Annotated in this window: 44 protein-coding genes and 1 pseudogene (1 of these 45 running past the window's edge); 27 read left to right on the forward strand and 18 right to left on the reverse strand. The window is 34.7% G+C overall.

The annotated features are described in order from the left end of the window. Nucleotides 1–63: 63 nt before the first annotated feature. Nucleotides 64–4,338, reverse strand: coding sequence for a gliding motility-associated C-terminal domain-containing protein (locus AB8B65_RS06950; RefSeq protein ID WP_405300147.1), 4,275 nt, complete (start codon nt 4,336–4,338; stop codon nt 64–66). A 91-nt stretch (nt 4,339–4,429) separates the two neighbouring features. Further along, nucleotides 4,430–5,392 carry an endonuclease gene (locus AB8B65_RS06955; protein WP_405300148.1) on the reverse strand — a complete coding sequence of 321 codons (963 nt, stop codon included), beginning with the start codon at nt 5,390–5,392 and terminating at the stop codon, nt 4,430–4,432. A gap of 83 nt (nt 5,393–5,475) precedes the next feature. On the opposite strand from AB8B65_RS06955, the gene hflX reads away from it, so the two are divergent. Further along, nucleotides 5,476–6,687, forward strand: coding sequence for a GTPase HflX (hflX, locus tag AB8B65_RS06960; RefSeq protein ID WP_405300149.1), 1,212 nt, complete (start codon nt 5,476–5,478; stop codon nt 6,685–6,687). 65 nt (nt 6,688–6,752) lie between these two features. On the opposite strand, the gene AB8B65_RS06965 is transcribed toward hflX, so the two are convergent. From AB8B65_RS06965 to AB8B65_RS07020, 12 genes and pseudogenes are all read right to left on the reverse strand, one after another. Then, nucleotides 6,753–8,042 carry a cell envelope integrity protein TolA gene (locus AB8B65_RS06965; protein WP_405300150.1) on the reverse strand — a complete coding sequence of 430 codons (1,290 nt, stop codon included), beginning with the start codon at nt 8,040–8,042 and terminating at the stop codon, nt 6,753–6,755. Between the two features lie 32 nt (nt 8,043–8,074). Further along, a pseudogene (locus AB8B65_RS06970) lies at nt 8,075–8,791 on the reverse strand (response regulator transcription factor). Further along, nucleotides 8,791–10,185 carry a sensor histidine kinase gene (locus AB8B65_RS06975; RefSeq protein ID WP_405300151.1) on the reverse strand — a complete coding sequence of 465 codons (1,395 nt, stop codon included), beginning with the start codon at nt 10,183–10,185 and terminating at the stop codon, nt 8,791–8,793. The pseudogene AB8B65_RS06970 and the gene AB8B65_RS06975 overlap by 1 nt, the downstream one beginning before the upstream one ends. Before the next feature lie 417 nt (nt 10,186–10,602). Beyond that, nucleotides 10,603–11,835: a tetratricopeptide repeat protein gene (locus tag AB8B65_RS06980; RefSeq protein WP_405300152.1), complete on the reverse strand. Its 1,233-nt coding sequence runs from the start codon at nt 11,833–11,835 to the stop codon at nt 10,603–10,605. 97 nt (nt 11,836–11,932) lie between these two features. Further along, nucleotides 11,933–12,871, reverse strand: a complete 939-nt coding sequence (locus AB8B65_RS06985) for a DUF3078 domain-containing protein (RefSeq protein ID WP_405300153.1) — start codon at nt 12,869–12,871, stop codon at nt 11,933–11,935. Nucleotides 12,872–12,988: 117 nt separating this feature from the next. Further along, nucleotides 12,989–13,912, reverse strand: coding sequence for a DUF3078 domain-containing protein (locus AB8B65_RS06990; RefSeq protein WP_405300155.1), 924 nt, complete (start codon nt 13,910–13,912; stop codon nt 12,989–12,991). Nucleotides 13,913–14,107: 195 nt separating this feature from the next. Then, a complete protein-coding gene (locus AB8B65_RS06995) occupies nt 14,108–14,623 on the reverse strand; it encodes a DUF2480 family protein (RefSeq protein ID WP_405300156.1) in 516 nt (171 codons plus the stop codon). A 4-nt stretch (nt 14,624–14,627) separates the two neighbouring features. Further along, on the reverse strand, nt 14,628–14,954 hold the full coding sequence (locus AB8B65_RS07000; protein ID WP_405300158.1) for an iron-sulfur cluster assembly protein: 327 nt from the start codon (nt 14,952–14,954) through the stop codon (nt 14,628–14,630). Between the two features lies 1 nt (nt 14,955). Further along, nucleotides 14,956–15,378, reverse strand: coding sequence for a SufE family protein (locus AB8B65_RS07005; RefSeq protein ID WP_405300159.1), 423 nt, complete (start codon nt 15,376–15,378; stop codon nt 14,956–14,958). Nucleotides 15,379–15,429: 51 nt separating this feature from the next. Continuing rightward, nucleotides 15,430–15,888: a hypothetical protein gene (locus AB8B65_RS07010; protein ID WP_405300160.1), complete on the reverse strand. Its 459-nt coding sequence runs from the start codon at nt 15,886–15,888 to the stop codon at nt 15,430–15,432. A gap of 92 nt (nt 15,889–15,980) precedes the next feature. Beyond that, nucleotides 15,981–17,027 carry a zinc metalloprotease gene (locus AB8B65_RS07015; protein WP_405300161.1) on the reverse strand — a complete coding sequence of 349 codons (1,047 nt, stop codon included), beginning with the start codon at nt 17,025–17,027 and terminating at the stop codon, nt 15,981–15,983. A gap of 265 nt (nt 17,028–17,292) precedes the next feature. After that, the gene (locus AB8B65_RS07020) at nt 17,293–18,504 is read right to left on the reverse strand and encodes an aminotransferase class V-fold PLP-dependent enzyme (protein ID WP_405300162.1); all 1,212 of its coding nucleotides are present in this window, start codon (nt 18,502–18,504) and stop codon (nt 17,293–17,295) included. A 264-nt stretch (nt 18,505–18,768) separates the two neighbouring features. On the opposite strand from AB8B65_RS07020, the gene AB8B65_RS07025 reads away from it, so the two are divergent. The 23 genes from AB8B65_RS07025 to AB8B65_RS07135 all read left to right on the forward strand — a co-directional run bounded on the left by AB8B65_RS07025 (nt 18,769) and on the right by AB8B65_RS07135 (nt 50,682). Next, a complete protein-coding gene (locus AB8B65_RS07025; protein ID WP_405300163.1) occupies nt 18,769–21,252 on the forward strand; it encodes an O-antigen ligase family protein in 2,484 nt (827 codons plus the stop codon). A 559-nt stretch (nt 21,253–21,811) separates the two neighbouring features. Next, entirely contained in the window at nt 21,812–22,390 is a 579-nt protein-coding gene (locus AB8B65_RS07030) for a DUF4255 domain-containing protein (RefSeq protein ID WP_405300164.1), read from the forward strand. Continuing rightward, nucleotides 22,387–23,205 (forward strand): hypothetical protein, encoded by an 819-nt coding sequence (locus AB8B65_RS07035; RefSeq protein WP_405300165.1) that lies wholly within the window; start codon nt 22,387–22,389, stop codon nt 23,203–23,205. The genes AB8B65_RS07030 and AB8B65_RS07035 overlap by 4 nt, the downstream gene beginning before the upstream one ends. Nucleotides 23,206–23,262: 57 nt before the next feature. Beyond that, on the forward strand, nt 23,263–24,843 hold the full coding sequence (locus tag AB8B65_RS07040; RefSeq protein ID WP_405300166.1) for a phage tail sheath C-terminal domain-containing protein: 1,581 nt from the start codon (nt 23,263–23,265) through the stop codon (nt 24,841–24,843). A gap of 229 nt (nt 24,844–25,072) precedes the next feature. Then, nucleotides 25,073–25,537 carry a phage tail protein gene (locus tag AB8B65_RS07045; RefSeq protein WP_405300167.1) on the forward strand — a complete coding sequence of 155 codons (465 nt, stop codon included), beginning with the start codon at nt 25,073–25,075 and terminating at the stop codon, nt 25,535–25,537. Further along, nucleotides 25,527–25,964: a phage tail protein gene (locus AB8B65_RS07050; protein ID WP_405300168.1), complete on the forward strand. Its 438-nt coding sequence runs from the start codon at nt 25,527–25,529 to the stop codon at nt 25,962–25,964. The genes AB8B65_RS07045 and AB8B65_RS07050 overlap by 11 nt, the downstream gene beginning before the upstream one ends. Nucleotides 25,965–25,981: 17 nt before the next feature. After that, nucleotides 25,982–26,152, forward strand: coding sequence for a DUF5908 family protein (locus AB8B65_RS07055; RefSeq protein WP_405300170.1), 171 nt, complete (start codon nt 25,982–25,984; stop codon nt 26,150–26,152). A gap of 9 nt (nt 26,153–26,161) precedes the next feature. Next, entirely contained in the window at nt 26,162–26,833 is a 672-nt protein-coding gene (locus AB8B65_RS07060) for a hypothetical protein (RefSeq protein ID WP_405300171.1), read from the forward strand. Between the two features lie 5 nt (nt 26,834–26,838). Continuing rightward, nucleotides 26,839–28,635: a type VI secretion system tip protein VgrG gene (vgrG, locus tag AB8B65_RS07065; RefSeq protein WP_405300172.1), complete on the forward strand. Its 1,797-nt coding sequence runs from the start codon at nt 26,839–26,841 to the stop codon at nt 28,633–28,635. A gap of 259 nt (nt 28,636–28,894) precedes the next feature. Continuing rightward, the gene (locus tag AB8B65_RS07070; protein WP_405300173.1) at nt 28,895–29,194 is read left to right on the forward strand and encodes a PAAR domain-containing protein; all 300 of its coding nucleotides are present in this window, start codon (nt 28,895–28,897) and stop codon (nt 29,192–29,194) included. After that, complete coding sequence (locus AB8B65_RS07075) at nt 29,187–29,615, forward strand: GPW/gp25 family protein (protein WP_405300174.1); 429 nt, start codon at nt 29,187–29,189, stop codon at nt 29,613–29,615. Before AB8B65_RS07070 ends, AB8B65_RS07075 begins: the two co-directional genes overlap by 8 nt. 9 nt (nt 29,616–29,624) lie before the next feature. Then, complete coding sequence (locus AB8B65_RS07080) at nt 29,625–34,355, forward strand: hypothetical protein (protein WP_405300175.1); 4,731 nt, start codon at nt 29,625–29,627, stop codon at nt 34,353–34,355. Further along, on the forward strand, nt 34,355–37,225 hold the full coding sequence (locus AB8B65_RS07085; protein WP_405300176.1) for a hypothetical protein: 2,871 nt from the start codon (nt 34,355–34,357) through the stop codon (nt 37,223–37,225). Before AB8B65_RS07080 ends, AB8B65_RS07085 begins: the two co-directional genes overlap by 1 nt. Then, nucleotides 37,218–41,432 carry a contractile injection system tape measure protein gene (locus tag AB8B65_RS07090; RefSeq protein WP_405300177.1) on the forward strand — a complete coding sequence of 1,405 codons (4,215 nt, stop codon included), beginning with the start codon at nt 37,218–37,220 and terminating at the stop codon, nt 41,430–41,432. The genes AB8B65_RS07085 and AB8B65_RS07090 overlap by 8 nt, the downstream gene beginning before the upstream one ends. Before the next feature lie 137 nt (nt 41,433–41,569). Then, entirely contained in the window at nt 41,570–43,942 is a 2,373-nt protein-coding gene (locus AB8B65_RS07095; RefSeq protein WP_405300178.1) for a hypothetical protein, read from the forward strand. Nucleotides 43,943–43,960: 18 nt separating this feature from the next. Beyond that, a complete protein-coding gene (locus AB8B65_RS07100) occupies nt 43,961–44,833 on the forward strand; it encodes a hypothetical protein (RefSeq protein ID WP_405300179.1) in 873 nt (290 codons plus the stop codon). A gap of 46 nt (nt 44,834–44,879) precedes the next feature. After that, nucleotides 44,880–45,803: a hypothetical protein gene (locus AB8B65_RS07105; RefSeq protein ID WP_405300180.1), complete on the forward strand. Its 924-nt coding sequence runs from the start codon at nt 44,880–44,882 to the stop codon at nt 45,801–45,803. Beyond that, the gene (locus tag AB8B65_RS07110; protein ID WP_405300181.1) at nt 45,793–47,148 is read left to right on the forward strand and encodes an ATP-binding protein; all 1,356 of its coding nucleotides are present in this window, start codon (nt 45,793–45,795) and stop codon (nt 47,146–47,148) included. Before AB8B65_RS07105 ends, AB8B65_RS07110 begins: the two co-directional genes overlap by 11 nt. Before the next feature lie 13 nt (nt 47,149–47,161). Beyond that, complete coding sequence (locus AB8B65_RS07115; protein WP_405300182.1) at nt 47,162–47,674, forward strand: hypothetical protein; 513 nt, start codon at nt 47,162–47,164, stop codon at nt 47,672–47,674. 31 nt (nt 47,675–47,705) lie between these two features. Continuing rightward, nucleotides 47,706–48,191: a DUF4157 domain-containing protein gene (locus AB8B65_RS07120; RefSeq protein WP_405300183.1), complete on the forward strand. Its 486-nt coding sequence runs from the start codon at nt 47,706–47,708 to the stop codon at nt 48,189–48,191. Nucleotides 48,192–48,264: 73 nt separating this feature from the next. Beyond that, nucleotides 48,265–49,152 (forward strand): hypothetical protein, encoded by an 888-nt coding sequence (locus tag AB8B65_RS07125; protein WP_405300184.1) that lies wholly within the window; start codon nt 48,265–48,267, stop codon nt 49,150–49,152. 134 nt (nt 49,153–49,286) lie between these two features. Continuing rightward, nucleotides 49,287–49,778, forward strand: coding sequence for a hypothetical protein (locus tag AB8B65_RS07130; RefSeq protein WP_405300185.1), 492 nt, complete (start codon nt 49,287–49,289; stop codon nt 49,776–49,778). A gap of 67 nt (nt 49,779–49,845) precedes the next feature. Beyond that, nucleotides 49,846–50,682 (forward strand): DMT family transporter, encoded by an 837-nt coding sequence (locus AB8B65_RS07135; protein ID WP_405300186.1) that lies wholly within the window; start codon nt 49,846–49,848, stop codon nt 50,680–50,682. Between the two features lie 59 nt (nt 50,683–50,741). Here AB8B65_RS07135 and AB8B65_RS07140 read toward each other — a convergent pair whose 3' ends face one another. From AB8B65_RS07140 to AB8B65_RS07155, 4 genes are all read right to left on the reverse strand, one after another. After that, nucleotides 50,742–51,317 (reverse strand): DUF2911 domain-containing protein, encoded by a 576-nt coding sequence (locus AB8B65_RS07140; protein WP_405300187.1) that lies wholly within the window; start codon nt 51,315–51,317, stop codon nt 50,742–50,744. A 1-nt stretch (nt 51,318) separates the two neighbouring features. Continuing rightward, nucleotides 51,319–52,125, reverse strand: a complete 807-nt coding sequence (locus AB8B65_RS07145) for a DUF6503 family protein (protein WP_405300188.1) — start codon at nt 52,123–52,125, stop codon at nt 51,319–51,321. 98 nt (nt 52,126–52,223) lie between these two features. Further along, complete coding sequence (locus AB8B65_RS07150) at nt 52,224–52,823, reverse strand: methyltransferase domain-containing protein (RefSeq protein ID WP_405300189.1); 600 nt, start codon at nt 52,821–52,823, stop codon at nt 52,224–52,226. A 211-nt stretch (nt 52,824–53,034) separates the two neighbouring features. Beyond that, entirely contained in the window at nt 53,035–53,919 is an 885-nt protein-coding gene (locus tag AB8B65_RS07155) for a hypothetical protein (protein ID WP_405300190.1), read from the reverse strand. Nucleotides 53,920–54,107: 188 nt separating this feature from the next. On the opposite strand from AB8B65_RS07155, the gene AB8B65_RS07160 reads away from it, so the two are divergent. The 3 genes in view from AB8B65_RS07160 to AB8B65_RS07170 are tightly spaced (at most 50 nt apart) and all read left to right on the forward strand, a layout consistent with a single transcriptional unit that may run on beyond the window. Beyond that, nucleotides 54,108–54,617, forward strand: coding sequence for an RNA polymerase sigma factor (locus AB8B65_RS07160; protein ID WP_405300191.1), 510 nt, complete (start codon nt 54,108–54,110; stop codon nt 54,615–54,617). A 50-nt stretch (nt 54,618–54,667) separates the two neighbouring features. Continuing rightward, on the forward strand, nt 54,668–55,576 hold the full coding sequence (locus AB8B65_RS07165; protein ID WP_405300192.1) for a FecR family protein: 909 nt from the start codon (nt 54,668–54,670) through the stop codon (nt 55,574–55,576). Next, nucleotides 55,577–57,671: the 5' portion of a TonB-dependent receptor plug domain-containing protein gene (locus tag AB8B65_RS07170; protein WP_405300193.1), read on the forward strand. It continues 260 nt past the right edge of the window; the window shows 2,095 of its 2,355 coding nt (coding positions 1–2,095); its start codon is at nt 55,577–55,579; the stop codon falls past the right edge of the window.

Consider the following 57,671-nt stretch of genomic DNA (forward strand, 5'->3'; position numbering starts at 1 on the left):
TAAGTTCTTCATGATATGATGTAATATTATTTTTAAGAATTTAGATGTTTAATTTCGGGGAAACTATTTGTTTAGATAAATCCATCCGTTTTTAGCTTCTCCATTTTCAAGTCTCAATACATAAAAATAAGTTCCAACTGGTAAATCATCATTATCATTTGTTTGACCTCTCCATTCATCCGTATAGTTATTCTTTTTGTAAACAGAAAGACCATGCGTATTGAATATCTCTAATTCTTGTACTCTAAATGCTGCTAAATTCCATGTATCATTTCTATTATCTCCATTTGGTGAAATTCCTTGCGGGAATGAACACATTGAGTTAACAACTGTAAATGTTTGAGAACTTGAACAACCATCAGCCGTTGTAATTGTTACTGTGTATTCTCCATCGTCTGTTGCAATGAATTGCTCACCACTATTGTTTGATGAGGTTCCACCAGACCAATCGTACGTTACCGTTGCAGGATCGTACCCATTGTTTATTGGAGTTACTGTAATTGTATATTCATCATTAATACATTCACCTTCTAGAGCAATGTTTGCTGGATCAATTTGCATTAATACAACAACATCAAAACTACCTGTTCCATAACAATTTGTATTATCATTTTCAAGACGTACATATATGGTTGCTCCTGAACTTACGTATGTTGTTGGATCTGCAAGCATGTTTGTTCCTGCTTCTGCATCAGCCATTGTTTCGTAATAAGAAGCCGTTATAGGATCTGCCGTACCGTTTAATGCATTTAATTCAGCTTCACGAACAGTTAAATCAAATTCAGCTACACCATCAAGATCATCGTCACATACTTCTGACGCAGATATAACTGCAACTTCTGGACTTGTCTGAACTGTAACTAAAACATCATCTGTTAATGTTACTAAAGATCCATCTGATAATGCATACGTTATAGATGCTGTATAAACAGTATCTTCCGTTGGAGAAACAGTAATATCAGTATCGTTACTGATTACGTTTCCGTCTGGATCTAACCATTCAAATGTATAGTTTGGTGCACCTGCTGGTACAAATCGCCATAATTCTTGTGTTAAAACTTCCCATGCACCTGTATTTCTTCCAGGAGGCGCATACCCTACAGTTCCAGTAATGTTTTGGATACCTGTGGTAGCAAGACCTTGGTTCCAAGTTGGACAAAGTGGCTTTTCTATTAAAAGAACATCAACAACGTTAGAAGATTCATATAAAATAATCTGTTGTGTGGTTAATAGGTCATTACATCCAAATTGTGGAATTTCGAAGAACGTTACTTTGAATTGACGAGAAGGTGCTGTACCTACAGTTGTATATTCAATATAGTGATCTCCTGTTACACCAGGATCAATATCGTGATATGCTCCATGAATCGCATTTAAAGGAAGTGTTGGCGATGGTATTATATCTACACTACCATCTATATTCCAAGGACAAAAAGTTCCTTCATCTTGAGTTTGGAATGAAACTAGTCCATTTGCTCCAATTATTACGTCCGTATAGGTATTTCCAAAATAGTCGAAACTAAAGCCTAAACTAATTACAGAAGACCATCTGTCATCTAATGTAATAGACGTTGGCAAACCTGTTAAGTTATCTGGTGGACATTGTAAGTCACTGATTGTATATGTACTTGTATCAGACGTTATAGAACTTGCCATAAAGGTAGCAGATAAGTCTGTCGAAGTTACATCACATGTTTGCAATTGGTCATACCCTGCATTGATAATACCACAGGCTTGATCTGGACAGAATGCTTGTGTTTGTGGATCACTTGTTAACACACAGTTTGTATCATCAGTATCAGCTATTGTAAATACTACTGGTGTTGTATTTGGATAAGGTCCAAAGGTATAAGTACCTGCAGCAGTTACTACTTGTGGAGCACTACCAAAGTCATCTGTAATTGTAATTGTAACAGCATCACCTGCGTCCAAAATTGCTACGTCAACTAAGAATTGATCTCCTACAGCACAGTCTTCAACAACTGTATATGTTGCAGTTGGTTTGAAACATGTTAAACATTCAGCTGTCCATTCCCATGTAGTTCCATTTCCAGCTGCACAACTTGTAAAGCCGTCACTGTCAATTTCCATGAATAGGTTTCCGCCTGTTGATTCTATGACCAATCCTGTTAAATCTCCTGCGTTATTTCCAGAAAATAATATAGGGAATGTATTATCAGAACCATCATAGAAAGTTATGACATCATCGTCATCAACAATTGTTCCTGTATTAAATGTAAGTCGTACTGGAAATCCTGAATCAGAGGTAAATGTAAATGTATTGTCATCATTATTTGTATAACAGTGATTTACATTAATAGCTCCATTAGCACAAACTAGATTGAATATTTGGTTTGGATCAGGTCTTGTTGTGAAGCTTTCTTCAGTACATCCTGTTGCCAGTCCATTTCCATTATAAGCTAAAATCGTTACGTAGTATGTTGTAGAATATTCAGTATCTACTGGTAACGTATTTACGTTTCCAACATCTACACCGTTTACAATATCAGTTCCTCCAGGAGTAGTTCCTACAGAAACAATATATCCTGCTGGTGAACCAATTGCTGATCCCCAAGTAATATTTTCATCAATTTCAAAAGCAGTTGCTCCGTTTAAAGGAGATGTCAGTGACACACATGATGGCGGCACAGTTGGATCAATACATCCTACGATGAAATCCCAAGGTTGAATATTTGTACTTGTTTGGCAACTTATAAAACCATCAGGAGTTACCTCAATGATGATCCTATCACCTGTTGATTCTGCAGTAATTCCTGCTAGATCTCCAGTATTTCCATAACCTGTATATAATAAAGTTGTTCCATCAGAATCATAAATATTTAATTCATCCCAGTTGTTTTCAACATTTCCTGAGTTAAAACTTACTGCAAGGTTGTTACCGTTAGAACTTCTGTAGCTAAAACGCGTTGTAACACCATTTGTATAGCAAAAACCTACATTGTTTAATGGTGGCGCACTACAATCAACTATTTCATATGGATCGTCTCTAATTGTAAAGCTTTCTTCCGTACAAGCTGTAGCGTTTCCGTTAGCGTTGTAAGGTGTAATTGTTACATATATAACTGTAGAGAATGGCATTGTTCCTGGATCATACGTATTTACTAATCCAACATCAACTGCATTTGCAATATCTGTTCCTCCTGGAGTTGTTCCTATAGAGACTAAATATCCTGTTGGAGCGCCTGTTGCGCTTCCCCAAGTAATATCATCTTCTTCGTTAATGTCAACAGCTCCGTCCGAAGGCGAAGTTAAAGACACACATGTTGGTGGAACTGAATCGTCCACACATGATACTGAAAAATCCCAAGGTGTATATCCATCTGACTGACAACCAAAGATTCCATCAGACTGAATCATGATTGTAATAGAAGAACCTGAAGTTTCAAAAGAAAGTCCGGCTAAATCACCCGCATTTCCATATCCGTTGTAAAGTTCAGTAACTCCATCAGAATCTAAGATGATTAATTCATCCCAGTTATTTTCTACTTGTCCTGCATTGAATATAACTGCAAGGTTTGAACCATCAGAACTTGAGTAGTTAAACATTGTGTTGTCATTGTTTCCATAACAGAAACCTGTGTTGTTTACTGGAACTCCAGAAGCACAATCAACAGATACATTTGGATCGGCACGTGTTGTAAACACAGATTCCGTACATCCTGTTCTGTTTCCATTTGCATTGTAAGGAATTACAGTAACATAAATATCACTCCCAAAAGGAAGTGTTCCTGGATCGTAAGTATTTACTAATCCTACATCTACCATATTCGCGATATCTGTTCCTCCTGGCGTTGTTCCAATAGAAATTAAATATCCCGTTGGTCCTCCTGTAGAAGATCCCCAAGTAATATCACTATCTTCATTTACATCAACCTCACCACTAGCTGGTGCTGTTACTGCAACACAAGAAGGTGGTTGCGTCGTGTCTACACAAGCAATTGTAAAGTCCCAAGGAGTAAAGTTGTCCCCTGCACAGTTTACCGTACCATCGGACATAATCCCGATTGTAATGGTATCTCCTGTAGATTCAAAAGAAAGACCTGTTAAATCTCCTCCTGCTCCATAACCGCTATAAATTTGTGTTGTTCCGTCAGAGTCGGTGATGATTAGTTCATCCCAGTTATTCTCTACTTGTCCGGCGTTGAAGATGACTGCCAGTGGCGATCCATCACTACTTGTGTAAGTGAAAGTCGTTGTATCATTATTTCCATAACAGAAACCTGTATTATTTACAGGTCCAACAGTACAATCTACTGTTTGTGAATATGATAACGCACTGAAAAATGTCACCATGATCAACAAGGTAATTTTTTTCATAAAAAAGTTGGTTAATAGTTAGTGGCCCTAAAAATAGTAAAAAAATATAAACTTAACTTTACTTTAACACTTTAGTTGGAAAAAATAAAGTTTAATCGTTAAATTTTAATCGTATATATACTGGAAAGTGATCGCTATATCCGCCCAAATATTTCCTGCCTGCATAGGTTCTGAAAGGGTTGCCTTTGTATTTTCCTTTCCACTGTGTTAAGAAGTGCTCGTCAAAAATAGCTGCGGAAGCGAAACTATGCGTATTTTTTTTATAATTGAAGAAATTGGTCGTAAAAATAACTTGATCAAACAGATTCCATTCTCCTTTATAGCTTAAACTACCTTTATATATAGTAAGTAGTTTTTCCATAGGATTGTACAAACTAGTGTCCATTAAATATTTTTGAACACTATCACTTGTAGGATCGTCATTAAAATCGCCCATGATAATTATGTGCGGATCTATTTCTTCAGCTTGAATGTAATCTATTTTTTCGCGAACTGTTTCAGCTGCTTTGATTCGTTTGTGCGATGTTTCATTAGCGCCATCTCGTCTGGATGACCAATGATTTACAAATACGTGAATTGGTTCATTATTCAATAATCCTTTTACATATAATGTATCGCGCGTAAAATCGCGTTTTCCTTCTTCATTATATAATAGAATCGGAATTGATTCTGATTCAAGCACTTCAAAATATTCTTTTTGATATAATAAACCGACATCTATGCCGCGCTCATCGGGCGAATTGTAATGTACAAAGTCATAGTTAAATTCAGAAAGTTGTTTTGAAGCAATTAAATCATTGAGTACTTTTTTGTTTTCTACCTCAGCAACACCTAATAACACAGGCGCATTTTTTGCATCTTCCGGACCTAATCCAGCAATAGCAGATCCGAGCTTATATAGTTTCTTTTCGTACCGTTTAGGCGTCCAATTACGATCCGATTCAGGCAAAAAATCATTGTCAAGTGCGTACTTATCGTCTTCTGTATCAAACAAATTTTCAAGATTGTAAAATGCTATCGTATGATATTTCCGTATCGTATTTTTTTTATCCATAAAATGTACTAAAGTCCGTTTCTAATTATAAAAGTACTAAAATCAACAAAGGAAATGTGTAACTTTGTGTTTTAATTTTATTTATGATAGAAAAGAAAACAATTGCATACGAGCGTGCTGTATTGATAGGAGTGATTACAAAAGAACAAGACGAAGCCAAATCGAAAGAGTATTTGGACGAGCTTGAGTTTTTGACATTTACTGCCGGCGGTGAAGCTGTAAAGCGATTTACACAGAAGATGGAAGTTCCGAATCCAAAAACATTTATTGGAACAGGAAAAATGGAAGAAGTAGCGCAGTTTGTAATGACTAATGATATTGGTTCTGTGATTTTTGATGATGAATTATCACCAGGACAACAACGAAATATTGAGCGCTTGCTAAAGTGTAAAATTATTGATAGAACTGGATTGATTCTTGACATTTTTGCGCAACGCGCCCAAACAAGCTATGCGCGTACACAAGTAGAATTGGCACAATATCAATACTTATTACCGCGATTAACTGGTTTATGGACACACTTGGAACGTCAACGAGGTGGAATTGGAATGCGTGGACCTGGAGAAACAGAGATTGAAACCGATAGACGTATTGTACGTGATAAAATTTCGTTGCTTCGAAAAAAGATGAAAACGATTGACAAGCAAATGGCAGTGCAACGTGGCAATAGAGGTGCTTTAATTCGAGTAGCATTAGTTGGATATACCAATGTTGGAAAATCTACCTTAATGAACGTAATTAGTAAAAGTGAAGTGTTTGCCGAAAATAAACTGTTTGCAACGCTTGATACTACCGTACGTAAAGTGGTGATTGGAAATCTTCCGTTTTTATTAAGTGATACTGTAGGATTTATTCGCAAGTTACCAACTCAATTGGTTGATTCGTTCAAAAGTACACTTGACGAAGTTCGTGAAGCAGATTTATTATTGCATGTCGTAGACATTTCGCATCCGAATTTTGAAGATCATATTGCTTCTGTAAATCAGATTTTAAGCGAGATTAAAAGTGCTGAAAAACCAACAGTCATGGTTTTTAATAAAATTGATGCATATACGTACGAAACTATTGATAGTGACGATTTAGTTACCGAAAAAACCAAAGCTCATTACACCTTAGATGACTGGAAAAAAACATGGATGAATTCTTCTGCGGAAGAGGTTTTATTCATTTCAGCCATCAACAAAGAAAACTTAGACGAGTTTAAACGAAAAGTATATAATGTAGTACGTGAAATTCATGTAACGCGCTTTCCGTATAATAATTTTTTGTATCCTGATTATGAAGAATTATCATGATAACAAACACTAAAAATTCAAAAAGAGGCTATGAAAATAGGCTCTTTTTTTATGGGCATTAAGCATCAATCTTCCTCAATCCAAGTACCTACAATTCCATTTTTCCCTAAACTATATCCCAAACGATAGCTTCCCGCTTTTTTCATTTCAATATATTTCCCTGGTGCCGGAATAATACCGTTGTCACGGAGAATTGCATTGTAAGCCGCTACTTTATCATTTGCCAAACGCGTTCCGTTTTGTGTAATGTTATTTCCATCAATTAATAGTTTTACAGCTTCATCCGTAGAAGTGATGAATCCTTTTTTGTGTAAATCATTGAATACTTTTTCAATTCTAGCATTTAAACCAATTATAACAATGTGATTTCCTTTTTTATAAAAAGAAAAGTCTGCATTTGTTTGTATGCCTGCTTTACGAAACATAGCGCTGTACTTTTCATACTGCGCACCTTCAAGCACTGTTCCGTTGACATACATACGGTCTTTTTCACTGGTAAACGTTACTTCTGATGTCGTAGTAATCAATTGATCTTTCAATAAAGAAGCGAGTAAATTTTCTTGCACTTCTGGCCAAATCCAATTAAAATTTGAGCCAGAAGTTGCTGTATATACTGTTTTTGAATCATTTAACAAGCGTTTAATATGCGATCCTACGCCACCTTTGTGACGTGCTTTTTTTTCAATTTCTTTTGCTTGTCGCTCAATACGTTTTGCCTCTTTTTCTATACGTTTTGCATCAAGTTCAATACGTCTTTGCTTGCGTTCTACTTGTCTTTTTTCACGTTCTTTTTCAGCTTCAAAACGTCTTGTTTTAGCTACTGCTTGTCGCTCTAAACGTTTAGCTTCAAGCTGCAAACGATCAGCTTTTCTTCGCATACGATCTGCTTCGCGTTGCACACGTTCCTGTTCTACTTTTACAGAACTTCCCGAAACAATGATTTTAATATCTTCTCCTAAGTTTTCAAATTTTTCAGTCAATGCTGGAGATGCTACATTCAAATCTAAGGTAATTCGCAGGTTTTTTTCCGTCAATTTTATAGAATACACCTTTTCGTCGCTACTCCATTTCGAATATCCTTTTCCGATATCCATGTTTTTTCCACCGAGTGTTTTTTCAATTAAATCTTTCAATTTTTCATATCTATTTTTCGGGAAACGTGCACGAAGTTTATAATCATCATCTGTATGACTGATAGAAATAGAAGTACTTTCATTATTCGTACGACTCTTTGTGCTGCTATTATAATTAGATGATGAGTTTGTTGATGGCGGCGTTGGCGACTCCGGTGTTGTTTGTGCATTTCCAACGAGAAACGCAAGTGTTAAAACGATTGTTATAATTATTTTTTGCATGTTTTCTTTTTTTTTGATGAATGTTTAAAATTTTAATTTTTGATGATTTTAAAAGTAAGTCCAATGCCACGCGTACTTTCTATGGCAATGGTATTATCTTTCTTAAAATATTTCCGGAGTCAGCTAATGAATACATCCATGCTTCTTCCCGAAAAGAAATCATCATTTCCCCAAACATTTTCAAGAACGTCTTCTCGTTTTATCATTTGGTTTTTGTGATCGTAGAAAAACTGAATAAGTTGCGCTTCTTTCTCAGTAATTCGTTGCGTTTCTCCATTGAATTTCAATTGATAGTTTACCGTATCAAAAACATACTTTCCAATCGCGTATTCCTGTTCGTTTTTTGATGAATTGCTTGTTTTTTGCGATCGTTTCAATATGTTTTGTAGGCGTAATACTAAAATATCTGCTTCAAATGGTTTGACGATATAATCGTCGGCTCCGAGTTTTAATCCTCGTATTTTATCTTCTTTCATCTTCTTGGCTGTCAAAAAGATAAATGGAATTTCTGGGTTGTATTGAATCACTTTTTCGGCTAATGAAAAACCATCTAACTTTGGCATCATCACATCAAACACACAAATATCAAAAGCGTTTTCGGCTTGGTATTCGTCCGCATTAAAAAGCGTAAAAGCTTCTTCTCCGTCGGTTGCCCAAGTGACTTCAAAATTGTGAATCATTAAGTATTGTTTTAAAATACTTCCAAAATCATAATCGTCTTCTGCGAGTAAAACCTTGATTTTTTGCATTAGTTAATTGGTATTAATATGGTAAAAGTGGTTCCTTTTTCTAATTCGCTTTGCACAAATATTTTCCCTTCATGGGCATTTACAATCTGACTTGTATAATACAATCCGAGTCCAAGTCCTTTTACATTGTGTACATTTCCTTGCGTGACTCTGTAAAATTTTTCAAAAATTTGTGCTTGGTCTGCTACAGTAATTCCCATTCCGTTATCGGTAATTTCTATACTGTATTTGTTTCCTTTTAGCGATGTTTCTATACTAATTTCTGTTTGATTATTCCCGTATTTTACTGCGTTTTCCAAAACATTTAAAATGGCCGTAGTAAAGTGAAATGTATCAATTCGCAACAATACTTCTTCCGCACATACATTGTTTATAATACTGAGTTGACGTTGTTGTGTTGATAATTGAAAATCGGCAATGAGATCGGCAAAATATTCATTATCTACCACCGTATCTTTTGACAATACAATGTCGTTAGCGCTTAAACTATTGGTCAATACTTGATCAATAAGTTTTTGCAAACGTGTATTTTGTCGATCTACAATGTTTAATGTATGATTGAACGCTTCCGCAGAATCGCGAATTCCCTTGTTTTTTAATGTTTTTGATGCCACACCCAAAGTTGCCAAAGGTGTTTTGAGTTCGTGTGTAATATTGTTGATGAAATCAGTTTTGATTTCGGTGATTTTCTTTTGATTGATGAGGTTTTTGATGGAATAATACAGCAATCCAACCACAAATAAAAAGAGCAATACGGAGCAAATTAGTAAAATTGCCATTCGGCGGAATACAATGCTTTTCCAATCGGTAATTAAGATGATATCTTTTGTTTTGACTTCTACATCAAATGTGTTAGTAAATACGCTATCGTTTTCTTGTGTCACAAAATCGAATTCTGTGAAAGTTCGTGCCGATTTGACTACGTGCGAATTTTTATTTTCAAAATGTTCACCTAATACGGCCAAGTCTTTTTGTTTAGGCAACGGAAAAATAGTGTCTTTTTCTTGTCCATTAAACACAATAATACTGCTTATTTGGCGCTTGTAACGAATTTTATATCCTAAATTTATGGCTTCTAATTCTTTATGATAACGTTCCATATATGGCGCATTAACACTATCACCTTTTATGTGCAACCTACGAATAACTTCTGCTTTGCTAATCCGTTTGTTTTCGTAATCGCCTAAATTGGTACGCAAATCTTCTCCTATAATATCTACCAACGAATCCAATTCAGGATGATTGTCAATATCAGAAATTGCATTGTCTGTTTCTTGTATAAACGCACGTTTTTTTAATTGATACGCGTTTTCTACTAAGTAGGCCTGAATTCCCGATAAGGCAATTAAGGTGGCAATAGACGCAATTATTAATAGGGTGATTTTGTTTTTCATTTAATGATTGTTGGTTTGTTGTTGGCTGTTTTTGCAGTTTCAACAATTCAAAAGTAGGGATTCAACCATTTGTAGCCATAAAAAACGAGATCGTTAACCGATTATTAACCTAAAAAGCACAGAAATTAGCTGTGTTTACTGAGGTTTTTGATTTTGTGTTAATGAAAGGTATGTTTAAATAAAAAAGTGCGTTAACGTAGAAATTAACGATTGACGATTTTTGATTTTATTATTTCTTTATGAGAATTTTACAAAAATACGTGGCAATCTCATTCAACCAAAACACAGAATCTACTTTGAAACCGATATTTTCAAGTACTTATCGATACTATTTTTCTCTGAAAAACCAACCGAAATGACGGTTTGGATTTCTGATTGCGTTTGATTGTACTTTGCGTGGATTACTGATAAAAAATACTAATCATTCACAAACTTTTTACAATCTGTATAGAATTTTAAATACTCTTTATATCGAAAAGGGAATATAGCCTCGTCAATATATTTGTCTATTAGCTTTACAAGATTGATAGCCTTTTTATTTTCATTTTTTTCAAAAAAACCACTTATTTCATACAAAGCCATAATTCTAAAATAACACACGTCTTTTATATCACTATCATTATAGACATTTACAATTTCGGTCATTTTCAACATTCGCTTTATCAATTCATAATTGACGTTAATTATTGTATCTTTTTCTTTAGAAACCAATAGCTTATCAACAAGTAATCCTTCTGAAATATACGCATCTAAACTCAACCTTGTATTTGGTTTAAATCCTGTAGTAAAATAGATATCTCGTTTAAATTTATTTTGTTTTAAAAAACTTAGCAATATTCGATCTCCACGAAAAATGTATTCATCATAACTAGGTTTAAGTATCCACGAAAAATCATCAATAGTAATTAATTTGTCATTCCATTCGATATAATCTATAGTTTTGAGTTCTTCATTAGAAATATCGAATGAAATAATTGAATTTTCAACTAGGTATTTAGGATACCATTTCGATTCTAACAACGTAATATCTACCACAGAAATATCTTCCCGAAAATTTTCCACAGTTTGTAAATAATTCAGCGAAAAAGTAGGGATATCTCCTAGAGAAAATAACACTGCATTTTTACTACAGGCATTTAATTTTTCTTTGTACAATTGAAGTTTATATGCACTAAATCCGCCTCTTTTTTCAGCTTGTTTAAATGCCCAAATTGCAGAATCTTTTTTCTTATCATATAAATATTTTAGCGCTAAACCACTCCAGTCAGCAGCTATTTTATCATAAGGGTTGTGTCCAATTATTTCTCCTTTATATTTGGGTGTTAATTTGATGATTTCTTCAAATTGTTCGCTTGCTTTTAAAACAAGGTCCAAATTTGCATTGATCATAACACTACTGTCATTTGCATTTTTTCGGCTGTAGGCATATCCTAAAAAGTATCTTGCTTCCGTATTATCGGGGCTTTCTTTTACGGTAGCTTCTAAAAGTTGAATAAATTCTTCGTAGTCAACTTTGTTATAGGCTTCTTTGTCTAAATTTTCTATTCGTTTAAATTCATTCTTTATTCTACTATCTAACTCTAAATGATCTGTTTGACCATAAGAAATTACACTAAACAGAACTATAAAAATAACTACTACATATTTCATTGAACGTCGTTTTCTTATTTGTATAAAGTGAATTGAATAAATAAAAATCAAGAATTTTTGAAAGCTTTGAAATTATATTCAGCTGTAAAGTAGTAATTTAAAACCCATAATTCACGCCCAAACCAAGTACTTCACGCGTCTGAAAACCTCTAAAGGCGTTATCATCATAAATGGTTTGAAAGTTAATATTTGTGGAAAGGTATTTATTAATTGTCATTACAAGATTTACATTATAATCAATATCAACATTTTCAGGCTTTTCTAGATAATTGGCATATACATTCAGAATATTTTCCATGACAATGTTTTTAATCAATTTAAATTTATAATACCCTGAAGCATACATTCCTAATTCGTATCGAATACTTTCGTCTTCCGTCACTCCAAAATATTCTTCATTTGGTAAGGTAAAATCTTTATCGACAATAGTTACTTTAGAAGTTCCTGGTGCAATATTGAGTTTTAAATCATCTCTTTTTTTCCACAAAACTCCTGGACCAAATGAAAGATATGCAGGCGATAATACATTCGTGTTTTGCATGCGGATTTCTTTTCCATTTTCATCGGTATCAAAACGAAATCCTTTAGTTATTTGTGTCCTGAAGTTTAAAAAGCCTGAATAAAACCAATAATTTTCTCCTTTTTTACCAACAACTGAATTTAGTTCAAATCGATCATCAGTTTTTCTGGTGAATTCACTGTTTTTAGTTTGTGTTAAACCATATGCAGCTACAATTCTAGTGTCCCAATCCCAATTTTCTCGATGATATTTTAACTCGTATTTAATTCCTAAAGTTCCTGAAATACTATTTTCTCCACCAGCTGCCCAATTGGAAAATGCTGCCTGATTGAATAGAAACGATACGTTTCCTTTTGATCGCCAACCTTTTGGAATAGTATCTTTTACAGGAACAATTGGCTTCTGTACGGTAAGCGATTTTTGTATAGCGGCTTCTGCTATAGTAGGCTTTTTTACTTCTTGCGCGTTAGCCGTAAATCCTAAAAATAGAAAACAAAGAGTTATTAGATACTTCATAGTATATCACAAATAAGATATCAAAAATATAGACTAAACATTGAAAATCAAAATACAAGAAACAAAAAAAGCGTTTCCATCTGGAAACGCTTTTCTATACTATTGTTGGACTGTATTTTATAAGTTGTAGCTTAATCCAATGGTCCAGTATGATTGTAATTTGTTGTCTACGTTATCAAATGTAGTTCCTGCATTTCCACTTGCAAGGTTGAAGTTTACAGCTTCTTGCTTGTTTTGTCTTAATCCGAAATCAAAACCAACACCGATCATTTTCCACAATGTGTAGCTAAATGAGTTTGTCCATGTCCAGTTTGAAAAATCACTACTCTTGTAGCTTTGAAACATAGATAAGTTTGTTTTGAAGTTGATAGCACCAATACTTCTTGTATAATCTGCAACAATTTTTGCTCCTAAAGAAGACTCAAATACACTATCATTATCAGCAAATACAAAGTTGTAGTTTAATGGGTGAATTACTACAATTAAGTTTGTAATTGGCGTCCAAGTAGCACCAAAACCAACATCTAAATATCCAGGATCGTTGAAGTTGCTTAAGATTGTAGTTCTGTATTCTGCCAATCCAGAAATTGCGAACTTTTCGCTTATTTTACGACCGTATAAAGAGCTTAGATTGAAAACATCTGTTGCTTCTCTAAATTTGTCGCTATCTGTTGGATCGTCTGTGTTGTCCAATTTTACCCAAGCTAGGTTTACATTAGCACTGTTGTTCCAGAAAAATTTCTCTTGATTTAAGTTTGCAAATGCATTTACAGTAAATCCGATGTTTCCTGAAGCGTTATTAGGAATTCCTTGTGCGTACCAATTGCTGAATTCTGAAATGCTTCCACCAATAGTTCCGAAAGCTCCTTTTCTCCATCCTGGAAGTGCATCAATTTGTGCTTGTATAGCGTTTGCTTCTCCTTGTAAGGCATCAGCAGCAGCTTGCTTTTCCGCTTTTTGTGCTTTTAATTCTTCTTTTGTTTGCGCATTCATAGAACTCATTCCTAAACATAATGCGATGGCAAATACGATTTTTTTCATTTGTTTATTTTATTAGGTTAAATAGTCATTTATAAATTGCCTTTGCTTCTATGGTTGATACACAACGCATTACAATGACAGATTATAGTGACAGTCGTTTTTTTACTTTTGCGATGGCAAATATACTTCTTGCCTATCAGTTCACAAAAATATCACAAAATATTTAAAGCTATGACAATCAGTTAATTAAAAAAATTAGGAGCGTTTCTTTTTTTTGTAAAGAGGAACAGCCGAACAAGCTTCGCCATACATAATGCTTTTGGCAACACCGTGTAGTTTTCCTGCCATCATCGCGTATGCGTTGTCTGGTATGGGTTTGTTAGCACAACCTTTTATAATAACTAGCTTATCTTGATATGCAGAAACATCTAAATTCCCTATGATTTCTTGATAAACAGCCGTTTCTAGATTTTCTAAGGTGCCAATTATGACTTTTTCGACAAAAGGTGTCATATTCACGCTAATTAACATATATGCCCACGCAGGAATAATAGCATCCGTACTACAACAAAGCGCTACATACTGGTTTTGGTGTTGCGACCAGTCGTATTCGTCAATGTATTTACGGAATTCTTTTTCGCGAAGAATTAATCCTTCCATCAACCAATCGGAAATATCAAATAATACACGTTCGCCGTTTGGATAATAATCTTCCAAATCGAAGGTAATTAATTTACTTTGTGCAACTCTATTGATTATTTCGTCTGCCATGGTTTTATAGTAATCCTAGTTCTAGTTTTGCTTCTTCACTCATTAAATCTTTGTCCCAAGGCGGTTCAAAAGTAATTTCGACAGTCGTTTCATTTACTTCACTAAGCGATTTTACTTTTTCTTCTATTTCTAGCGGAAGCGTTTCTGCAACAGGACAATTTGGCGATGTTAATGTCATTAAGATTTTTACATCTGAAGTTTCATTGACAAAAACATCATAAATTAATCCGAGTTCGTATATATCTACCGGAATTTCTGGATCGTAGATTGTTTTTAAAACACGCACTATTTTTTCGCCCAAGGCAGCTGTATCTATTGTAGTTTCTGACATCTTAGTTTAATTGTGTTTGATACGCAACCGCGTACAATTTTAATTTTTTAATCATACTTACCAATCCGTTGGCTCTTGTAGGTGACAAATGTTCTTTTAAACCAATTTCATCAATAAAATGAGTATTGGCATCTATAATTTCCGCCGGTTTTTGGTCTGAAAATGCACGAATTAAGATGGCAATAATTCCTTTGGTAATAATAGCATCACTATCGGCTGTAAAAACTAATTTATCACCTTCCATTTCTCCATGAACCCAAACTTTACTTTGACAACCTTTAATAAGGTTTTCGTCTTTCTTTAGGCTTTCATCAATTAATGGAAGCGATTTTCCAAGGTCAATCATGTATTCATAGCGTTGCATCCAATCCTCAAACATGGCAAACTCGTCTACTATTTCGTCTTGTATCTCTTGTATCGTCATTTTTTCTTCGTGTATACGATTCATATATCAGACGCAAAAATACAACAACTATTACGGTTTATCAACAGCTTTTGCCATTGCTTGTATTTTATTTACCAAAGCGGCAAGTTCTTTTGGCGGATTTCCGTGTCCGAATTTAATATCACGTACCACATTTTCTTTATAATTGATTGTTAAAGTAGCAGGAATTGCGGCATCTCGGGCAATATCGTCAGGATTTACAGTATCATTTTTAAATTTTTCTGCATCAATTTTATCAAGTAATTCTATAATTTCATTCCAATCTTCTGAAGATACATCTTGTAATACAGAAACTTTTCCGTCTCTTACTTTCTTGTATGCAAATTGCGTCTTAGACAGTTTGATATCTTGATAAAATCCACGAGAAGACGCTTTGTACTCAATAGTAATATCATCTTGCGCATTTTTTATAGTTTCCTTCTCAGGATTTGAATCGCTACAACCTTTTGCAAATAGCGTGATAGAGAAGAGGCAAAGTAAGAATTTCATGTGTCGTGATTTTTAAATTTGGTAATATAATGATACAAAAAAAGACGCCAATATTGGCGTCTTTTTGATATTAAATTTAGCACTTTATATGTTTAGTTTACTAGACTAGCTCTTGCTCCTCCAGAAACTAACACTCCACGCATTCTACTTTTTTGTCCATTACTAAACATGTTCATACACGCATCGTTTGTATAATCCATGTAGTTCATTGTCATGTCTGTTGAACGACAGTTTGTCGTTGGGAATGATGGACATCCGTAGTTTGGCGCATCAGAAGTTGGTGTATCAGAAACAAAATCATCTCTGTTACATCTTCCGTCTCCCCAAATGTGACGTAAATTTAAGTAATGTCCAACTTCGTGCGTTGTCGTTCTTCCTTCATCAAATGGAGACGCTACAAAACCTGTAGTTCCAAAATATTGTGGTCCAACTACGATACCATCTGTTGCAGAATTTCCACCTGGAAATTGAGCATATCCTAAAATTCCACCGCCAATATTACAAACCCAAATATTCATGTGAGTTGAAGGTGTTACTGGTGGATATGTAGATTTTACTAAGTCGTTTGTTCCCCAAGAAGTTCTTGAGTTAGCATATCTGAATGTTCCTGCTAAACTAAACTGAATTTCAGTATCAGCAGCTACACCAGCAAATAATGAAGGCGTTTGGTTTGCATCATTGTTTGTTCTTCTGAAATCATCATTTAAAACAGCCATTTGCGAATTTACTTGTGCATCGCTTATGTTTTCGTTGTTATTACTGTACACAACATGTACATATACAGGTATTGTTACTACTCCTAAATTATCACCTGGATCAACTGGATCACCGCCACCGCCATTGTTTCCGCCGCCGTTACCGTTACCGTTTCCTGGTTTTTTTGCAATTGATCTTTGTCTGTAATTTTTCTCTATCTCATACATGCTACCAAATAACTCAGCATCTTTATCAAGTTGCGCATTTAGTTTTTGCATTGTAAAGCAGCCGCCAGCAGCTTTCTCTGTATTTTCTGTATATAAGTAGAAGTCGCTCATATCTGCGTTTTGTTCTTCTACTTCGGTTGTGTTTGCAGTCTGGTCATCACTACAAGACACCATAATCATAGCAATTGCTGCCATGCTTAAAAGAAGTTTTTTCATAATTTTATTATTAGTGTTTTTGGGTTAATTGCCACAAATGTATTCTTTTTTATGACTAATTTAACAAAATCCTTAATTTTTTAGATTAAATGTAGCTTTTTGATTAATTCGTTACATATAAGACAATTTAACAACTATCACCTTACAAACGATTGACATTATGATTACCGACGAAATACATCATTTTTTTCAAAATTGAGACAAAAAAAAGAATCGACCAATAGATCGATTCTGTAGATAAACTGTTATTTATGTGTGGTTTATGTTACGAAAGCATCATTTTTGCTTTTGTAATGGCTTCAATAAACACATCAATTTCTTCTTTGGTATTGTAAAAAGAAAAAGAAGCTCTTACCGTTCCTGGAATTTTATAGAAATCCATAATTGGTTGCGCACAGTGATGTCCCGTACGAACGGCAATTCCGAGTTTGTCTACAATAGTTCCAATATCGTACGGATGAATTTCTCCTATGTTAAACGAAATTACCGCAGTTTTTGCACCAGTACCATAAATAGTAACATCGCCAATGGCTAGTAATTTTTCGGTAGCATATTCCAACAATTCGTTTTCATAAGCAGCAATAGCTTCAAAACCGATTGCATTCATATAATCGAGTGCGGCACCAAAAGCAATAACGCCACAAATATTTGGTGTTCCTGCTTCAAATTTATGTGGCAAACCTGCGTAGGTTGTTTTTTCAAACGTAACCTGATCAATCATTTCGCCGCCGCCTCTATATGGCGGTAATTTGTTTAACCATTCTTCTTTACCATATAATAAACCAACTCCTGTGGGTCCACAAATTTTATGTGCCGAAGCAACATAGAAATCTACATTTAACGCCTGTACATCAGCTTTGATATGCGGAGCAGCTTGCGCGCCATCAATTAAAACTGCTGCACCAACTTCGTGTGCTTTTTCAATAATAAATTCAATCGGATTAATAACTCCTAATGCATTTGATACATGATTACAAAAAACCAACTTTGTGTTTTCATTCAACAAAGAAATGTATGCTTCCATGTCTAGTTGTCCACTTTCATACATTGGAATCACTTTTAAAACGGCTCCAGTATGTTCGCACAACATTTGCCAAGGCACTATATTTGAATGATGCTCTAAGGCAGAAACAATAATTTCGTCGCCTTTTTTTAACAAGGAAGAAAAACCATTTGCCACCAAATTAATACTGTCTGTTGTTCCAGCAGTAAGAATCATTTCGTATGGTTTTGCTGCGTTAAAATGCTGCTGTATTTTTATACGTGCTTCTTCATACGCATCGGTTGCTTCTTGACTTAGCGTATGCACACCACGATGAATATTTGCATTGTAGCGAGAATAATAATCCACAATACAATCAATTACTTGCTGTGGCGTTTGCGAAGTTGCCGCGTTATCGAAATAAATTAACGGTTTTCCATTTACTTCTCTCGTAAGCACTGGAAAATCTTTTCGTATCTTTTGTATATCTAGCATGGTCATTTTTCTAACAATACAAAGATACTAACTATTCGTAGAATCCTACATCACATTCGTAAGGAAATCAGTTGTAATTGTAACAGCAGTCAACGCTATATTCATACTTTTAATCGGCTTTCCAAAATTCTTTCAAAAAACAAATGATTCCGTTTCCATATTTTTCTCGTAATTTGTTCCACTAGCAAACACAAGTGTAGTCTGTTTTATTTATTTGATTTACATTGTGAAAATTAGTATTTTTCTTGACGCAAAATCGAAGTAATGCCAAAAACCAAGCCTAAAAAGAACCCTGTTTCTCAAAAAACTCAATTACCAAATCAGCTTATTATTGCACATGTTTTTTTGCTGCTATATTCGGTATCTTGTTTAGTTCCGTTATTTAATGCAATGGATTATGACGCACCACAATGGCTGTACATGTCCTTATTAAATATTGTATCCTTGATTTTTATTGTAAAAAACAATGATTTTTTTGAAGCATTCCAATTACAGAAAAAAGCAAAACTTTATTTCGGATTGCTTATCGGTTTTTTTGCAGCAGGTTGTTTGTCAATGCTTACCGCCATTAATGTGAGTGAAAGTTTAGTGCATTTATCGCGTTTAGTCAATATTGTAGTTGCCTTTTTTTGTGTGTATACGTTCGTAAAGAAAAATCCGAAAGCTTTTTTCCATTTAGCGTGCAAAATTTCTATTTTTCTAGTAGGTTTTTATGGTTGGCGTGCTGTTAGTTACTTCTTTGGGCATTCATCAATGATGCGATCGCTTGAGTTTGTAAATGGACTTCAAAGTGGATTTTCGAGTGTGAATATATACACCGCTTTTATTGTGGTTCAGTTGCCATTGCTAATTTATGGTTTTCTGTATTCAAGTAAAATATGGAAATATGCTTCGGCAGTTGCCATGTTAATTGGTATCATGGGATTATTTTTAGTGGGTTCAAGAACCGCAATGCTTTCCTTAAGCTTTATGTTTATAGCAAGTTTAGGGTTTTTAATTTTCGGAATTATCAAGAAGAAAAGCACCGTAAATCTTAAAATAGAAACCTTTGCTTTAGCAGGTATTCCATTGTTGGCAATTCTTTTAGTGACGAATGTGAATAGAATTGAAAAGAATTCAATGAACTCTTTAAATGACATGCTAAACCCTAAAAATATTGACTTTTACAAAGGAAGAAGTTTGGCAAAAAACAGTGTTGCTACCACAAAAAATGTAGTCACATCGAATGTAGATATCAAAAAGAAATCGAATGTAAGTTCAGGGCGTTTTTCATTATGGCAATTGGCGTTTCGCAACTTTAAAAAGAGTCCGATAACAGGTATTGGTTACGGAAATTATAAAGCCGTTGGAAAGAGAGAACATTACCGAAATTTTTCAAACAATAAAGGTGTTTTTGCCAATCCGAGACGTGCGCACAATGACTTTGTAGAAAAACTAGCCGAAACAGGAATTATAGGTTTTCTATTTTACCTTGCCTTATTTGTAATGCCGTTATTATGGTTTGTTGGTTTGTTGCGCCGAGAGAAAGACCACCAAATGCAATGGATTTATTTTGCCGTTTTTCTGGTGGCTGTTGCCTACACATTTGACGCACTTTTAAACTTTCCGCTAGAGCGACCGCCGATACAGTTCTATTTTATTTTTACGGTGAGTTTAATTATCGCTTTCGCTAGAACGGAAAAAAAGCCAGTTACTGCTTCACCAAATAAAAAAGTATCCTACGCTATTTTGGGCGTGCTGTTTTTGTTTAGTTTGGCAAGTACAGCTTCCAATTATGCTATATTAAGTGCGTACCAATTACAACGAAGTTTACGAACCGATTTAATGGGAAAAACCCTGTTTAGCGAGGAAAAGCTTCGAAATAATTTTGATGATGTCAAACAACGATGGAGCAACTACCCACAACTGAGTTATGTAGGAACGGTAAATAATGTGTTTTTAGCCAACTATGCTATTAAAGCCAAAAGATATGATGAAGCGTTGGAAATTTTAGAAGCGTCAAAATCGTATAATACAGATGCCTTATTGGTAAAAGCTTTCAAAGCAGAAATCTATTTGAATGTAAAAGAAAATTTAGATAGCGCACAATATTATTCAGAATCGGTTTTTGATATTTATCCAGCATTTAAGACGAATTATTACATGCTGAAAAAGATTTATTCCTTACGAAAAGATACCACAAGTTTAGTAAATGCCATGCATCGCTATTCCAAATACAACCCTAGAGATTTGAACGAATGGCAAACCAAAGCAAATACCATTTATGAGTTTACCAAAGACAGCGATTTAATGCTGAAAGTGTTAGACACAGGAATTGCGTACAATACCTACAGTCAAAAACTTGTAGATGCTAAAAAGGAAGTTTTAGGAAAACTAAAATTCAAATCGTTTTTAAACAAAGGCGAAGTAAAAGCCAAGCATCAAGAAGCGTATGACTTTTTTGTAAAGCAACAATACGAAAAGGCAAGAGTTGTGTATGAAGAAATTTTAAAAACGAATCCAAGAGATTATCTATCCATTCAAAATATTGGCATCATTGATTTGGTAAAAAAGAACTTCAAAGAAGCAATTAAAAACTTAACAATTGTTATTGACAATCATCCGTTCAAAGATGGAAAAGCAGAATACAGTCGCGGATATTGTTACGAACAATTGGGACAGTTTGAAAAAGCGAAAAAAGATTTTCGCGCCAGTAGAGCTAAAAAGTATTCGCAAGCGATGTCGCTTCCTGCTTCTAGGTATGAATAATTGATTGTTCAACTCATTGTGCATTTTGATAAAATTCATCAATTCGAGTAAATTTTACGATTGAAAATTTAATAAGAAACGTCATTGCGAAAATTTCCCAGAAATTCGTGGCAATCTGTTACTGAGCAAAAGATTACTTCGTTACACTCGAAGTAACGTTTATTATACTTTTGAATTCAAAATACACAACAGGTTTGTTCTAGTTTTTCAACTTGTTTTTCCTTTATCACACAGCAACTTCAAAACAAAAAAAAAATAGCTGCTTTACGTCTATTTTTGTTGCAAATTACATATCCATTCTCAATATTTCCATATCTTAACCACAGGAAGTATTGCTGATTACTTCGTGCCCCAAAATTTAAAACTACGTATATATCATATTCCGTACGATATAGAATCGTAGCAGCCATTTATTTCAGGTTGTCTACGATTTGTCTACGGAAAAATTCCCACATTTTAAAAATGTGCATAAATGGTATACGCCTACTTCACTACAAGCACTTATTCTATTATTAATTTTAGCATGTTACAAAGCAGCTAACAAAACCATTGAATCAACATGATTGAAAAAGCACTACAATTTACAGGAAAAGCACTCAACCAATATGTCAAACAAAAATTTGGCTTGGATGACGATGTTGTCATCGTTAATTCTATTATTGATCAAAACGGAGTTGTACCTGCAAAAAACCAAAACAAAATCGTTCTTTCGTTAATTCATGTGGAGCAAGAAACCACCAAACAATTCTACAACAGGAATCAAAAACTAGGAAATGGAAACTTTGTAAGAGAGCCGTTAAGTCATCGGTACAATCTGTTTACGCTTATCACTCCAAATTTTGACGATTACACAGAAGCTTTAAAATTTTTAGATGCTTCCATTCAATTTTTTCAAATAAATGAACTCGTTGACGCGACTAAAAACGCACAAATTCCTGCCGAAATAGGTAGACTTGAATACGAGTTTCAAAAAGGAGAAAACTATATGCAAATGCAAAACTTATGGACAGCACTTGGCGCAAAATACCAACCGTCTGTAATGTATAAAGTTCGCTTGGTAACAATCACTTCTGATGAAGTAGAAGGATTTGATGCTGCCGTTACACAAATTAGCACAAAAGCAAACGAGAAGTCATGAGTATAACATATACATCTTTATGTAAAGTAACTGTATCGCATTCATATTATGCATCAAATAACTGTGAATGTATGTTATATGATACAACTACGGAAACAAAAAATGTATGCAATAAATACGGGCTTGTTTTACAAAAAACCCAAAACGGATTTGAATTGTACAGTACTACAAATCAATCCATAGAAACCTACCTCAACTATATTTCACAAGTTTCTGGACAGACAGCTTTTGAATTTTTGGGCACCACTACCGATCAAAATTTTTACAATTTCACCAACATTCCTATCAACGAACTTGGTGTGTTAACGTATGAGAGCGATCAAACCGTACAAAATACTTCAAACATTCCCATTCAACTCAAAGAAACATTCGTACAAGAGGTTTCCACCCAAAATGCACTAAAAATTACGCTAAAGTTTGAAGACATTATTCGTTTCTATAAAACAAACAATCCTATTGAATATAGTATTGAACTGCAAGCGCGCGAAACACAATGGATGTATTATATCATTAATAATTCCAATCAAGCATACAATCAGCTCGAAATACAAAGTACAGACGAAAACATTCAATTTACAGCTACGGCTGAAATTATATTACAAAATGGCGATAAAGCATTGCCGTTTGCATCACAAACAACCAAAATTCCATTAAAAAATGAAGTAACCTACACACTAAACTTAATCAACACAAAAAAAAATATTGCAGGCGAACGAAAGGAAATCGTTATCAAAGGATTGCCCATTCCGAACCCGAAAAATTTACAAATACAAAACGACCATACAATAGCATCTTCAATATATGTATACATATAATATGATGCCTTATTCAGTACTTATAAAAAAATTATTACAAACTAATAACTATGTTTTATGAATTTATCAACCATTAAATCTCCAGGGGTTTATATCAATGAAATAAATGGTTTCGGAAACTCGGTTGTCCCAGTGGCAACTGCCGTTCCTGCTTTCATTGGATATACACCGCAAGCCATGTACGAAGGGAAATCGTATACGAATGTGCCAACAAAAATTACGTCTTTTTCAGATTTTCAGGCAATTTTTATGCTGCCAAATCCAGCAGCGCCCGCAGATCCCGCAAAACAATACAGTCCGCAGTACTATCTCGTAGCAGAAAAAAGTCAGCCCGAAAAAGGCGATTACATGCTTATTGATGGAACGTACTACTCTATTGTTCCAGATCCAAATACTATTTATTATCTGTACAACAGTATTCGTTTATTTTACGAAAATGGTGGTGGAGACGCGTACATTGTATCAGTTGGAAGTTACGGACCTGCATCTGGAGCCGGAATGTCACCAGGCGACCAAATTGTAAACCCGAACGTACAATTAAACGATCTTGCAAACGGATTGGCATTGTTGAAAAACGAACAAGAACCAACCATGTATATTGCGCCAGAAGCCACTTTACTATCTGTAGCAAACAACGGAACGTTAATGGCTTCCATGCTATTGCAAGCAGAAGAAATGCAAACCGCAGTTGCCATTTTTGATATTATTGGAGGAAGAAATCCTGATCCAGTAATGTGGATGGACGATATTACAGCATTCCGCGACAATACAGGTGCAAACGGATTAAATTACGGAACTGCCTATTATCCGTTTGTCGGAACTACAATTATGCAAACGTCCGATATTGATTATACCAATCTTTTTGGTGGAGATATCAAACAACTAGAACCTTTATTAAGTCCGGCTGACAATCCAGATCAGACAGTGGAAACCATTATTGGAAACATTGAAAAACCATCTGGAACACCTTTAACGGTAAGTCAGTACAACAATTCATTAATAGCGGCTAGTAAAACATATAGCACTATTATAAACCATGTATTAAGTGACGCCAATATGTTACCGCCAAGTGGTGGAATGGCTGGAGTAATTACCGTAACCGACAATGAAGTTGGTCCGTGGCAAGCGCCTGCAAACACATCAATGGTTGGTGCTTCATCATTGCCAATAAAACTATCAGAATCGCAACAAGCTGGCTTAAACGTAGATGCGGTTTCTGGAAAATCGGTCAACGCAATTCGTTTTTTCAACGGACTTGGAATTTTAATTTGGGGTGCAAGAACCTTAGATGGAAACAGTCAAGACTGGCGTTACTTATCGGTACGAAGAACCATGACTTTCTTAGAGCAATCGTGTAAACTTGCCGCGCAAGCGTATGTATTTGCGCCAAATGATAAAAACACATGGGAAGGTGTAAAATCTATGATTGGAAGTTTCTTAACAGGTATTTGGAAAGAAGGCGGATTACAAGGAGCAACAGCTGCTGCAGCTTTTTCTGTAGAATGCGGATTGGGAAGCACTATGACTTCAGACGATATTTTAAACGGATTTATGAATGTAACAATTAAAGTTGCGGTTGTTCGTCCTGCTGAATTTATTGTACTGACATTCCAACAGCAACAAGCAACTTCTAGTTAATACTATTTATTATTTGAAATTACTGTAAAAGAAAATGATGATTTTTTTCTTTATATGAAATAGAAAAATAAAGCATAGCCTTAGTTACGGTTTCTTTTTATGTTAAAATAGAAAGGAAAAAAGGGCGTTTTATTGCGGTCATTTCAAATTGTAAATGGTATAACCTAGAATCACTACAACTATTCTTATTAAAAAAACAAAAAAAATAACGCATTAAAAACATAATATTATGGCAGATGATGGAAGTAAAGAAGGCGCAACATGGCCCATGCCGAAGTTCCGATTCGAAGTGGATTTAGGAACCGAAATGAAAGGTGTCGCATTCCAAGAAGTATCCGGAATGGACGTAGAAAATCAAATTATAGAATACCGTAAAAGTAATAGTACACTATTCTCTACCGAAAAAATGCCCGGCATTGTAAAGTATGGAAATGTAACTATGAAACGTGGCGTCTTTGTAAACGATAATACGTTTTGGAAATGGCACGCAGAAATTTCTATGAACACAATCAAACGTAGAACCGTTTTAATAAAACTATTAGACGAAGCAGGAAAAGTAACAATGCAATGGCAGCTAAATAATGCGTGGCCAACAAAAATTACGAGTACTGACTTAAAGTCTGATGGAAACGAAGTTGCTATTGATACCTTAGAAATTGCACACGAACAACTAATTATTACGAATGGCTCATAACGCGTATCCTGTTGGATTTTATTTTTCACTTTCGTTTGAAGGGGAAGATGCAGCTTTTAAAGAAGTCACAGGAATTAACAAAGAGCTCGGTGTAGAAGAAGTGGCTAGCGGTGGCGAAAATCGATTCAAATATCGATTGCCAACTGCAAGTTCTAGTAAAAATCTTGCACTCAAAAGAGCTATTGTACCAACAGGATCCAAGCTTATTACGTGGTGTTCCGATACGCTCGATGGCGGATTGGCTAATGCAATAAAAACACAAGATGTTTCGGTTGATTTACTCGATAACGAAGGAAAAGTATTAATGAAATGGACATTTCACAATGCATATCCAATTAACTATTCGGTATCCGATTTAAAATCGCAAGAAAGCGAAATATTAATTGAAAGTATTGAATTAGCATACACGTATTTTAATATCAAATAAGATATACAACTCAAATTATGCCTATAGAAATCAGAGAATTAGTAATCAAAACAGAAATAAAAACTGTTCATGAAAACGCAAATACGAAACGAAACATGTATGACACTGCTGCATTAAAAAATGAAGTATTGGAAACCTGTAGACGTATGATTTCGGAAGCGCAAAAACGAGAAAAGTATAACAGATAAATCTGGATTATGGCATTAGAATATATGAAAATAACAGGATACAAGGACGAGAACTTTACACAAGCAATCTCCGGAAATCCGTACAATCTAATGATCAATCCAGAATCTATAAAATGGAGTCGAAGTATTGAATACAATGAACAACAACCTATTGATACGAGCGCCACTTCTCAAAAATACAAACATACACCAAGCGACAATCTCAGTTTTGATATTGTTATTGACTGTACAGGTATTGTTGATACGAAGCGAACCGATCTCAACAAGGAAATTGAAGCCTTAGAGGATATTGTATATACATATAACGGAGACATTCACAGACCCAATTTTGTAAAAATTCAATGGGGAAGTGATTTGGTATTTTACAGTGTATTAAAATCATTTGATACCACCTACACATTATTCAAACCTGATGGAAGTCCGTTGAGAGCAAAAATCTCATTAAGCTTCGGAAAGTACATTTCTGCCGACAAGCGGAAAAAAGAAGACAATGAGAGTTCTCCCGATATTTCACATTTGGTAGAAGTAATACAAGGTGAAAGTTTGCCACAACTATCAAACAAAGTTTGGAACACGCCGTACAATTACATTCAAGTTGCTACATACAACGATTTAAACAAGTTCAGACAATTACAAGGTGGACAACAATTGGTATTTCCACCAATCATAAAGCCAACATAAACTATATGAGTGCATCAACAACAATTACAAGTGGAGGTTTAGTAACATTCAGCATCAAAAGCAACGGAAGCGCCATTCCCGATGCAATGGACGTACAATCAATTGAAGTCGAAAAAGGCGTCAACAGAATCTCGGTGGCAAAAATTGTCATCATTGATGGAAGTCCTGCCGATGAAACCTTTGAAGTAAGTTCGTCAAGCACATTTGTACCAGGAGCTAAAATTACTGTTGAAGCTGGATACGATTCTAAAAACGAAAGCATTTTTGAAGGAATCGTTACCAAACAAAGCATTCGTATTCACGGTGCCGAAGGTGCTGTTTTAGTGGTTGAATGTCGTGATGAAGCTATCAAAATGGTGGTTGGACGTAAAAGTTTAACCTATTCCAAAAAGAAAGATAGCGACATTATGAGTTCCATAATTGGAAACTACGGCTTGTCCGCAGCTGTTACTGCTACTACAACCGAATGGCCAGAACAAGTGCAATATTACGCTACAGACTGGGATTTTTTACTCGCTAGAGCGGAAACCAACGGAATGATTGTTACAACGCTAAACGGAAAAGTATCCGTATTTCCGCCAGATAATGACACAACTGCTGTATTAGAAATTGCGTACGGAAACAATCTCTTGGAGTTCAATGCTTCGCTAGATGCAGTAACACAATTAGGTTCGGCAAAAGCGACTTCTTGGGATTTTACACAACAACAAACAACTTCGGGAGAAGCAAGCAGTAGTTATGCAGGTCCAGGAAACTTATCGTCCAAAAAACTATCGGAAGTTGTCGGACTTTCAGATTATGCACTGCAAAGTACAGCACCAATAGAAGCGAGCGATTTAACCAATTGGTCAAAAGCAGCTTTGGTAAAAAGTGCGTATTCCAAAATTCAAGGTGATGTCAAATTTCAAGGAAGCAACTTGGTTGATCCCGGAAAATACATCACACTTGCAGGTTTGGGCGATCGTTTTGATGGCGATCATATCATTTCAAATGTACAGCATGTTATTGGACACGGAAACTGGATTAGCGAAGTTTCAGTTGGCTTATCGCCTGTTTGGTTTACAGAAGAACCGGATGTAATGGCGCCACCTGCCGCTGGATTATTACCTGGCGCACAAGGATTATTTAATGCTACGGTAAAGAAAATGTATGAAGATCCAAACAGTCAATACCGCGTACTTGTTGACATTCCACTATTTGATCCGAACGGAGAAGGATTGTGGGCACGATTGACAAATTTCTATTCCACTTCCGGCGCAGGTGCCTTTTTTATGCCTGAAGTTGGCGATGAAGTTGTAGTTGGTTTTTTGAATGAAGATCCACGATATCCTATCATTTTAGGAAGTATGTATAGTTCGTCTAGCAACAAACCGTTTGATGGACTTGATCCTGATGAAAAAAATACCATAAAAGCATTTGTATCCAAAACTGGAATCAATATCAAGTTTGATGATGAAAACAAAGTGCTTACGCTAGAAACACCAAGTAAAAATACCGCCATTTTCAGTGACAAGGACAAGCAAATTACCATTCAAGATCAAAACAATAACAGCATTGTCATGTCGGATAGCGGAATCACAATTAAAAGTGACAAAAATATCACGGTGAAAGCGACACAAAACTTGACATTAAAAGGTGATCAAGGTGTAACTATTGAATCTTCTGGCGGCGATGTACAAATCAAAGGAATGAACATCAAAGAAACCGCACAAATGCAATATTCTGCGGAAGGAAGTATGACAGCATCGCTTCAAGGTGGTACACAAACGACTATCAAAGGTGCGATGGTGATGATTAATTAAGTAGGAATTAGGTTTTAGGAATTAGGAATTAGTAAGTTTCTTAATAACCTTTTAAACTCAAATAACAAAAACGTCTCTTCGAGTGATTTTTGATAGAAAATCGTATCGAGAAGTACTTTGAAGAAAACAGGGATTAGTAAGTTTCTTAATAACCTTTTAAACTCAATATCAATGTAGCATAAATAGATTTTAAAAATGAATTTTGAAGTACTACATGTACGCTCAATTCTCAATACTAACATCTCAATACTAAAAAAACATGCCACCAGCAGCAAGATTAACCGATTTTCACGAATGTCCGATGGTAACACCAGGCCTTCCTCCAATTCCGCATGTTGGCGGACCTGTTATTGGACCTGGAGCACCAACAGTATTAATTGGCAAATTACCCGCAGCACGCGTAGGTGATATGCTTGTATGTGTTGGACCACCAGATTCTATTGTAAAAGGTTCAGCAACGGTAATGATTGGCGGAATGCCAGCCGCACGAATGGGCGATACAACCGCGCACGGCGGATCAATAGTTTTAGGAGATTTTACAGTAATGATCGGTGGATAATACAACAAACATACAAAAAGAGTTTCTCGGTTCAGGTTGGTCATTTCCTGTAACATTTTCTGTGGAAAATAAACAACTGCAACTCACAAAGTATGAAGAAAATATCAATGAAATGATCAATTTGATCATGCAAACCACATTTGGAGAACGTCCATTTACGCCACAATTTGGCTCTGGATTACAAACGTTTTTCTTCAAAGAAATGCGCCCAACATTACAAGGCGAAATTAGAGAAGCCGTAAAAACATCGCTTCTCAACAATGAACCAAGAATTAAAGTAGTAGCAGTTGAGGTTGCTTTTGCCGATTTACAAAATGGCTTGGTAGAAGTTACTATCGATTACATATACAATCAAACCAATACAAGACACAATTATGTATATCCTTTTTACATAAAAGAAGGAACCAATTTACAACGATAACAAAGTTACATGAGTCAATTTGATCAACATACCACAATGATAGCACTAGAAAAAGCTTTGGTGCCAAATCCACGTTTGGTAGATGGCAGAACAGAAGCTGACAATTTGCGTTTGCTTGCTGACTTTGCTTCGTTGTTTAACTTTTACGATCGTACCAATACTATCAACGGAAATTGGTCGCCATTTTTACTAAAAGATCCTGTGTTTTTGGTTGCTTCCATTGCTAAAACGTCGTTTCAAAAAGCATATTCACTGTTTATAAATACGTGTTTACAATTAGAAAAAAAACTGGAAATTGACATCAATACGGCATTTATTTCAAACGGATTCAATCAACTATTTGATCAGCTTACATACATCTTTCAAATCATTGAACGATGGACGTATTATATGCAGCAATCCAATTTGGAATACAATCTTAAAACGTATGTCATTCAACAAGTAAAGCAAAAACAAAGCGCGCTACTTTGGGCACTTTTATCGTTGCAAAGTAATTTACATATCAATCAAATTATTCCAAACATAAAACCCGTAAATACCTACCTTTTTCAAGATTATGACGAAAAAATATGGAAAGAAAGTAAAGGAAAAACACCGTATTGGGAACTTCTAAATCTGAAATATACACCAAAAGGCGACTATGTATATTTCTTTTTTAAGGATTTTATCACGTATGTGGAAGATATTATTGCTACGCTCAATGGTTCACATTTGAATCTTACTGAGAAAATTATCACTAAAATTATAGCAGCTTTTATTGCCTTACAAAAATCCGTAGCAATACTCTTTGAAGAAACAGTTGCAATACTTGAAAAAGTAGTGGCATTTGTTGAAAATGCGATTGAATCACTATTTGAAATCATTGAAAAAATCATTCAAGAATTACACACTAAAATTAAAACTTTTAAAGGCGATGAAGAAAAAACAGCTGTGATTCAACAACTACTAACAGACTTAAATTCGCTTCAAAACACACTTAAAACAAACACATCTAATCTGGCTACAGAAGATTTTAAAAATTTAATTGATCGTATTTTAAAAGAAATCGAAACCATCCTTTTAAAAGTAGCTGCATTTGTGGTAAAGTATGGAGAATGGATGTTTACAATCATTATAGGAATTTTTGAAACTGCTATAAGTATAGACACCAAGATTAGTAAAATACTCTACGATATTCTCAAAGATATCATCGCGTATATTCTCACCAAACAAGTACGATCAGATATTTTCAATGGCATCAAAGGAACTGGAAAAACCATATTTTCATTCTACAGCAAATGCATTTCGTATGCCGCTACAGAATTGAAAAACATACAACAAGTGCCAGGTCATTTTCCGGATACGATGTTACTGAGAACGTTTACAAGTTTGCTAAAAATTTATCAAGCACAATTAAATTCATTATCCGAAAAACACTTACACTTTTATTACAACGATATTTTAAAACAAACGCCCAACAGTGTTTCGCCCGATACGGTTTTTGCAAGTAGTAGTTTGGCAAAAAAAACCGCGACATATCAATTAGCAAAAGGAACTATTTTTACTGCCGGATTGGACGCAAACAAAGCACCAATTCTATTTGAAACACTGAGCAAAACATCGCTAAATCCTGCAAAAATTGTAAATGCGTATATACTTTCGCTAGTATCTGTAGATGCATACAATCCTGAATTGTATTTACAAAAATTACCACCTGTAAATGTAGTGGCTAAAGATGAAGCTGGCGCGATTAAAAGTTGGAAAACATTTGGTTCTACACAGACACCACAAGGCACCAAACAAGAGTTGGCATTTACAATTGCTTCGCCTATGTTTTACTTGACAGAAGCCACTTTAAGAACGATCACTCTTAATTTTACATTTGCAAACTGTGATGAAATTACATTTATACAACCTGCGTTTAAATTTTATTTGAGTACAAAAGATACTTGGTTTGAGGTGCCTGCACCAAACAATGCTTCAGATGTAATTACAGAAAATCAAATTGAACTCATATTACAACCTACCGATCCTGTAATTAGTGCATTTACCAAAAATCCTGATGGATATTCCAGTGAATGGCCATTGCTTAAAATTGTTTTTCCAGATTATACAGAATCGATTTCATCACTACAAATTGCTACGCTAGATATTATTGTGAACGTGGAAGAATTGCAAAACTTTCAATTGTACAATGATTTTGGACAACTAAACGCTAAAAAACCATTTCAATTATTAGGTGGCGCACCAAAAGTAAATCAGAGTTTTATGATTGGCAATGCTGAAATATTTAGCAAACCTGTACAAAACATGCAATTTTTCCTCACGTGGAATCAATTTGCGCCAGGTTTTAACTTTGCTGATTATTACATCGCTTACAACAACTATTTAAACAATGTATACTCTGGCACACCAATAGATGTGAATGAATTAGTAGAATTACTAGATACAATTAAAAGTTCGCAAGACACCTTTTTTACAAAAGCAACCAACTCAGCGCAAACGCTATTTACAAAATTAGCAGCTGCAAGTACGACACCAGCTGATGCTGAAAAAGAAATTCAAGGTAATCAAACTGATTTACAAAGTTTGGTAAGCACTCAAAAAACAGCTTTACAAAAAATGCCAAACTCGTTGAGTGCAATAATGACGCAAATCATCAACCTTAATAAAGGCATGCAAACTGCAATTGACACGTTCCTTACTACATTCAAAAATGATATTTCATCTGCAGGAAAAATAGATGAAACCACTGTAACAACAACGAAAAATAGTATCAATAATGAAATTAGTTCCTCTAAAACAAGATCAGATCAAAACATTGAGGACGAACAAAATGCGTTGCTTTCCACGGTTGCTCCTGAAAAAAAATCATTTCTAAACACAATTACAGGGTTTTTTAAGAAACAAGAAAATAGTATAGTAGCAAAAACGTATACTCCATATTTTTCAGACACTTCGTTTATCATAAATTTTCAAGCCTTACAAAACGGTGTATGGAATTCAATAGATCCTTCTCTCACAACAGAAAACACAGAAGGCAAAACTATAATTGACAATGTAGATTCAGTTTCACTATTTGATATAGATAGTGTCAATTTAGAACCTACAAAAGAAATACAGTTTTTAGGATTAACGCCAAATCCTGCAACTATTGACCCAACATTGCAACAAAAATTGCTGCAACTTACGGAGACAACTACTACAGGTTTTATAAAAATGAAACTGTCCGATCCTGCTTATGGTTTCGGAACCGAATTATATGCAAAAGTAGTGGCTGCTATTGCCTTATTCAATGCGCAAATTATTGCAGAAAAAATCAAAGATTCTGATGACAAACAGGAATTGGTTTCACCGCCAAACATTCCGTTTGTACCAATGGTAAGTGCTTTTACAGGAAACTATTCGGCTTCGGTGAGTTATGACTTTTCTACAAATGAACAAAGTTATCCGCTGCAATGTTTTTACAATACGCCATTTGCAAATTACAAAGTGTATGACACTACTTTAGACGAAAAAATAATTGCAGAAAACACAACTATCGGAAGTCCTCCTGCAAGAAATTCAGACGGAAAAATTACGCAATTAACAGCATTGCCGTTGCTTCCAACATTTAATTCGCAAGGACAATTATTTTTAGAATTACAAGATGTAATTGCACCCGCAAAAGTGAGTTTTTATTTTGAATTGGCGCGCGCATACACAGAAACAACACTAACAACGAAACAAATAAACTATTCGTATTTAAGCTCAGATGGCTGGAAAAAACTGACTTCTATTGCAGATGACACCAATAATTTTACCTGTTCGGGAATTATCACAATTAATATTCCGAGCGATATAACAACCGTACACAATACCGTTGAAGGCACAAATTACTGGATTGCTATTGGCACAAACAACACGCTTGATAGTTTTCCTGAAACCTCTTTTTTAAAAACCAACGGATTTGCATTACAACGCATTGTAACTGCAACCGATTTTTCAACGCAAACGCCGCAAATTTTAGCGGATATCATCACAAGTCCGCAAACGGCAATTCCAGCAATTGCGGCTACAGTACAACCGTTTGCTTCGTTTGGCGGAAAAGCTGCGGAAACAACGATACAAATGAATTCGCGTGTAAGCACACGAATCAAAACGAAAGATCGATTGGAAACCACCGAAGATTATTTTAATACAATCCGATTGGCATTTCCGGAAGTATACTATTCCAAAACAGTGTATGATAATAGTAAAAATAAAGCGTTTACGCATGTCATAAAACGTGTAGCAGATGTCACAGAAACCAATGCATTTCAACCACTTTTAAGTGAATGCACCGAATTGGAAATTCAAAATTACATCGCCAAACGTGTTTCGCCATTTGTCACGGTTTCAGTAGAAAATTTTACACTGAATTATGTGCAAATTACCGCAGAAATTAATGTGCAGCCTGGTGAAGATATCACTACTGTAGAAAAGGAAGTCAACAACGGAATCAACATTTATTTAGCACCTTGGATTACGAGCGCGCAAACGCAAATTACTGTTGATAGCGGATTAAATACGGCACAATTAGCAAGTTTCATCAATAGTTATGACAGCATTTTAGAAGTACAAAGTATTTCGTTTCTAATTGGTACTAAAAATTTTGACACAGGCGCAATTACATATTCTGACAAAGACAAACCGAAACAAGAAATAGCACAAAAAGATGGAATCTTATTAGTGCCATCATTAAATAACACCACAAAAAATAGCTTAATCACATACAACTAATGACGCAAGAAAATTACATAGTAGACACACAACTTCCTTTGGAGCTTGATTTTAAAGCACTCAAAGCAGCTGGTCTTGCGTACATTCAAAAACATAGTAGTAACGAGTGGACCAACTTAAATCCGAGTGATCCTGGCGTAACTATTTTAGAGCAATTGTGTTATGCGTTTACCGAACTTGGATATTGCGGAAATTTTCCGATGAAAGATATTTTGACAGATAAAAAAGGCGATTTAACCGTCGCGGATCAATTTTATCTTCCGCAAAATATTCTAACCACTTCGCCAGTGACGGTAAACGATTATACGAAATATATTATTGATCAAATTGTAAGTGTAAAAAATGTAGTAATTACACCAATATCGTTGAAATTTCCTTTTATAAACGGTTTTTACGAAGTGTATTTATTGTTAGATCCGAACGAAAAAAAGACTGCTTCAACGGATGCTTCAGAAACGAACGAAATCATCGAAAACGAAACTTTTTATTTACTAAACAGTTGCCGAAACGTAGGTGAATTCTTTTTAAAACCAACCGTTTTAGCGCCAAAAGAATATACCATTGCTGGGGAATTAATATTAGAATCAGATGCTGATTTTGATTCCGTTATGTCAGAAATCATCCAAAATATAAATGCATATATTTTTCCTGATGTTGTACAAACAGGTTATGACAAATTAAAAGCAGCAGGTGTTGCCACAAATGATATTTTTAATGGTCCAACCTTAGACAACGGCTGGATTTCTTCGGAAAGCATTCAACCAAAAAAAGACAGTATTCAAGCTTTTGAAATTACCAAATTGATTCAAGAAGTAACTGGCGTGCAATCTATTTCTAAAGTTTCTTTTACATGCGGTACAAAAACCTTGCTACCTGCTGCTACCTGTAAAATATATGAAATCTTAACTTTCAATTTTTCGCAATCATTATTAAACCAAGCCGATGCGTCAAATTTGCAAGTAAATACACAAGGAAAAAGTTTAAACGCATCACTCAACATGTCCTTAATGGACGAGTTGGCAATGATGCAACAAACAAATTCGCAAGTAAATGAAGTTGCTTCAGTACAAATGGCACCAACAGTTCCTAAAGGGAAATATAGAGATATTACGAGTTATTATTCAATTCAAAACACATTTCCAGAAGCGTATGCCGTTGGTTTAAATGCTACAAATGATTCCATGCCAGCATATCAAATAGCACAATCGCGACAGCTAAAAGGGTATTTAAGTTTATTTGATCAAGTACTGAGCAATCAGTTTGCGCAATTGGCAAATATTGACAAATTATTTTCGTTCAAAAATGCCATCACTGGAGCTCCTGCCGATTTAGAACATTACAACAATATCAAAACTCCAGCACAAAAAGCAAATCCAGCATATCCTGCGCCGTTTGAAGTATTTTCACCAACTTATTTTTACCAATCGTTGTATAATAGTGTTCCAAACGCAGCGCCTTTATTAAGAGACAATAGCATTTTTAATTTTGGACCAGTTTCTGAGTCAGATGCTACATTAGCACATAAAAGTTGGTTGGCATATCAAGACGATCCGTACAACTCGTATATGTATGGTTTGTTAGTATACAACGAAGATGACACAGTGAATTTGCAACGTAGAAATGACTTGTTAGATCACTTATTAGCACGTCATGGAGAATCACCTTTAATTATGGATACGCTGATATATGGCACTGTATATTCTGGCGATTTCTTAAAAGATCGTGTCATTATAAAAAGCATGTATCTACAAAATTTGGGAATTTTATCATACAATCGCACCAAAGCGTATAATAGTATCGGTGCATTGCTATTAAATGAATTTACACTTACAATTACTGCAGCACTCATTGACTATTTGGAAAGTAATAAACCGCTTGAAACAGAAGAAGAAGCAAGCCCAACGGCTAACGAAACTCAACAACAAATAGCAAATTTAAAAGCAACATATCGTGCTCGAAAAATGTTGCGCGATATTTTAACAAAAAACTATAAACACGAAGGTTATTTTGAAACAAATCGAATCAATGAAGAAGAAAAAATTACGTCGCTCGATAGTTTAAATTACACAACAATCTCGCTAAAACTTAGCATGTTATTAACGCTAAAACCGTTATATATCAATTTTGTTCAATACACGTTAGATTTTAATCCAATTCTAAAAACTCCAGACAAAATTTCACTTGCATACGAACAAAGTGAAATGGCAATATGGTTACTTACGGAGCGAAAAGGCATGATTGCCATTGAAACGAACTTATTATTACAATCAGGAAGTTTTCAAATATATATTCAAGAAAACACTGATGATAAAATGTATTATTGTTTTAGTACGATGTTAAATTATGATGATTTCGTACTAATTTCAACAGTATTCAATAGTGCGCCATCAGAAGGAATAATAAGTTATTTAAAAGAAACGTATCCAAATCACATATTAACAGCTATTGATGATCCTAGCAAGCTTGATGATGCTACGTTTACAACCATAGAAAATGCAGCATATAGTTGGACAGCAACAGTAAGTTGGGACGACGGTCAAAACACAATGTACATTACAGATCCGTTTTTAGCAAATACATTGCTTTGGATGTTTCCAGATTACATTCCAGAACTCGCAACTCCCGATTGGCAACATCGTCTCTCCTATTTTATGGAAAGTCAATTGCCAATTCAAATTACAGCACATCCGATGTATGCAACTGCAGATAATTTAAAAACCATAATTCCGCAATATGTTCGTTGGTTTAACGCCAATATTTACAACACAACCACACAAACTATTGACCAAACTGCGGTAACAAAAGCCGCCGCAGATTTGATAACGACACTCAAACTAATTTATAACAATCAAGTGCCAACAAATGCATAGTCAAGGAGCACATATCGTCACACGTTGCCAATGGAACACCGCTTTCGATTCCAAAAGGCTTGCGCACCAGTTACAGACTGATATTAGCGCGTGGAGTGCGTATAAAATGAAACGTGTAATTACGAGTGTTTTTGATAGTATTTGTCCAAAAGGGCAAACCTTAAAAATTAAAAAATTAGCCGTCGATTTAGGAACTATTACCTATGAAAACATGCTGAGCGAACTTCCATTACGCTTGGAAGAAGCCTTGCGCATTGCCTTGTATGACCTTATTATGTATCCGAAAAATGGCGATAAAACGCTAGAAATTGTACATGAAGATATTGCACAAGTACATGTACTTCGCGATTTTCTAATGCAAGGAATGTTGCCTTGGAATTACCAAGAAACCTACGGAACAGCGGTACAAATTATGCGTTCGCAGTTGACAAACAATCGTTTGGATGTGATACAAATGATTCAAGAAATTGGAAGTTCGGCAAACGTTCGTAAGCGTATTGCTTGGCAATTTCCAGATGTTATTATCAAAAAAATTATTGCGGGATTGGAACCGAATAACCATCAACAGATTATTAATTTTTCGGATGAATTTGTCAAAGTACAAGAAAAAGAAACCATTGTTCAGACAAGTACAAACGATCTAAAGAAAAATATTTGGTTGTGGATTTTAAATTATTTGTTTACCGAACGCGGTACCATTTTTAACAGAATCAGTTTTGTGCGAAGTACGGTAACACAAATGGCAAGTCATTTTAATCTTTCGTATGATGTGATGATTGAATTGATTGAAAAATCCATTGAACGCGCCAATGAATATTCGCCTATAGAAAAAGGCTTTATCGCAATTTTAAAATTATTATCTGATGAATTACAGAATACTTCTTTTTCGCGTGTAAAAACAGAAAAACAAAAAGAAAATTTTTGGGTTAAAGTAGCAACTTATTTCAATTCGGAAACGGCTAGAAGCACCAATATTCAAAAAAATGAATTCAATGAATTGGTGATTAATCTATCAAAATTAGATACGGCTCGTTTCCAAAAAATACTATTAAATATTGATCAAAAACCAAGCACTTGGAAAGCTGTTTTAAAGGATTTAATTCCTGCCGCGATCGAAAATTTATTTTTAGCATTGGCGCCTACACAATCGAAAAACGTGTTGACTCAAATTTCGTTTTTATCAAAATTACCACAAACAACGCATGTAAAAGTGCAAACTTTAGATTTGTATACGTACGGAATTGAATTTTGTATCAATAATCAAAATACATCAGTTGCTAAAAATGCATTTTTAGATTTTGTGGTGGAAAAATTAGCCAAACAACAGCAACAAACCAAGCTTGTTATTTTGGATCATTTCGTGTTGTCAAATGTCACAAATACACAAAAGAAAACGAGTTTTATTTCTTTGTTTAAAGAGCTGAATACACTGTATCAAAAAGAAATAACAAATACAAAAATGGTTGCTTCCAACGAAGCTTTACAACAAATTATGTCGCGTTATATTTCTGAAATTGAACAGACAAGCAATGCAACAAACGCTAGTAAAGAGTTAGAAAAAACAGTTCAAAAGTGGATTTCGGCTTCGCCTGTACAATTTTGGAAAGTTGTTCAAAAACTAGAAAAAACACCAAAAGTAACTGTTCATATTACGGCTCTGGTATCTGCATACGGAATGGACCGATTTTTAAAATCTGTTCAACCAGAAAGCTATACGTTATTGTTGAAAATTCAGAAAATCATTCACACATTCATCTCAAAACAACCTAAAAAAGCAAATGCATTACGTGCTATTGAAAAAATTATAATTTCCACAGGTTTTGAAGTCATTTGGAAAGATTCAAAAATACAAACCACCGAATTCTTTGTACAGTTTTTACAACAATTACAACGACAAGAAAGTAGTATTCGAGTTTCAAAAACAGACATTCAAGCAGTAATTGAATTGCTATTACAAACATCAAAAATCAGAACTTTAGCTTGGTCTGCACGTAAATTTGCTTCCATTCAAAAACACTATAACATTCAGCTTGCAAAAACACCAATTGAAGAAGTTATAGCACTTATACAACAATCAAATCAGCAGGTATATGTTGCCGAATATATTTCAAAATTGGTTCGCACTAAAAAGCATACTACGCGCGAATTTAAAACGAAAGAAACAACGTTAATTTCCTATCTCATTGCAAACGGCGTACACATTCGCACACGCTTACGTTCTATGTTTTTAAAGCAAATTACTGCAACAAACACAACTATAAGCAACACGCAAATTGAATTGCAATTAGAGGAAATTTTTTGGCAATCGTTGGTTATGTATCAAGTACATCGTGGAAACGAAGCGCGTTTTATTTCACTGTTTGAAAAAACGGTTATATACACATTTCCAGCACTTGAAATGAAACCACAAAAAGCAGTAAAATCTGTTGTAGAAATGAAAAAAGTAGCAGAAAAAAATCAATTGTTGCAAACGCCGTATCGCATTTCGACTGTTGTATTATTTGAAACGATCCGTACTAATTTTACAGCGACAAATTCGGAAGTACAAATTGTCGAAAAAAGTTATTCATTTGCTGCGTTATTTATGATGGCATTGGAAACTTCGCCAACAGAAATACGCGCGATTATTAAAGAAACGACATTCGCTACAAAACAGCTTCATTTTATACAAGAAACAATCAACCTAGAAACATTTTTATTGCTCAATGCAAACGATGCTTCTAGCACACAATCGGAAGTTTTTAAGTCAATTTACACACTATTTACTATTGCAAAACAACTCGGAAACGCACAAATAACAACTACTTTGCAAGGTGTTTTTTGGAAGGAAGTTTTGGCGTTTATTCAAGGAAAAATAACTCGTAAAAGAGTTGTAGAAAAATTGACAGCAACCACATTTGATGCACTTTCAGAAATTGCAACTTTAGACCAAATTACCATCGTAAAACACGTTCAAAATAACGCAATTGTTATTCCGAAATTACTTAAAACTGTATTGGTTGCAAGACATCGAATTTTTGAATTGATTAGCGAACATACACAAAACAGTTCGCTTTCAACAGCAATAAAAGCGTACATAGAAACAGAAAAGGCAGCATTGTTAAGTGAATATCTCATTACACATTATGAAATTCCTGCGTGGTTTTTACACAAAGAAGCATACAGTTACGAACGCGTTGTCAATGAATTGATCGCACAAAAACCATTGCTTGTTTTAAAGACAATTCGCAGTCAAAAAATTTCAGAAATACAGTTACTAAAATTTGCGCAAACCGTTCATTTTGAAACCTTGATTGCAGCACTTTTAAAAGTAAACACGGCACAACAAAAAGAACTTTTGGACATGCGCATGTTGTATGAAAATATTCCTTTTGTGAGCATGCGCGGAATTTCTACCAAAAGTTTACAAGAAATCATCATTCAAAAAGTAGTAACCGCATGGCGTACTTCCAATTGGACTTTGATTGCTAGCAACACTATTTGGAATGAATTGTTATGGGAAACCTGTGGAAAAAAAGCCGTACAGCAACGCGATTTTATAAAAGCTATTGGCGCGATTAAAACCCAATTGCCAACCGCTTTATTAGTTACATACAAAACCTTGTTACCACATTATAAAACTACAAAAAAAACAACAGCAGAAATTATATCTAAAACTGAAAATAAAACAGCTATGAATACAGAATTAGCTTCATTTCCCGACGAAGGCGTTCCTATTCCGAATGCAGGATTGGTCATGTTAAACACCTATTTTTTAATGTTACTTGATCGTTTGGGAATTGTAAAAGACAAAGAATTTATATCGGAAAACGCACAGTTAGACGCCATACATTATTTGCAATATATCGTAACAGGACTTACCGAAACGGAAGAATCTTTGCTGACCTTAAATAAAATTTTAGTTGGGCTTCCGCCGAATGTACCTGTGAAAAGTAGCATAGAAATGACCGATGAACAAAAACAACTTATTGACGGAATGATTCAGGCTGCAATTCATCATTGGACGGCAATTGGAGATACTTCCATAAATGGTTTTCGTGGAAATTGGTTGGTACGTGAAGGAATTTTGCGCGAAACCGAAGACCGTTGGGAATTAACTGTAGAAAAGCGAGCATACGATATTTTAATGCTAAAATCACCCTTTTCATTTTCAATCATAAAACTACCGTGGATGGAAAAACCATTGCACGTTACTTGGCCATTTTAAAAAAATAAATACAACCATGAATATTTGTACAAAACCATCAAAAATAGACAGTAGTTAACCCTGTCATCACACAGAAAAGAAGCGTATAACCTGCAAAATGGTTAAAAAATTAATTAACAAACTAAAAAATAAAATTTATGAATTCTTACAATGAAAATCTACATTCGAGTGTCGTTTCGTCATTGAACGAGCAAGAATTAGAATTACAAAAAGTAAAGTCGCAACAAGATGCGTCTATGTTTTCGCTTTACTACGCACAAGGCGATCGAATTACAACGGCTGAAAAGCTAGAAGTAATTAACAGAAAGTACCTTTTTCAACAAAAAGTACATGAGCAAGCTATTACGGACAGTGACCTGTCTACCAATGTTTTGGCTTCTTCTGAAAATGTAAAAACGTACACTGCAAAATCTGTAAGCAATACAGCTGTAGCTGCTGCAAATGTTCAAATTGCCGCAAATGCTATTTTAAAACTTACTAGCGATGCAGGAAGTATTTTTAGTATTGTAAGTGCTGCTGATTTTGGCACTGAAATTTACACACAAAGTAAAAATGCCTACGATTTAATGAATGTTACTGCATACACAGCTGAAAAAACATCACAACACAGTATGGAAGCTTCACAATTAATTGCAGAAGTACCATCAAACACGTTGGCAGATAAAGCAACAAGTACAGATGCTGCTGTTAAAAACTTATTGACAGTAACCTCGTCACAATTTGAAGCAACAACACAAGAGCTTTCTACTGAAAATGAAAAACTAGCTACTTCAAACACAAATGAGAAAAAAGCAGAAGGTGTTTTAGAAGACACAAGTGTTGCCTACAATGCTACATTTGAAGCGTATAGATTAAACAACTCTGAATTGAATTTGGGATTACATGTACATGTACCAAAGTCAGTTGGTGATGCAACCAATTATACGGTTTCTTTTTTACCATATACAAGTCCTTTTACAAAAGATGAAAATGGTAATATAATAGCAAATAGTAGCGCTCCAACTAGTGGATATCCAGTAGATGATTACTACATTATGCTGGTAAAAGACAGTAAGAGTGACACATTTTCTGTGAACAATGCCGAAGATATTGTAGATAAAGGTGATCGAAGTAAGTTTTATCAAGTTTCACCAAAAACTAAAAATCTTACTGAAACTACGGAGGAAAATCATGTTCTTATTGATTTTTCTAGTTTTACGGCGCCGATCAAACAAAAAATTTATACTTCTCAATTATTAGACACTGATGGTGACGCTATGAATTTGGGAGATGAGTATGTCGTGGTTGTCTTTGCAGTTTTGGATAATAGTTACAAAAAAATCATCAACACATTTGATGATTATATGACAGCTCCAAGTAGAAGATTTTCATTGGAAAATAGATTAAACGCAGTAAGCGCAAATAACATTAAAGCGACTGGTGGAGGTTCTGAAGAAGTAATTACAATTTCAGATAATACCAATACAGGAGATATTACTATTGATGGAGAAGAAATGATTGCTGTTGAAAAAATTACATTTAAAGTCTTAGAAAATCCAGACTACGAAGTTGTATATCACGGATTATTTTTACCAGATAATACCAACCTAATTAAAGGTTTATTAACTGTTGAAGGTTTAATGAATCTTGAAACGGAAACCAATCTATTAGAAGATATTGCTGACAAGTATGATCCTCAAATTGAAGCTGCTAAGGAAAAAATAAATTCATTAAACTCCGAAATTTCAGGATTGGACACTGAAATAAATGAAGACAGCAAAATTATTGCCGATCCTACCACAAGCGCTTCTAAAAAGAAAAAAGCAGAAGCACAAAAGGCAAAAGCAGAAGCCGAGCGTGGTAAAAAATCTAAGGTTTTAACCACAGAAAAAGCGCATTTGAAACAACTTGAAAAAGAACAGAAAAAAGAAGTTAAGAATGCTACAAGATTAAAGCATATTAAACCTGGATTCTTTTTTAACTTAACAACTGCTGAGCAAATTCCTGCGGGAAGTTATACGCCAATAGTTAGAAGTGAAGCAGACTCAACAAAAGCCATTTTTGACTATCTAATTAATGAAGCAACAGTTGATTGGGAAAAATGGAAGAAAAATAATTGGGATACTGTCGATAAAGCAATCTTATTAGAGAAACTTGAAATCGTTATTAATGATCTTGAAAAACTAGAGTTTAAACACTTCGTAGACGATGTTATAGATTTATTAATAACCACGCTTAATATTGTCATTGAAGAACTAGAAAAATTATTCTATGATTTTTCAGACTTTATCAATGATCTTGGATTAGTACATAGTGGATATAAACTATATACGATGGAGTTTGAAATTAAGCCAGAAACTACAGATAATTTTGGAAACCGATTAATTAACAAAAACAAATACATTCCTGCAATTGTAACTGTTTCAAATAATACGGCAACAATTAACAAGCAATTTACAAATGCGCTTTCTGATTTTCAGCATACAAAAACATTTAGGTATATAGATCCAACCACAAACGCAACATACTAAAATTTAAAAAAAGAACTTATGAGCACATTAAATACATTAGTTCCGCCACAATACGGAATTACCGAACGCAAAAAACAAGAGTTAGATCAACTCACACAACAAGTAATAGATGCACAAGATACTGTAAACCAATACCAAGCTATTGTTGACTCGCTTACAGAAAAATCGAACAAATTAAACACGCAACTTACCAATGCAGAAGCTAACAAAGCACAAGCATTGAGCAATAAAGATTTGTTAGATACTATGGTGAATGACGCTAAAGACTTACAAAGCAATTCAAGTGTTACATTTGATGCTATTGTACTTGCAGATGCCAAAATAAAAACTGTTGCTGAAGAAATAAAAACGACGATTAATAACTTAATCTATTCAGCAGAAGTTATCAATAAACTAGCAAACTTAGTCATTCGCAAAAAAGCGTCTAATCCGTTAATTTCTGACGAATTGGTAACAATGGTTACGACTGCTGGAACAGATGCAAACAATGCAGTAGCGCTTACATTAGTAGCGTTACAATCTGTTTTTTCTGCACAAGCAACCAGCTTAGAATCGGAAGCAGCAATGGCTTTACAACTCTTACAAGCTACAAAGCTTTATGAGCTTATGATTGGTGAAGAAGTTGATGGTATTGACAATAAATTGCCAATTGCCAAAGAGCCTGAAGATGGAGCACAAGTAATAAAAACAAAGAAAAAATATACAATCCAATCTTTATTAGATTATGCGTATACCGTTACAAGCAATATGTATGAAGAAGCATTAACAGCATCTAAAGACACGTTGAAGCAATTAAACGATATCCAAAGTAAGCTTAGTGAAGCACAAGTACAACTTGCTTCTTTACAAGCCGGACTTGCCGCAGCAAACGCAGCAGCATTGGCTTCCTAAATTTCAGTATATTATATGGAATTAATCACCTTAAAACATCACAAACATGGAAAATGTATTTAAAAAATTTTACAGAAGTTTTTACAACAGAACCAATGGTTTTATACCCACAAAACCACTGAATCAAAACATGTATCCGGGTGATTTTTTCCAAATTGTTAACGGAGAACTCATAATTTTAGGAAATGTTTTCAGAAAAAATATCATCAATGCGGATGATGTCGCTTTTGAAAATGGTATAAAACTCAATCCTTCCAGTTGGAATTTTAGCGAAGGCGTTACAAAAGCCTATTCTGGTCGCGATAGCGGACACAATCCGTTGGAAGGCGACTTTGAGTTTAGCAAACAATTATTAAACTTTGACGGATTTGGAAGTTTCTTCTTTAAAAGTAGCGCTGCCGAATCTGTTAAGTTTGCTAATTGGAGCGATTTTAAAAGCGAACTCATTATTAAAATGACGCAAACATTATACTCCTTTCGGGAATTGTATATTGTGACCGAATGTGCAACTACAGAAAATTGGACACTTGCTATTGCCGGCTCTGACAAAGGTGAATTGGAAATTGCTACAGAATCTGAAAACTTCGGATTGGTCGATATTTTTGGAGACTCGAACGCAAAAACAATTCAAGCAAGAGAAATTGAGTTTTATCATCGCGAAGACAAACGAAAACCATCATTTTTTAAAGCAAAAAAATTAGTTGTTCAGCAAGAAAAACTTGAAGTATTTATCAGTCAACTCATCAGCGATCAAACCAGCGTTGCTTCGTGGGCAAATAACTTTTATCAATACGATTTTTACCATGAACAACTTTCGTATAGTCCGCCAATTACAACAAATGCACAAGCCTGTGTTTTAGACATGCTACAAGCAAATCAGCTAAATCCTAACACCGCATTACAGTATTTTTCTTGGGCGAATACCAGTTTAGACGATGTACAAAAGTTTTTTGACTATTATGGAAACTAACCTATATACTGTTTCGCTTTATGAGGAAATTAACTGGCTTCAAAATGTCATTAATAAAGTCATAAGCACGTATTTGCAGCATGAAAATGCAGCGGAAACACATTGGACAGAAATTGAAATGCCCGATTTTTCCGAAGTAGATTCACCCTTTGCAACTACTATAAACGATTGGAATTTGACCAACTTAGAGCGCATTGCGTTGATATTGGCAATTACGCCACACATTCAACCCGAAGCCTTGGATGTTTTTTTTGGTCAGAATCAAATATACAATCGCGGATTTACAGAATTTGGTGGTATTATCGATAAAAATCACAGTGGTTTTTTACCAACAGGACAAACCTTATTATTTCTCCTTGCAACGCTAAATCCAGAGTGGCGATTGCAAGTATTTTCTTTTTTTGAAAATGATCATATTTTTCAGAAAGAACAAGTATTAGACATTGAAACGACGGAACAATATTTGCCAAAATTTAATGGTGTTTTAAGTATCAATCATCGATGGTTGCATTATTTTATTACAGGAGAAAAACCAAAGTTAGAACACAGTGTTACATTTCCTGCACAAAAGATAACAACCAATTTAGAATGGGATGATATTGTGTTAAATCCAGACATAATGGATCAGGTAACTGAACTAAAAACCTGGTTGGTTCACAAAGATACACTGCTAGAAGATTGGGGATTATCCAAACATTTAAAACCGGGTTACAGAGCCTTATTATACGGCCCACCAGGCACAGGAAAAACCTTAACTGTTTCTTTATTAGGGAAAAATTTAGGGTTGGATGTCTATCGAGTCGATTTGTCAATGATTGTTTCCAAATACATTGGAGAAACAGAAAAAAACCTATCACGTATTTTTGATACGGCAGCGCATCAAAACTGGATTCTATTTTTTGATGAAGCAGATGCCTTATTTGGAAAACGTACCAAAGCAAATTCGTCAAATGACCGACATGCCAATCAGCAAACAGCCTATTTATTGCAACGTATTGAAGATTTTCCAGGATTCATTATTCTGGCTTCCAATTTAAGAGGAAATATGGATGAAGCCTTTTCGAGAAGATTTCAATCCATCATACAGTTTAAAATGCCTTCCGTGGAAGAACGCATATTATTATGGCAAAAAGCATTTTCAGGCACTTGCACGTTGGCTTCTGACATCGATCTAAATAACATTGCAGAAAATTACGAATTGGCTGGTGGCGCCATTATCAATGTGTTGCGTTATTGTGCACTTTCGGCAATTCAACGCGGAGATACTGTTGTACAAAAGCAAGAATTAATTACAGGAATTCGGAAAGAATTAAAAAAAGAAAACAAAACCATTACACAACTTTAAAAATAGCTCCTAAATGGATATTAAAAAACATACACACAAAGAAGCACATTACCAGTTATTGGTAATGCATTCATGGCGTTATGAAATTCCACAGGAACAACGAAACATTATCATTGCAGAAGCGCTCAATAAATGTACTGTAGATAAAGACTTTAAAGTATATGGTTACTTAATTACAAACCGACGTGTATTTTTAATTGGACATAGTAAAACGACTCCTTTTCAAAAAGTACTACAGTATTTTTATAAAAAAGTGGCTTTGGGAATTATGCGATATAAAAATAGAAATGAAACGTATAAAGAAAAGCACCTTTTAGAATCAAAGGTGCATCATAATTTATTTACGGAGTATCCATTTTACAACAAATCTATCAAACAATCAATTACGGGACATAAAGTTGAGTTTCCATATTACGATCCGCATTTAAAAAGGCTTCAAGAGTATATTCATCATCATAATTATTGTTCTGCCTTGGATTATAGTGGCGGAAAAAGTCCTGTCATTGTGCACCAAATCGAAGCTTAATTTTATAAAACTACTAAAAATCAATTCTGTCATGAAAGCGCATCTTACTAAAAAAACGGAGAAAAAAACACAAACTGCGGCGGCGCATCAAAGCAAAGGAGTTGCACTTGAAGACAATCGTCCAAAGACAATAATTCAACAGAAAAAAAATAATACAGGATTGCCTGACAATTTAAAATCGGGTATGGAAAACTTATCAGGTCATTCGTTAGATGATGTCAAAGTACATTACAATTCGTCCAAACCTGCGCAACTTAACGCACATGCGTATGCACAAGGAACCAATATTCACGTAGCTTCTGGGCAGGAAAAGCATTTAGCACACGAAGCTTGGCATGTAGTACAGCAAAAACAAGGACGTGTACAACCTACAAAAACGGTGAATGGTGCCAAAATAAATGACAATATTGGTTTGGAAAAAGAAGCGGATGTGATGGGCGGGAAAGCGTTGCAGATGAAAACACGTACGCCAGAAGGTCCAAATTCAAAAAAAAAAGGGAAAAAAAGGTATTTCTAATAGTACACAGTTAAAATCTGCAAGAACTCATAATATAGTGCAGCTTTTTAAAAATGTGAATCTTTCAAAAATGATGGCTACTACAAACCAGCAATATTATGTAAACACATCTTCTCCAGAGGAATTGTATAGTAAAAAACATGTTGCGTATCCAAGACCTAAAGGATTGTATACAAGAATTGATGCGAGCTATGCTAAGGGTAAATACCTGTACGGATGGATTCCGAATGTACGCCTTTTAAATCATCAAGAAAAAAATTTGATATCTGTACCCAAAATGGGAGGAATAATGCACCTAGAATATCAAAAGCCTAAATTACGTGGTTGGTTAAAAAGCACTACACATACTTTTGACCTGCAAGCTGAAAAAGCTGCGCTAGAAAACCCACAAAAAAATGCAATAACAGATAAATTACCAAAGTTCGGTATTATGGGGAAAAATGATTGTGGTCATTTTGCATCTGCACTTCAAAAATTAATTGCCCATGAAGAACCTAAGAAAACTGGGAAAAGGGCTGTATCTGAAACACTTGATGCAAATGAACCTACTAATGCTAACAAACTAACGATGGATGTTGGAGATAAAATGCAACATAACTACAATGAAGCCAACTCAAATAGCCAACACCATGCTGCTACAGTTGTAGCCAAAGATGGTTCAAGTTTGGTCACCTTGGAAGCACATGTGGGGAAATCATTAAAAAAACCTCAATTTAATATTAGAAACGGCGTAAAAGGATTCGTTGCAGATAATAACGTTGGACATGGTTGGACAGGGAAATACGACCGAGAACTTGGAAGTTCGGTGGATATAGGTAGAATAGGTACTTTAGAAAAAGGTTCCACTTCTGATAATATGACTACTTATAAAAATAATTATGCCCAAATGAGTGACTACGAAGCTGGTGCTAATGTTGCCTTTTTAAAAGGTGCACTTGGCATAACTAAAACGGAACATTAAAAATTTAAGAAAACATACTCAGATAGATGTTATTTATGAAACTAAAGAATTCATATAAAGTAAAGAGGTAACCTTAGTACACTTTAAATGTCTACCCTTCATCAAATCAATTGAAAAATTTAAAGATATAAATCATGGAATCGTATATAGAGAAAAACAAAGAACAATCACAATCTGCTTTAATTGTTCAAAAAAAGAAAACTGAAAATAATTCTTTTTTCTTGAAAGACAATCGAAAAAACACAACTCCTATCCAACGAGTAATCACGATGAAAGGAGAAGGCGGCGCTAAAAGAAGTGATGGAAAATTAAAATCATTAAAAAGTGAAGTTACTAAAACAATAAGCACAAATAAACCTTCCGATATGCTAGAAACTATTGACCAACTGGAGCAGTCCATTGATTCTAGAGAAAGAGAACAAGCCAGAAATACCAAAGGAACAGCAAAATATAATTCAGAACAATATCGGATAGATCAAGAAGAAATATTACTTGGCAAACTTAGAAGAGCACGTGAAATCGATTTAGCTACAAGAAAACAAGCAAAAGCAGCCGCTGAAGCTAAAAGACAAGCAGGAGCGCCAAAAGGATTTAAAGTAGTTGGCAAAAAAGGAAAGGCTAAATAAATTCAAAAACTCCCAATTTTCGTTACGATTTGAGCTATTTTTGCATCATTATTAAATTCAATATGAAATGCTCAAAAAAGCCATTCAATTTATGATTATTAGCGCCATTGGCTTTGCATTTTTGAATGCAATTGTGAAGTATTTGGGCGATTTTAACGCGTATCAAATTGTGTTTTTCCGATCAATAGGAACCTTATTTTTTACCATTCCGCTGTTGCTAAAATATAATATTTCCATGCTTGGGAATAAACGCACATTGCTCATACTTCGTGGCGTTGTAGGTGTAACGTCGATGGCATTGTTTTTTATGTCGATCAAATATTTACCAATTGGTTCGGCAGTTTCGCTACGGTATATTTCTCCTATTTTTGCAGCTGTTTTTGCCGTGTTTCTTCTAAAAGAAAAAATAAAACCCATACAATGGCTATTTTTCCTCATTGCGTTTAGTGGTGTAGTCGTTTTAAAAGGATTTGACACACAAATTGATACTACCGGACTTTTGTTAGTGCTAGGTTCTGCCTTTTTTAGCGGTTTGGTGTTTATTATTATTCGTAAAATTGGTTCGCACGATCACCCAATTGTCGTTGTAAATTATTTTATGTTAGTCGCTTTAGTAGCTGGCGGAATTTTATGCATTCCGTATTGGAAAACACCAATTGGTTGGGAATGGGTTTTGCTACTCAGCTTAGGAATTTTCGGCTATGTAGGACAATTGTATATGACCAAAGCCTTGCAACTTGCCGAAACCAACAAAGCAGCGCCATTAAAGTATATTGAAGTCATTTTTACCATGCTTATCGGACTGAGTTGGTTTCACGAATCGTACACATTGTGGAGTCTGCTCGGTATCGTTTTAATTGTTATTGGATTGACGTTGAATACATATATGAAAACGTCAAAATAAAGCACAAAAAAGCACTCACGATTCCTCGCAAGTGCTCTATATTAAAAATGTGTCTAATCTTATTTCAACATGATTGGAAACTCTGCAACAGTCGTATCCCAACCAATTTTTAAGTGAACAACATTGGTGCTTTTTTCATATAAAACAACCGATAATTGCTCTATTTCTTTACTACTTTTCTGTGTTGGAACCGTAATACTAGCAACATCTTTTGAAGCGTCGTACGAGTAATTTCCCCAACCATCATTTTCTGAATTAATTTTCAATGTCCAACTATCTTTTGTTGGAATAATAATTACAGAATAACGACCTGCTTTTACTTTAGTTTTACCAACCATTACGTCTGTCATAAATAAAATTTCAGTCGATTCGTCAGCACCAACTCTCCATGCTTTTCCAAACTCCAATAAAGTTCCAAAAACTTCTCTTCCTTTTTTATAAGGTCTTGCGTAAATGACTCTAATTTTTGGCTCCAACGCTTTCTTTTGTTCAGCTGTTTTTGCAAATGCTCTTTTGGCTGCATTTGTTGGGTAATGTGCAATGTCTGTTGGACTTTTACCTAATTTTGAGAATTTTTGTGCATTTACAGTACTTACTGCTGCGAAAAACGCAAGCATCATCATTACTTTTTTCATGTTACTTTTTTAAATTGATTATGTTCTGGGTTTCTATTCGAGATAATTCTTTTAAATCTCCTTTCTCGTACAACGCTGGCAAATCCTTTAATGGTGTACCAACTTCTGCTTTGTAATTAATGTAATCTTGAAACGTAACTCCATCTACAACTCGCACATTATACGCACTTCTAAAGCGAACGCCGCCTTCATTTACTTGATAATTATACGCTAAATAGTCTATTTTTTTTGTCTGTTGATTGATCCAATAATGGTATTCATCATCGTGATCTTCGCCGCCGCCTTCTTTATTGAAAGTAACTTTTAATACATCGTATTTTTGACCTTTAATTGTGATTTCCTCTACAAATTTTTTGTTGACAGCTGCATCATTTAGTTTGTGTGGTAATGTGGCAAAATAAATCACAGAATTGAGCGTACCAATAGCACTTGTTTTTTTCTTTTCGGAAAGCGCTACTTTTTCATCATTCACTTTGCGTGAGAACGTTCCATTATTTAGTTCATCTTTAGTTGATTTACCATCTTTAAAGCCGTAAGAACTATACATATAATTGTCACCATCATTTTTAAAACGATAGTTTTTTCCTCTAAAGGTAAATTGGTACTTCGCTTGATCGTACAAATCGCCACCATGTGCTTTAATAGTTTCCTGTAAAAGTTTCGTGGCTTTATCTACCTTTTTTGGAGTTTCTGTTTGTATTGTTTCTGCAACTGATTTTGCAGCTTTGACAGCTGATTTTTCTTTGGTTTCGCATGCCATCAAACTAAAAAATAATGTGATGAGCAAAAATGCTTGAGTAGTTTTCATTAAAACTGTGTGAATCTTTAAAGTTTGTTTTGCAGCTATTTTATTGAGCTGCTGAGTTTGTCGAAGAAATTACAAGTCCTTTCTATTTTTAACAGAATTTAACTTTTTATAAAAATTCCAAAAAGTTCGTTTCCTGCGCGTGGCGTAATGGAATTGTATGCTTTCTCAAATATTTTTACGTCAAAATACGGTTCAAAATAGCTGAGATATGCTGCTTTACTTCCACCGAAAGGGCGTTTTTCCAAATCTCCCGTAAGGGGAAAATCAAACCACAATCCGACTAATTTTCCATTCATATTTAACAATTCAGCAGCATGTTTTGCATATTGTTTGCGGGTTTCTGGTAAAGGTGGAAATGAACAAAAGAAGGTTTGCTCCATAATTAAATCGTATGTTTCTTGATGTGCAAAAAAGTCGGCACACACTAAGTTTTCTGCGGGAAAGGTTGGATTTCGTTGTTGGAATTCTTGCAGTGGAATTTCAGAAATATCTAAAATAAATACATTCGTAAAACCTTGTTGAATCAAATATTCGGCTTCGTACGCATTTCCTGCACCTGGAATTAAAATTTTGAGATTTTTATCTTCTAATTGATCAATATAGGTTTTTAAAGGTGTGGATGGCGAACCAATGTCCCAACCTGTGCGTTCGTCTTTGTAGCGCTGTGACCAATATTCTTTTGTATCGTCTGAATTCATTCGAGCAATTTTACTGTAAAGTTCTGAAAAGAATTTCATTTTAAAATATAGACTTCCCATTTTTTTACTACGAATTCACGAATGTTTTCTTTTAAAATTTACAAATAATAAAAACCCTAGCTTCTTTTGAAACAAGGGTTTTTTAATGTCTAATAAAAACTGTACGTTGTTTTAAAACGTGTTGTTTTAATTAATTGATAATCAAACTTTACTAATTACAAGCGTCAAATGCCGCTTCTAGTTCTTCGTCACTATTTATAGTTACTTGTGTTTCATCTTCGTATTCAATAGTCATTGGATATGTAATTGTGAAGAAGGTATCGTTCCCTAATCCATCTAAATAAGTAACAAACTCATCGTCGTCATTTACAGTCGTTACATTTCCTGCATCGTCAATTAACGTAAGTGGAAATACAATTTCAAAACAGTTTGTTCCACAATCGTCACATGGCTCAATGTCGTAACAGTCGTTGTATAAAGCGTCAAACTCGTCATCGTTATTTACGGTTACAATAGCGTTTCCAACAGTTACAGTAATTGGATATACAAATCCAACAGTATCTTCTACTGAAAACAGTTCTAGGTTGTCGTTCACTATTACTGTAGCGCCATCTGCTGTCACAACACTTAATGGAAAATTGAATTCAAAACAATCATTTCCAATAGAAATAATTTCTTCACCAATACAATCTTCAAGAAGTCCAATAAGTTCTAATTCATTTGCCACGGTTACTAAGTTTCCATCTGCAAGAACCACTGTAACAGGAAATGCTACTGTATAACCTGCGTTAAAAAAGTTTTGTGCTTCTGCTTCACTATTTACTGTAGCGGTTACGTTACCATTGGTTACTGTATACGGAAAATTTAATGTAAAACAGTTGTCAAGTGCATCACTATTTTCATTATTATTTTGAAAAATAACTTCTGTCGGATTTGTCGCCGTTGCAGTTCGTGCGTATGTTGTTAAACTTGTTTTTAAAGCTGCGTTTGTAGTGGCACTTTCATCTTCTGGGATTACATCTGTGTTGTCATTACTACAAGAAAAAGTAAAAACAGCAAGTGCAAGAATAAATGAGAATTTTAGAAAATTTTTCATAGATATTTAATTTTGATTTGTTTATTTTTGGGTTTACAAATTATAGACAACTGTATCTATTTACACCCTACCTTTGCCAAAATTAATTTTAAAAATATAACACATTTAATTGATTTACAAATACTTATGAGTTAATATTTTTTATCTACTTTTGAATCAACTAATTTTAAACACTAACAATTAGCATCTTGAAACCTAAAAAATCAGTCTGCGAAACTCAAAATTTCGATGCGCTTTTTAAGCAGCATTCCAAAACCTTGCGTAACTATATTTATTACAAATGTGGCGATGCAAGTTTGGCAGAAGATATGGTACAAGAAGCATATATTAAATTGTGGAATAATTGTAAAAAAATACCATTCGCGAATGCGTTATTCTTTTTAAAAAGAGTTGCCAACAATGCATTTTTAAATGTGGTAAAGCACAAAAAAATTGTATTGCAGCATGAACAAACCAAAAAATCGGAAGTTGATGTGCAAAGTCCTGAATTTTTATTGGAAGAAAAAGAATTTTTGCAAAAGTTAGAAAATGCCATTGCAAGTTTATCAGAGAAGCAGCGCGAAGTATTTTTGTTGAATCGAATTGATAAAAAAACGTACAATGAAATTGCCCTATTTCTCGATATTTCAAAAAAAGCAGTAGAAAAACGCATGCATAATGCATTGAAAGTATTGCGAAAAGAAATTGGCGATATTTAAAAAGGTAGGGTAAACAATTATTGAGTTGTCTGTAATATAAGTGAGAAGTCATGGATAGTGAAAAAAATAACGAAATTGATTTAGCAAAATGGCTTAGCGGAGAATTATCTTCAGCTGAAAAGCAAGCTTTTGAGCAAACGGAAGCTTATAAAAGCTACGCTAAAATCATCAACGCAACGGAAAAATTAACGGATCCTGCGTATGATGAAGCGGCTGTATTGGCTAAAATCAAAGAGAAAATTGCTGCAAAACCGAAAGTTAGAAAACTAAATTTTCGGTATGTATATGCAGCTGCAGCTTCGTTGGTTATTTTATTCGGATTGTACTTTTTCTTAAAAGATGCCACTATTACTTATCAAACCGATTTTGGAAAACAACTCGCTATCAATCTTCCTGATGGCTCTGAAATTAGGTTGAATTCTAAATCAACGATATATTACGATGAAGATAATTATACCAATGAACGAATACTTCATTTAGATGGAGAAGCGTATTTTAAAGTTACCAAAGGTTCGCCTTTTAAAGTGGTTACAAACGAAGGAATTGTTGCTGTTTTAGGAACCGAATTTAATGTAGATACAAATAATAATTTCTTTGAAGTACAATGTTTTTCTGGGAAAGTAAATGTGACAAATTCTGAAAATATTGCACATATTTTAACCAAAGGAAAAGCAGTACGAACGTATAAAAAAACAGTAACTGATTGGACTTTTAATCCCGTAGAAAAAACGTGGATGTCTGGCTTGAGTTCGTTTACCGAAACACCGCTTTCCGAAGTGATTGATGCACTAGAAAATCAATATGAAATCATTATAAAAAACAAAAAAAGTTTTACGCAAGAACGCTTTACAGGACGTTTTGTCAACAACAATCTTGACATTGCTTTGAAAACCGTTTTTGAAGCTATGGATATTGATTATGAACTGAATACAAACATTGTTACACTTTCAAAAAAGTAGATGAAACGAGCATATTTAGTGTATTTATTACTTGTATGCTTTCACGCGGTACATTCGCAGGCACAAACAACTTCTTACAACAAAACGCCGTTAAAAACTGTGTTGACAGACATTGAAAAACGCTTTGAAGTGAGCATTTCATACAATTCTAAAATTGTTAAAAGTCAAACCATTACACTGAAAAAATTGCCCAATACACTTTCGGAAACTTTAGATGCTATTTCACAGCAAACCAAGTTGGTTTTTCAAAAAATTACTGCAACAGCGTACATTCTAAAAAAACTGAAAACTGAAAAAAATATAGCACGCATCATCAATTTAGACGAAGTGTTGATTTCCGAATATTTAACGACAGGTTTTTCTAAAAATATTGATGGCGCTATTGAAGCCATTCCGAAAGATTTTCAAACGCTTCCTGGTTTTGTAGAACCTGATGTTTTGCAGAGTGTACAGCTAATTCCAGGCATTCAAAGTCCTGATGAAACTTCAACAGGATTGAACATTCGCGGTGGAACACCAGATCAAAATTTGATTCTTTGGGACGGAATTAAAATGTACCAATACGATCATTTTTTTGGAATGATTTCTTCCTTTAATCCGTATCTAATTGAAAACGTAAAGATTTATAAAAATGCAGCTTCCGCGAAGTATGGAAATCATATTTCGGGTGTTATTGACATTGAATCGCATTCTAAAATTCCGAAGAAAACTAATGTTGGGTTGGGCGCAAATATGATTTATGTAGATGCGTTTGTACAGCAACCAATCGGCGAAAAAGTAGCTGTCATTGCTTCTGTGCGACGTTCATATTCGGATGCTTTTGAAACCGTTACGTTTGATGAATTTTCTGAACAAATTTTTCAAAACACTAAAATTACAGATAATACAGGAACGTTTAGTGATGTACTTTCGCAAACGAATAACAGTTTTTATTTTATTGATTTTACGGCAAAAATTATTGCCAATATTTCCGAAAATAGTCAGTTGAGTATCAGTTCCATTGTTTCTAAAAATGAACTTGATTTTGTGTCGCAGTTTGACGAAATTAATCGACGTACGGATGATGATTTGTCAATTAATAATGCGGGAATTGGTATTTCATGGAAACAGACTTGGGATAAAAATTTGAAAACCGAAGTCAATTTAACAACTTCACAATATAATTTTGAGTATTTAGGCGAAGAATTATTGTCAAGTTTATTCGATTACGAAAACATTAAAGAAAATAGTGTTTCCGAAATTGGCGTACACGCGCAAGCAACCTATATTTTAAATAAAGTACATCGTTTTATTGGCGGTTATGAACTGATTACAAACGAGTTAGATTATACGATTGGACGACAATCGGATGTGATTTTTGATCCCGATTTTTTAGTGACTTCCGAAAATTCTAAAAATACCATTCACGCAATTTTTGGTGAACATCGCTGGAAACAGGACGATTGGACGATTTTTACAGGCATTCGCGGAAGTTATGCGACCGAACTTAGTGATTTCTTTTTTGAACCGAGAATTCACGTTTCCAAAAAGTTGAACGAACAGTTAAATGTTACATTTTCTGCGGAACGACAATATCAGTTTATCAGTCAGATTATTGAGTTTGAAACGCAGAGTTTCGGGTTGGAAAATCAAGTTTGGGTCGCAGCAGATGATACGTCAATTCCTGTATTGCGAAGCGAACAAGTGAGTTTGGGCGGAAATTTTCAACACGATTCTTGGAGCATTGATGCAGAAGTGTATTACAAAAAAATCAACAATTTAACGTCACTTACGCGCGGATTTAATATTGAATCTACCGGACTTTCTATTGGTTCAAGTACCATTACAGGTTTGGATGTTTTGGTAAAAAAGCGCTTCTATAATTTTACGAGTTTGGTGAGTTATGCTTTGACGCGAAACGAGTTTCTTTTTGACAATTTAAACAGTACAAATCCATTTGAAGGAAATTTTGATATCCGACATTATTTGTCGTTTGTACAATCAGCAAAATTTGGCAATTTGGAATTGTCGCTTGGTTGGCGTTACCGAACTTCGCGTCCGTATACCTTGGCTACAGGTTTGGAAGGTAACAATGCTAACAATATTACCATTCAGT

Source organism: Kordia sp. (assembly GCF_045105435.1).
GTDB lineage: Bacteria > Bacteroidota > Bacteroidia > Flavobacteriales > Flavobacteriaceae > Kordia.

Excerpts from the sequence above, each read along its gene's own strand:
- AB8B65_RS07000 (WP_405300158.1), bottom strand. The coding sequence starts at position 14,954 with ATGTCAGAAACTACAATAGATACAGCTGCCTTGGGCGAAAAAATAGTG.
- AB8B65_RS07030 (WP_405300164.1), top strand. The coding sequence starts at position 21,812 with ATGATTGAAAAAGCACTACAATTTACAGGAAAAGCACTCAACCAATAT.
- AB8B65_RS07100 (WP_405300179.1), top strand. The coding sequence starts at position 43,961 with ATGAGCACATTAAATACATTAGTTCCGCCACAATACGGAATTACCGAA.
- AB8B65_RS07035 (WP_405300165.1), top strand. The coding sequence starts at position 22,387 with ATGAGTATAACATATACATCTTTATGTAAAGTAACTGTATCGCATTCA.
- AB8B65_RS06980 (WP_405300152.1), bottom strand. The coding sequence starts at position 11,835 with ATGAAATATGTAGTAGTTATTTTTATAGTTCTGTTTAGTGTAATTTCT.
- vgrG (WP_405300172.1), top strand. The coding sequence starts at position 26,839 with ATGAGTGCATCAACAACAATTACAAGTGGAGGTTTAGTAACATTCAGC.
- AB8B65_RS06955 (WP_405300148.1), bottom strand. The coding sequence starts at position 5,392 with ATGGATAAAAAAAATACGATACGGAAATATCATACGATAGCATTTTAC.
- AB8B65_RS07165 (WP_405300192.1), top strand. The coding sequence starts at position 54,668 with ATGGATAGTGAAAAAAATAACGAAATTGATTTAGCAAAATGGCTTAGC.
- AB8B65_RS07095 (WP_405300178.1), top strand. The coding sequence starts at position 41,570 with ATGAATTCTTACAATGAAAATCTACATTCGAGTGTCGTTTCGTCATTG.
- AB8B65_RS06950 (WP_405300147.1), bottom strand. The coding sequence starts at position 4,338 with ATGAAAAAAATTACCTTGTTGATCATGGTGACATTTTTCAGTGCGTTA.
- AB8B65_RS07060 (WP_405300171.1), top strand. The coding sequence starts at position 26,162 with ATGGCATTAGAATATATGAAAATAACAGGATACAAGGACGAGAACTTT.
- AB8B65_RS06990 (WP_405300155.1), bottom strand. The coding sequence starts at position 13,912 with ATGAAAAAAATCGTATTTGCCATCGCATTATGTTTAGGAATGAGTTCT.
- AB8B65_RS07005 (WP_405300159.1), bottom strand. The coding sequence starts at position 15,378 with ATGACGATACAAGAGATACAAGACGAAATAGTAGACGAGTTTGCCATG.
- AB8B65_RS07045 (WP_405300167.1), top strand. The coding sequence starts at position 25,073 with ATGGCAGATGATGGAAGTAAAGAAGGCGCAACATGGCCCATGCCGAAG.
- AB8B65_RS07015 (WP_405300161.1), bottom strand. The coding sequence starts at position 17,027 with ATGAAAAAACTTCTTTTAAGCATGGCAGCAATTGCTATGATTATGGTG.
- AB8B65_RS07025 (WP_405300163.1), top strand. The coding sequence starts at position 18,769 with ATGCCAAAAACCAAGCCTAAAAAGAACCCTGTTTCTCAAAAAACTCAA.
- AB8B65_RS07055 (WP_405300170.1), top strand. The coding sequence starts at position 25,982 with ATGCCTATAGAAATCAGAGAATTAGTAATCAAAACAGAAATAAAAACT.
- AB8B65_RS07155 (WP_405300190.1), bottom strand. The coding sequence starts at position 53,919 with ATGAAAAATTTTCTAAAATTCTCATTTATTCTTGCACTTGCTGTTTTT.
- AB8B65_RS07135 (WP_405300186.1), top strand. The coding sequence starts at position 49,846 with ATGCTCAAAAAAGCCATTCAATTTATGATTATTAGCGCCATTGGCTTT.
- AB8B65_RS07130 (WP_405300185.1), top strand. The coding sequence starts at position 49,287 with ATGGAATCGTATATAGAGAAAAACAAAGAACAATCACAATCTGCTTTA.
- AB8B65_RS07140 (WP_405300187.1), bottom strand. The coding sequence starts at position 51,317 with ATGAAAAAAGTAATGATGATGCTTGCGTTTTTCGCAGCAGTAAGTACT.
- AB8B65_RS07020 (WP_405300162.1), bottom strand. The coding sequence starts at position 18,504 with ATGCTAGATATACAAAAGATACGAAAAGATTTTCCAGTGCTTACGAGA.
- AB8B65_RS07150 (WP_405300189.1), bottom strand. The coding sequence starts at position 52,823 with ATGAATTCAGACGATACAAAAGAATATTGGTCACAGCGCTACAAAGAC.
- hflX (WP_405300149.1), top strand. The coding sequence starts at position 5,476 with ATGATAGAAAAGAAAACAATTGCATACGAGCGTGCTGTATTGATAGGA.
- AB8B65_RS06975 (WP_405300151.1), bottom strand. The coding sequence starts at position 10,185 with ATGAAAAACAAAATCACCCTATTAATAATTGCGTCTATTGCCACCTTA.
- AB8B65_RS07120 (WP_405300183.1), top strand. The coding sequence starts at position 47,706 with ATGAAAGCGCATCTTACTAAAAAAACGGAGAAAAAAACACAAACTGCG.
- AB8B65_RS07145 (WP_405300188.1), bottom strand. The coding sequence starts at position 52,125 with ATGAAAACTACTCAAGCATTTTTGCTCATCACATTATTTTTTAGTTTG.
- AB8B65_RS07050 (WP_405300168.1), top strand. The coding sequence starts at position 25,527 with ATGGCTCATAACGCGTATCCTGTTGGATTTTATTTTTCACTTTCGTTT.
- AB8B65_RS07085 (WP_405300176.1), top strand. The coding sequence starts at position 34,355 with ATGACGCAAGAAAATTACATAGTAGACACACAACTTCCTTTGGAGCTT.
- AB8B65_RS07105 (WP_405300180.1), top strand. The coding sequence starts at position 44,880 with ATGGAAAATGTATTTAAAAAATTTTACAGAAGTTTTTACAACAGAACC.
- AB8B65_RS06995 (WP_405300156.1), bottom strand. The coding sequence starts at position 14,623 with ATGGCAGACGAAATAATCAATAGAGTTGCACAAAGTAAATTAATTACC.
- AB8B65_RS07040 (WP_405300166.1), top strand. The coding sequence starts at position 23,263 with ATGAATTTATCAACCATTAAATCTCCAGGGGTTTATATCAATGAAATA.
- AB8B65_RS06965 (WP_405300150.1), bottom strand. The coding sequence starts at position 8,042 with ATGCAAAAAATAATTATAACAATCGTTTTAACACTTGCGTTTCTCGTT.
- AB8B65_RS07010 (WP_405300160.1), bottom strand. The coding sequence starts at position 15,888 with ATGAAATTCTTACTTTGCCTCTTCTCTATCACGCTATTTGCAAAAGGT.
- AB8B65_RS07110 (WP_405300181.1), top strand. The coding sequence starts at position 45,793 with ATGGAAACTAACCTATATACTGTTTCGCTTTATGAGGAAATTAACTGG.
- AB8B65_RS07090 (WP_405300177.1), top strand. The coding sequence starts at position 37,218 with ATGCATAGTCAAGGAGCACATATCGTCACACGTTGCCAATGGAACACC.
- AB8B65_RS07125 (WP_405300184.1), top strand. The coding sequence starts at position 48,265 with ATGGCTACTACAAACCAGCAATATTATGTAAACACATCTTCTCCAGAG.
- AB8B65_RS07070 (WP_405300173.1), top strand. The coding sequence starts at position 28,895 with ATGCCACCAGCAGCAAGATTAACCGATTTTCACGAATGTCCGATGGTA.
- AB8B65_RS07115 (WP_405300182.1), top strand. The coding sequence starts at position 47,162 with ATGGATATTAAAAAACATACACACAAAGAAGCACATTACCAGTTATTG.
- AB8B65_RS06985 (WP_405300153.1), bottom strand. The coding sequence starts at position 12,871 with ATGAAGTATCTAATAACTCTTTGTTTTCTATTTTTAGGATTTACGGCT.
- AB8B65_RS07080 (WP_405300175.1), top strand. The coding sequence starts at position 29,625 with ATGAGTCAATTTGATCAACATACCACAATGATAGCACTAGAAAAAGCT.